This window comes from Vibrio sp. E150_018 (assembly GCF_053544035.1).
In genome coordinates, this window is record NZ_JBHGNY010000004.1 from 57,672 (window position 1) to 115,342 (window position 57,671).

Genomic DNA, 57,671 nt, shown 5'->3' on the forward strand with positions numbered 1-57,671 from the left:
GTGATAGAGACGCTGACTAAACTTGGTATTGATAAGCAAGAAATTCGTCCCGTTCCTTCGATGTTTTTAGGTTCATTTACCTTGACGCCATATCAAGTGTCACAAATGTTCCAGACAATCACCAATTCAGGTAAGCGAGCGCCATTAACGGCATTAAGAACGGTAATGGATGTTGATGGCAATGTGTTATACGAAAGCATACCGAGAGCATCGCAGCAGGTGCCTCAACAAGCGGCATGGTTGACGACTTATATTATGAAAAAGGTTGTTAGCGAAGGTACCAGCCGTTCTTTGCAAGGGCAGTATGGTTGGGCAACTCTCGCTGCGAAAACGGGTACCAGTAATGATAGCCGTGACAGTTGGTTTGTCGGAGTCGATGGCCGTGAAGTAGTCACGATTTGGACCGGCCGCGATGATAATAAACCGACCAAATTAACCGGCGCCAGTGGCTCATTAAAAACTTATGCCAATTATTTAGCTCAGCGCGCACCAGAGCGTTTAACCTTGCCGTGGCCTAGTAAAATAGTCACCACTCATTTTGAGCAAACTCAGGCTGGTGGCTATCAAGCAGAGTGCGGTGGTGATATTGAATTACCTCAATGGGATGTGAACGGTGATCTCAAAGATCAATGTAAAAACAACCCAAGCCGTTGGTTGAAGTCGTTATTTGATTTTTAATAGCGGAATTTATATTAGGTTGTGATTTAATAGACGCCTGTTGAAACTTGCTTTTGTGAATAAGGATGTTTTGTTGAAAATTGCGCGTTTGTTATTTGGAATTCTCACGCTTCCACTCGTGTGTTGGTCGGTTAATGCCCAGCAAGTGATGCCTGATGGCTCGACTCGACCGACTATTGCGGTGGTACTAGCTGGCGGTGGAGCCAAAGGCGCAGCACATATTGGTGTGCTACAAGCGTTAGAAGAAATGCATATTCCGGTCGATATTGTGACTGGTACTAGTATGGGGTCTTATGTTGGTGGCCTTTATGCGCTAGGGATGAGCGCCGAAGAAATCGAAGAAACCGTACAAGATATTGATTGGAATTCTGGTTATCATGATCGAGTTGGGCGTAGTGAACGCCGAGTTCGTGATAAAGAATACGATGACCGATATCAATTACATACGGATCTAGGTTTACGTTGGCTTGAAGTTAAAATGCCTAAAGGCGTGGTTCAAGGCCAAAATATGCTACAAATTTTACGTCAAAGTACTGGTAACCTCCCACCTTTTGATTCCTTTGATGAGTTACCCGTTCATTATCGTGCTGTTGCCACCGATATTGTTAATTTAAAACCTGTTGTGATGGGCGATGGTGAAATTGTTGATGCCATGATGGCGAGTATGTCAGTACCCGGTGCACTTCCTCCATATCAATATAAAGGAATGTTGTTAGTAGATGGAGGGGTGACCGATAATATGCCGGTAGAACTGGCTCGCTCAATGGGGGCGGATGTCGTTATTGCTGTCGATATCAGTACTGATTACCAAACCGAAGACCAACTAAAAACGTTTTTAAATGTTGGTAATCAACTGTCTAATTATTTGGTTCGACGTAGTACTCAAGCTCAAAGTGATCTATTAACACCAAATGATGTATTGCTACAACCTGCTGTCGGGAAAATGAGTACCACAGACTTTTCACACATGCCTGAAGCCTACGATAGAGGTTATCAATCTGCAACCGAACAAAAAGCACAATTACAGAGATACTCTATTTCAGTTGATAATTATGAATCTTATCAGCTAGCTAAGCTTACAAAAAGAAAGGATTTTAAACGTGGGCCTGAGTTAAAAATCCAGCAAGTACATGTCGAAAATAATAGTCATTATCACGAAAATGTATTGTTAAACCGTTTAGGGATTAAGCCTGGAGAACAATACACAAGTGAAGAAATAGAGCTGAAAATTCGTGATTTATATGCCCTCGATCGTTTTGAACGTGTTTCTTATAGTTACAAAGATAATAAAGATGGAACGATAGACCTTAATATTCACGTTAATGAAAAAGAATGGGGGCCAAATTACGTTGATTTTCGTTTCTTTATGGAAGATAACTTTAAAAGTTCTAGTAAGTATTCGATTGGTTTAACCAGTAACTTTACCGAGATAGGAAGTCTTGGCGCGGAATTACGAAGTAATGTTGAAATCGGAACCGATAAGCTTTTTGGACTTGAGCTGTATGTTCCTTTTACTTATAACCAAAATTACTTTATTTCAGCAGCATCTACTTATAGTGACGAAAAATCTAACTTCTTTATCCCAGATGCGAATAACCCTAACCAAGATTCAGAAGGCAGCACTCAGTTAACGGATACTGAAAATTCATTACCGATTGATTATAAGAAGTGGGTTGGTGATCTTTCTATTGGTTATCAACCAACGTTATGGCAAGAAATTCGTTTAGGACTTCGTTATACCAATGGCAATACTAGTCTCACAGGTTTACCGTCATTTGGTGATAGTGACTACACTCGCCAGGGAGCTTATGTTCGATATCGTTTAGATACGCTTGATGACTTTAGTTTTCCGAGTAAAGGTTATTATGCCGATATAGAGTACTTATATTCTAGCGATAAATATGATGGCCAATCGAGTGAGATCGCATCTGAAATTAGCACCAACTTTATGATTGCTAAAAGTTATCAAAAACATTCATTAGTTGGCCGATTTGAATACAGTGTGGTGGATACAGAAAGTGAAGGTGTACCAATAGATCCTCTGGAGCTTGGTGGCTTTTTGCATTTATCGGGTATTCCAAGAGACAGTTTATTAGGGCGAAATAAAGTTTATACCAGTTTAGTGTATCGTTATAAGTGGTTTGAGAATGATTTTGGTTTATTCCGATCTCCCGTATATCTGGGAGCGTCATTAGAGTATGGTGGGGTATGGACTAATTCTGATTCTAACTGGAACAGTGACTCTATGTATGTCGCAGGTTCGGCTTTTACAGGGGTTGATTCACCGATTGGTCCAATCATTTTAGCTTATGGTCAAACTGAGCAAGGTTTTAACTCAGCTTACTTGATAATAGGCTCTACTTTCTAACCTATAGTAAAAGGTGGGGGGGATTAAGTTTTTAGCAACTTTAGTTCCAGTTTGCTAGCTTGGTCAAACTCGCAAGATTTTAATTTTTCGTTAAATTTGTTATTCTCCAATCAACACTTTGGCTCCGACCGTATTCGATTATTAAGAATCAGCCATAATACTAATTCATAATAAAACATGGGCAGGAAGCCAAATTTCCAAGGATGTTTACCCTTATCACAAATAGAAGGGTCGACCGCAATGAGAGGAATGAGTCGTGCTTGAAGCCTACCGTAAACACGTCGAAGAGCGTGCCGCTGAAGGAATTGTCCCAAAACCTTTAGACGCAGAGCAGGTCGCTGCTTTGGTAGAACTACTGAAAAATCCACCTCAAGATGAAGAAGAGTTTATTCTTGATCTGTTTGTTAACCGAATCCCACCTGGCGTTGATGAAGCCGCTTATGTTAAAGCTGGTTTTTTAACTGCCGTTGCGAAAGGCGAAGCTAAATCTCCATTAATTTCTCGTGAAAAAGCCGCTGAATTACTAGGTACTATGCAAGGTGGTTATAACATCGAGCCATTAGTGAGCTTTTTAGATGATGAGCTACTTGCACCGATCGCGGTAACCGCACTTAAGCAAACATTACTGATGTTTGATGCTTTCCATGATGTGGAAGAAAAAGCCAAAACAGGTAACGCATTTGCGAAAGAAGTGATGCAATCATGGGCTGATGCGGAATGGTTCCTAAACAAACCTAAACTTGAAGATAAAGTAACCTTAACTGTCTTTAAAGTAACAGGTGAAACCAACACTGATGATCTCTCTCCTGCACCGGATGCATGGTCTCGTCCAGATATCCCACTTCATGCTTTAGCAATGCTAAAAAATGAACGTGAAGGTATTAATCCTGACGATGCGGGTAATGTTGGTCCAATTAAACAAATTCAAGAACTAGAAGAAAAAGGTCATCCACTCGTTTATGTGGGTGACGTTGTTGGTACGGGTTCTTCTCGTAAATCGGCGACTAACTCAGTGCTTTGGTTTATGGGGCATGATATCCCATACGTGCCAAACAAACGTGCGGGTGGTTTCTGTCTAGGTGGTAAAATTGCCCCAATCTTCTTCAATACTATGGAAGATGCCGGTGCGCTACCTATCGAGCTTGATGTTTCTAAAATGAACATGGGTGACGTGATTGATATTTACCCTCATGAAGGAAAAGTATGCAAGCACGGTACTGATGAAGTGATTTCTACTTTTAAGTTAAAAACAGACGTACTTTACGATGAAGTTCGTGCGGGTGGTCGTATTCCACTGATCATTGGTCGTGGTTTAACCGATCGTGCTCGTACTTCTTTAGGTCTTGAGCCTTCAGAAGTGTTCCGCCGTCCTGTACCGGTTGCTGAATCTGACAAAGGCTTTACGCTTGCTCAGAAAATGGTAGGTAAAGCATGTGGTGTGACAGGCGTTCGTCCTGGCACATACTGTGAGCCGAAAATGACAACAGTAGGATCGCAAGATACGACTGGCCCAATGACGCGTGATGAGCTTAAAGATCTGGCTTGTTTAGGTTTCTCAGCAGACTTGGTGATGCAGTCTTTCTGTCATACTTCTGCTTATCCAAAACCTGTTGATGTGAATACACACCATACGCTACCAGATTTTATTATGAACCGTGGTGGTGTATCGCTTCGCCCTGGTGACGGTATTATTCACTCATGGCTAAACCGTATGCTTCTGCCTGATACTGTTGGTACTGGTGGTGACTCACATACTCGTTTCCCACTTGGTATTTCATTCCCTGCAGGTTCTGGTCTGGTTGCTTTTGCTGCAGCTACGGGTGTGATGCCACTAGATATGCCTGAATCTGTTTTAGTGCGCTTTAAAGGCGAAATGAAACCGGGGATTACACTGCGTGATTTAGTCCATGCGATTCCTTACTATGGCATCCAGCAAGGTCTACTAACGGTTGAGAAAGCAGGTAAGATCAATGAATTCTCTGGTCGCGTACTCGAAATTGAAGGTCTTGAGCACCTAACGGTTGAACAAGCATTTGAGCTTTCTGATGCTTCAGCAGAACGTTCTGCAGCAGGTTGTACGGTGAAACTTTCAGAAGAATCGATTGCTGAATACCTTAATTCAAACATTGTGATGCTGAAGTGGATGATCTCTGAAGGTTATGGTGATGTTCGTACGATTGAGCGTCGTATCACAGCAATGGAAGAGTGGCTAGCTAAACCAGAGCTAATGAGCGCCGATAAAGACGCTGAATATGCTCATGTAGTTGAAATTGATCTTGCTGAGATTGATCAACCGATTCTTTGTGCGCCAAATGATCCAGATGATGCACGTCTACTTTCTGATGTTCAAGGTACTGAAATTGATGAAGTATTCATCGGTTCTTGCATGACAAATATTGGTCACTTCCGTGCCGCTGGTAAGTTACTGGAAAAACACAAAGGTGAACTTGATACTCGCCTATGGGTAGCGCCACCAACTAAGATGGATAAAGATCAGCTAATCGAAGAAGGTTACTACGGTATCTTCGGTCGTGCAGGAGTTCGTATTGAAACTCCGGGCTGTTCATTATGTATGGGTAACCAAGCACGTGTTGCTGAGAAATCAACAGTAATGTCGACTTCAACACGTAACTTCCCGAACCGTTTGGGTAATGGTGCGAATGTATTCTTAGCGTCTGCTGAACTATCAGCTGTGGGGGCAATTCTTGGTCGTATCCCGACCAAAGAAGAGTACTTAAGCTATGCTGAGCAAATTAATGCAACAGCAGCCGATACATACCGCTATCTGAACTTCCATAAGATGAAGCATTACACAGATAAAGCGGACACAGTGATTTTCCAAGAGCCAGCATAACGGCCTTGAGTTAATTTACTTACGTTATAAAACCGCTGAGTAATCAGCGGTTTTTTTCGTTTAAAGAGAAAAGGTCTTTTGACTCATTTACCAGCATTGACAAAACTTACTCACCACTCACCACTCACCACTCACCACTCACCACTCACCACTCACCAAGTCGCATTTCCAATCATTAGCAAGTAAACTCTCAGTATCCCCTAAAAAGAAAAAAGTGCTCCGTTATGGACTTTGAGTTTAAGAAAAATACTTTAGATGGTTATTATCGTGTGGTGTTCTCTTCAGGACATGAAGCCATTGGTCATTGGTTAATTGAAGAAATCGGTACTAATATCACAAAGCTGGATAGTGTTTTGCAACAAATTAGTGCGCAAAGAAATATTAACCAAGAATGGTGCTTATTAGGCCAAGAGTGGAGTCTATTTCTTGAGCAGAATGAAGTGCATATTTCTTCTAACCAGTTGTTAAGTCATGAGACCTCTATTTATGAAGAAAATAGAGAGGATGAGCTTTCGGCTTATAATGAAGAAAGTGAATCATGGTGTGGTATCGAAGACTTTGAACAAGTTTTGCATTCTTGGCGTGCATTTATCGCATAACCTTTCTTTTTCTCTTTCCTTGCTATTTTATTGTGAATTATACGCACTATTGTGGTGCGCATAATTTCCCGTCCAAATTCCATTGATTATCTATTTCTTTTAAATCAAGGTCTTACAAAGTTGGCATGCAACTTGAAAGAATTGTAAATGTTAAAGGAATGCATCATGACGAGGGAATGCAATGAAATTAATTAGTGCAATAATCAAACCGTTTAAATTAGATGATGTCCGTGAAGCGTTAGCTGATGTAGGCATTGAGGGGATGACTGTTTCTGAAGTGAAAGGCTTTGGACGTCAAAAAGGCCATACAGAGTTGTATCGTGGCGCGGAATATCAAGTGGATTTCTTACCGAAAGTGAAGGTAGAAATTGCCACTCAAAGTGACAATGTGGATCGTGTGATTGAAGCGATTATGAAAGCCGCACAAACCGGTAAAATCGGCGATGGTAAAATTTTCGTCTTTGATCTGCAGCAAGCAGTTCGTATTCGTACTGGCGAAATGGACGACGAAGCACTTTAAAGGATTAAGGGACGGAGAATTAAGATATGGAAATTGTAGAAATTAAATACGCGTTAGATACGTTTTTCTTACTGATATCTGGTGCGCTAGTCATGTGGATGGCAGCGGGTTTTGCCATGTTAGAAGCCGGTTTAGTTCGCTCGAAAAATACCACAGAAATTTTAACTAAAAACTTTGTATTGTTTGGTATTGCTTGCACCATGTTCTTATTGGTCGGTTATAACATTATGTACGTTGGTAATGCAGAAGGTGGCGTTTTCCCATCGTTTGGTGGCCTGATTGGCTCTCAAGGTGAAGGTGCTTCACACTCTTTAGAATCAGATTTTTTCTTCCAGGTAGTGTTTGTTGCGACTGCAATGTCAGTGGTATCTGGTGCGGTAGCAGAGCGTATGAAGCTGACTACTTTCTTGATCTTTAGTGTGGTGTTAACTGGCTTTATCTACCCAATTGAAGGTTACTGGACTTGGGGCGGTGGTTTCTTATCTGCTGCTGGTTTCAGTGATTTTGCTGGCTCAGGTATTGTTCACATGGCGGGTGCAGCAGCTGCATTAGCGGGTGTGTTGCTACTTGGTGCTCGTAAAGGTAAATACGGTAAGAATGGTGAAGTTCACCCAATTCAAGGTTCAAACATGCCATTAGCCACTTTAGGTACATTTATCCTTTGGTTTGGTTGGTTTGGCTTTAATGGTGGCTCTCAACTAGCGTTATCTTCAGCGGCAGATGCAACAGCAATTGGTCAAGTTTACTTAAATACCAATGCGGCTGCGGCGGCTGGTGCAGTTGCTGCTTTGATTACAGTGAAGCTGATTTGGGGTAAAGCTGATCTTACTATGATCCTTAATGGTGCCTTGGCAGGTTTAGTTGCCATTACCGCCGATCCAGCATCACCATCACCAGTAATGTCACTTGTGATTGGTGCCATTGCAGGTGTATTGGTTATCTTTAGTATCTTATTCTTAGATAAAGTGAAGATTGATGATCCAGTCGGTGCCATCTCAGTGCATGGTGTATGTGGTGTATTTGGTCTATTAATGGTTCCATTTAGTAACTCTGATGCAACGTTTGGTGCGCAAATTTACGGTGCGATAGTTATCTTTGCATGGGTATTTGGTGCTAGCTTAGTGGTTTGGAGTATCTTGAAAGCCACTATGGGTATCCGTGTTAGTGAAGAAGAAGAAATGGATGGCGTTGATATGCACGATTGTGGTGTAGCAGCTTATCCAGAGTTCACTTCAAATAAGTAATTTATCGCTAGATTAAATTATATTGTTATACTCTGTTACAAAGCCCTGCTCAATTTGAGTGGGGTTTTTTATTTTTGTGAGCTAACAATGATTGAGTTAAATTTCATTCTCCATATAATAAACCGCATTGATAATTGTTATCACTTCCATTTGATTTAAGGATGAGTTTAATGAAAAAGCTGTTATTAGCCTCTGCGGTTACCGCAACGACTTTTGCCCCTCTCGCTATGGCTGCAGAAGAAGTGAATGTTTATTCTTACCGTCAGCCGTTTCTTGTTGAGCCAATGCTCAAAGAGTTTGCTGAAGAAACGGGCATTAAAGTAAATGTGAAATTTGCTAAAGATGGCTTGGCAGAAAAACTGGTTCAAGAAGGTGAATATAGCCCTGCTGACGTAGTACTTACTGTCGATATTAGCCGTTTAGCTGAGTTGAGTGATAAAGACGTTGTTCAAGCCGTTAATAGCGATGTGATTAATGGGAATATCCCATCTCAATATCGTGATAAAGAAGGTGAGTGGTTCGGTGTAACAACGCGTTCTCGAGCCGTTTATTCATCAAAAGATCGTATAGGCAAGCTACCGGCTTCATTTGATTATATGGATTTAGCGAAACCTGAATATAAAGGCAAGATTTGTACTCGCCCAGGTAAGCACCCTTACAATGTATCTTTAGTTTCTGCTGTGATTGCTCACCATGGCGAAGCTGAAGCTAAGCAATGGTTAGAAGGGCTTAAGTCTAATTTGGCTCGCAAACCACAAGGCAGCGATCGCGGCCAAGTTCAAGCAATCAAAGAAGGCTTATGTGATTACTCTCTAGGTAATAGTTATTATTTTGGTAAAATGCTGAATGATGAAAAGCAAAAAGCATGGGCTGAAGCAGTATACATTAACTTCCCTGGTCAAGAAGCCTTTGGTACTCATGTGAATATCAGTGGTATGGCGATGGCAAAATATGCACCTAATAAAGAGAATGCGCTCAAACTTATGGAGTTCTTATCTGGTGATGTTGCACAGAAAATGTATGCTAAAGATAACTTTGAATCTCCAGTTAAACCAGGTGTTGAGGCTTCTAAATTAGTCGCATCATGGGGTGATTATAAAGCGGATGATTTATCGCTAGATGAAATTGCTGCTCATCATGAAGCTGCGGTGAAGTTATTAGATGAAGTGAAATTTGACCTGTAATTCTAGTCAAAGTTAAGTCGAAAATGAAAGGGGGAGCTTAGGCTTCCCTTTTGTGGTTTTTATAAGCGTGAAGTGGTCGCGATGAAGGAAAAGTATTTTAATTGGAAGTTAGGAAGCTGGGCGGTGATGGGGTTACTCATCTTGCCTATTCTCGCGATTTTTTATACAGCTATCGGTGAAAGTGACGAGCTTTTTTCACATCTATTTTCTACCGTTTTACCTACCTATACTTTAAATACCTTTTTCTTAGTTGCGGGCACTATGTTGCTTGCTTTGCTGTTTGGCATTCCTAGTGCTTGGCTGATGGCAATGTGTAAGCTTCCTGGGGAAAAAATATTGCAATGGGCGCTAGTTCTTCCCTTAGCAATGCCGGGTTATATTGTGGGGTATGTTTATACCGATTGGTTTGACTTTGCTGGCCCGATTCAAATTTGGCTAAGAAATACCTTCGAATTGACTCCGCAACAATATTGGTTCCCAGATCTTCGTACTTTACCCGGGGCGATAACGATTTTAGCGTTAGTGCTTTACCCTTATGTTTATTTATTATCACGTTCAGCTTTTATGGAGCAAAGCGGTTCATTACTACAATCTGCTCGGCTATTAAAATGTACACCTACACAAAGTTTCTTTCGTGTTTCATTGCCTTTGGCTAGGCCTGCGATTGCCGTGGGGCTTTCTCTTGTGGCAATGGAAACCTTAGGGGATTTTGGAACTGTCAATTATTTTGCTGTGAGTACGCTAACCACTGCAGTTTATGATACTTGGTTGGGGTATTCTAACCTTACGGCAGCCGCAAAAATCTCTTCCATTATGTTGTTGGTTGTCGTGTTACTGCTTAGCGCTGAACGTTATAGCAGACGCAAGCAAAAGCATTTCCAAGCTCAGTTTACTAACCATGAAGATCATCGCTATCCATTGTTTGGTTGGAAAAAATGGTTAGCACTTATATGGTGTTGGGGATTAGTGCTGGGTGGTTTTTTATTACCGATCCTTCAACTTGCTTATTATAGTCTGCATTACTTTTCAGATAGCTGGACAACCGAGTTTAAAGTTTATTCCTTGAATAGTTTAAAAGTCTCATTCAGCGTCGCGTTGGTTTGCGTAGTGATTGCACTTATTGTGAATTTTTATCATCGATTATCAGGGCAAGGCGGATATGTCTCGAAATCGGCGTTAATACCAATGCGATTATCTTCATTAGGGTATGCAGTACCGGGCACAGTGCTCGCCATTGGCATTATGGTAGCGGTATTAACGCTAGATCATAGTGTTAATGATGTGGCTAAATTTATGGATTGGGGAAGACCTGGGCTGATTTTCTCCGGTACTATGTTTGCGTTAGTGTTTGCATTGAGCGTTCGTTTTTCTGCTGTTGCTATCGGAAGTGTTGAGAGCGGTTTAGCGAAAGTGACACCAAGTTTAGATATGGCCGCTCGCACTATGGGGTGTAATTCTAGTCAGATGTTGCGTAGAGTTCATATCCCTTTAGTGATGAGAGGAACATTGATCGCGGGTTTATTAGTGTTTATCGAGTCAATGAAGGAGCTTAATGCCTCCATATTATTACGCCCTTTTAATTTTGAGACCTTGGCGACTTATGTTTATAACTATGTTTCAGACCAGCAATTAGAATTGGCAGCACTACCTGCAATCTTGTTAATTTTGGTAGGTTTACTGCCTTTAATTATTGTTAATCGTTCTTTAGAAAAGGTGCATTAAATGACCTCTCAACATCAAGCTGTAAAAGCAGAGTCTTTCGCATTAAAAATTGAAGGTTTGACGTGTCATTATCCCTCGCATACTCAACCTAAAATATCGACACCCGTTTTAGAGAACCTGAATTTATCGGTACAACAAGGCGAAATTGTTTGTTTGCTTGGCGCTAGTGGTTGTGGCAAAACCACCTTACTTAAAGCGATCGCCGGGCTGTTACCATTATCATCTGGGCAAATGAAATTAAATGATAATTTGATTGATGATGGCGAACATTGGGTCGCGCCAGAGCAACGCAATATCGGTTTGATTTTCCAAGATTACGCACTATTTCCTCATTTGACGGTTTCTGAAAATGTGGCTTTTGGGCTGCAAGACCATTCAAAATCACAACGAAGAACAATAGTCGAAAGTATGTTGGAGTTGGTTCATTTATCTGGGTTAGGTGAGCGTTATCCTCATCAGCTTTCTGGTGGACAACAGCAGCGCGTTGCGATTGCACGTTCATTGGCTTATCAGCCAGACCTTTTGTTATTGGATGAACCGTTTTCTAATATTGATACTCAAGTACGTCATGAATTAATTCGCGATATTCGCCGTATCTTTAAGCAGCAAGGAGTGACGGCAATTTTTGTGACTCACTCCCGTGAAGAAGCTTTTGCCTTTTCAGATAAAATGGCAGTGATGAATCATGGTGTTATTGAGCAATTTGGCAGTGCTGCGCAACTGTATTACCAGCCTTCGAGTAAGTTTGTGGCGAACTTTTTAGGAGGAGGTTGTTATCTACCAGCACAAAAACTGACACCGAGCCGATTTGATACGGTACTTGGTGAATTACAGGTAGTCGGTGATGATTCGATAGCGGTAGGACAAGGTTGTGAAATTTTATTAAGGCCGCAGCAAGTATTATTGCAATTGGATGAGAGTAGCGAGAATCGAGTGATTGAACAGCAGTTTATGGGCGATCATTGCCGTTATGTGGTAGATGTACAAGGCGTGCAATTACTTGGTCAATCACATCATTTACTCGAAGTAGGGGAAAAGGTGTCAGTGAGTATAGATTGTGATGGTGCTTTGGTATTCTAGTTTAAATAATTTGGTTTTAAGGAGAAAATGACAATGGAATTAACGGAATTTTTGCATCAAGTGACCACTGAGCCGCTATCGGTAGAGTTTGAGCTGACCATCGCTACGATTGATGCGAACTATAGCTTTACTCCAACCGCCTTTACCAATGGTGAGGTAGAAAATGAAGCAGGGCAAAATAATGGCTCTTGTAAGATCTTTTCCTTCGCTCAAATGCATAATTTAACGCAAGCGCAAACTCTAGCTTGTTTTGGTAAGTTCTACCGTGAAGATGTATTACATCACCCAGAAAACGATGATCATCAAAATATTCGTAATTTTATTGAGCATGGTTGGGATGGCATAACATTCTCATCGCCAGCGCTGAATTAATTATACCAATCAAATTAATTAGGTGGGCAAAAATTGCGAAGAAAAAAGCCTTGAGAACAAGGCATAAATTTCGATAAGTAGTTGCTCTACAATCAAAATTTATAACGCAGTTATCGAGGCTTTTAACAAGCAAGAATGATCATATCATTAGTGCGATTGGTATTAGCGCGGTTAATAAAAAGCCAGATAAACTAAAGCCGCGTAGAATGATTTCTTGCGCGGCTTTTTATTGTGTTCAGGATTTAGTGATTAGAGCGTGCTACCTAATACATCTGGCGGCATCGGTGTTTTATTGACTCTATGTAGGCCGATGACTGCTAGTAATGACATCGCAAGCATTAACGTTCCTAGTGGAAGCTGGTTTTGTGCTGGTATCATTGCTGCCAATAATGTTGCCATTCCCGCGCCGAAGTTCTGTATCCCGCCTAATAGTGCTCCTGCCGTCCCTGCATGTTGAGGAAAGGGGGAGATAGCACCAGTTGTCGCTGCTGGGAATAACACACCAGCGCCTAAGAAGTAGATAGTTGCGCCACCCACTAAACTTACCGCATTGGTGAAGCCAAATACTCCCGGAATAAATATTACCAATGAGCCAATCGCAATCGCGACTAAGCCGAAGTTAAGCGCTCGTTTTTCTGAGTGTCGAGAAGCAATCCAGCTCGACATTGCCGCTCCTAGCAAGTAGCCGGGAATCGGTACAATGAATAGTAAACTAACCGTGGTCGCGGCCAGCTTGAGTTTACCACCAAGTAGTACCCCTGCCGCCGCTTCAAATAATGCCACGCCAGCAAAAGTCGCGACTAGACATAGTAAGTAACCTTGGAATTGACGGTTGCCCATTACATAACGGTAGCTGGTTGCCACTGAATCATAGCGGCGTGATTCTTTTGGTAATGTTTCCGTCATGTGAGTGAACATAATAATGGTCACGCCAATGCTAAATAGAGCTAGAAACAAGTAGCTGCTGCGCCAATTAAATGCTTCCGTTAAGTAACCACCTAATAGCGGAGCCATTAATGGTGAAAACATTAGGCACATGCTGATCAGGCTATTGACCTTATGTAAGTCTTGCCCAGAAAAACAATCACGACTTAATGTTCTTGCCATCGCGCCGCCACAACCAATCCCCATACCTTGGATAAAACTTGCTACCAAGAATAAATGAAAGTTATGAGAAAATAGCGCCAAAATAGAGCCGGCAACGTAGATGACTAAGCCGACTAAAATAATAGGTCGACGACCTAAGCGATCCGATAATGGCCCATAAATAAATTGCGATAATCCATAAGGGATTAAATAGCAGGCCATCACCGCTTGCATTGAGGCTGCAGATACATGAAATTCATGTGCCATGTAACCCATTGATGGTACATACATGGTTTGCGTCATTTGGCCAACAGCCGCCAAAATGGCGATTAAGAAGGTTAGTTTGATTAAACTAAAAGGTGCAGACATGCATCTTCTCCACGATAAATTTAAGTAAGGGAAACGGCCAAATAATTGCCCCTGAATTTGACGTGGATATTAGAACTTAATGATTTCTTCAGCAATAAAAATATGAGTATCTTCACAAGAAGAAAATCAATGTTATGGATTAGTTTTTATAATGGTAATCGAGGCTAGGTCGCTTCGCTGCTAGGTCGCTTCGCTGCTAGGTCGCTTCGCTTATTCGAAATAATGAATGCTTTTGCTTTTGCTTTTGCTTTTATCTTTTTCGAGCAACGAGCAGCATAGCGCCCGAGAGTCGAGAAATGAAAAAAGAGATCGCAGCTTTCACCGCGATCTCTTCCAAACCTAGGGACTAGGAACTCGCACCTAGTAACCCTATACCTATAACGCTAAAAACGCTTTCATTTGGGCAACAACACTTTCCGCGGTTTGTTTATCTTCCATTTCCGAAAAAATACGTAGTAGTGGTTCAGTACCAGAGAAGCGGGCGATTACCCAACCGCCATTTTTAAAGTACACTTTCGCGCCATCGTCATAGCTGACTTTTTCGACTTCATATTTAAACTCTGGAAGTAATTTATCAACGTAGATCTTGTTGTACAGCACTTCTTTTTGCGCAGGTTTAAAGGTGCAGTCACCTTCAGCGGTGTAGGCATAACCGTAGCGAGCATAGATTTCATCTAGCATTTCCGACAACTTCTTACCGGTGACACTGATAAGCTCAACTAATAGGCTTGAGGCAAATACACCATCTTTACCTTTGATATGGCCACGAATGGTTAAACCACCAGAGCTTTCACCACCAATCAGTGAGTCATCCGCTTCCATTTGGCTACTAATGTGTTTAAAGCCTACAGGTACTTCAAAGCTTTTTTCACCGTGATCAGCGGCGATTTTATCGAGTAGATGAGTAGTAGCAATGTTACGTACTACCGAGCCTTTCCAGCCTTTGTATTCCAGTAAGTAGTAGTACAACAGCATTAACACTTCATTTGGGTGGATGAAGTTACCTTTTTCATCAATAATACCTAGGCGATCCGCATCACCATCCGTACCAATGCCGATGTCGTAACCTTCTGCTGCAACTAAGTGCTTAAGGCGGTATAGCGTTGCCGCACTAGGGGAAGGCATTAGACCACCAAAGGATGGGTTTTCACCATCGTTGATCACGTCCACATCACAGCGGCCATTGATCAAGACGGTTTGCAGAGCATTCTTTGCCACCCCAAACATAGGATCGATCAGTACGCGTAAATTAGCTTTTTTGATCGCTTCGATATCAATAAAGTTGATCACAGAATCCACAAAGTCGTTCATTGGGTTGATGATTGCAATTCGGCCTGATTCAAGCGCGTCTTCAAAATCGATTCGTTTAACATCGCGATCATTGAGTACCGCAATTTGCGCTTCGATCTTTTGGGTGATCACTTCATCGGCGTCACGACCACCTTCAATAAACACCTTGATGCCGTTGTAGTCGGCAGGGTTATGCGAGGCGGTAATACAAGCTGAATAAGTACAGCCCATTTTATTGCTTTGAAACATCACGATTGGCGTGGGTACAAAGCGATTGATAAAGCTAACCGTAATACCATTAGCAGCTAAAACTTCGGCAAACCAAAGGGCAGCTTTATCAGATAAAAAGCGGCGGTCATAACCAATCACGAAGCCATTATCTACAACACTTTCTTTTTGCATGATATTAGCGACAGCTTGAGCAACCATTCGCACGTTGGCTTGGGTGAATTCCTCACCGATAAAGGCGCGCCAACCGCCGGTTCCAAATTTGATCATTTTGATGTCCTTATAAAAGAGCCGAAAAGAACGGATACTCGTTTCTCGTGGCTCGACTAATTTTGCTTTGAAAATTCCATTCTTTTAAGTTTTCTTCGAGACCCGAGACCCGAGACCCGAGACCCGAGACCCGAGACCCGAGACCCGAGACCCGAGACCCGACTATCCCATCACCATCACAACTTCATTAACACTACCTGTTGCTTGAGCAGGAATTACACCGTCAATCGTTTCGCCATTTAACGTGATAGATTTGACGCCTTTGCTAACGCTGTTAGGGTTTTCTACTTTGATGTTGAAAGTCGCATCACGCCATTGGCGAGTGACTTCAAAGCCTGGCCAGTTAGTTGGAATACAAGGATCAATATTCAAACCATCAAAGCCTAGACGTACGCCAAGGATAAAGTTGGTGACCGCGAAGTAAGCCCAACCTGAAGTACCCGTTAACCATGGGTGGTTGGCACGGCCGTGATCTTGGTGATCGCGGCCCATCACAAATTGTACGTAGGAGTAAGGTTCAGCAATGCGCTTTTCAATCATGTCGTTTTGATTGTATGGGTTTAGCGCATCATAGAATTTCATCGCTTTATCACCACGGCCAAGTTTAGCTTCTGCTACCCATGCCCAAGGGTTTGGATGCGAGAAGATCGCGCCGTTTTCTTTTACTCCTTGATAAACTCGAGTAACAAAACCGATGTCATCGTTTGGCGTTGCAAATGAAGGTGAATTGAGGTGTAGGCCATACGGAGAGTACAAATGCTCATCTACTGAGTTCATGGCAATTTCGCCACGTTCTTGTGAAACCGCGCCAGATAATACCGCTAATGTATTGGATTCAAGATGTATCTTACCTTCGGTTTGTTGTGCCGTGCCTATCTTGTCGCCATCTTTGGTTAGGCCACGGATATACCAGCCGCCTTCTTCATCCCACAGGTGAGTTTCACATGCCTGACGAACGCCTTCTGCCATAGTGGTGTACTTGTCGACATCTTCCATTTTGCCAAGGTATTTGGCCAGATCGATAAATTCTTGTAGTGCCCAGTAGTGTAAGAAAGACACCATTGATGACTCACCGCCACCTAGGTTTAAGCAGTCGTTCCAGTCAGCGCGTAGACCTTTACAAATACCAGTATTACCTACGTATTCTGCGGAGAAATCGAGGGCCGCTTTCATGTGATCATACACAGAAGCATTGCCGCCATCGGCATAAGGGATTTGCTCATCAAAGAAGGATTCTTCACCAGTCTCCATGACATATTTACAAATGGTTGGAACGAGCCATAAGTGATCGTCTGAACAGGTATCTTCAATACCGTGGATCTTATCTTCATCACTTGGCGTTGGAACAACGGTTGGTGATTTCGATGGTTTGACGTCGGCTTTTTCAGGATCAAACCAGTCAGGATCAAACAAGTGCAGACCATAACCCGCTTTGACTTGGCCACGGAGTAGATCGACTAAGCGCTTGCGAGTCATTGCTGGGTTAGAATGAGGTACTGAAATCGCATCTTGCGCGGTATCACGGTAACCAAGGCCAGTACGACCACCGACCTCAATAAAGGAAGCAAAGCGCGACCACACCACACAGGTTTCAGCTTGGTAAAGTGTCCATGCGTTAATCATGGTATCTAAGCCTTCATTGGGTGATTTTACTTGGAACTTGGCACAACGTTCATCCCAATGCGCTTTAATGCCCGAAAATGCAGCATCAACGTTAGCGAGATCTTGGTATTTAGCGCGTAGTTTTTCGCCATTATTTTTACCGATACCTAGGATGAAAGCAAAACGTACTTCTTCACCAGGCTGGATAACAAATTGCTTATGTAGAGAGCCGCAATGGTTATAACAAGTTTGCGCTGAGTTAGAGCATTTACCTTGCTCAACCGCGATCGGGTTAGCTTCATCACGGTATAATCCTAAGAAGCTATCGCGTTGGCCGTCGTAAGAGTCTGGATCAAAGGTAGAGGCTAGGTAATAGAAACCTTCATAGTCATTGGTGTTGTAGTAAAGATCATATTCGATCACACCTTCACGGTAAGCGGTGCCTGCTGAATACAAAGACATTTGGTGGTTCTGATTATCCGATTGAATATGGCTAAATGAGAACTCAACAAATGAGAAAGCACTGATGGTACGTGGTTTATCTGAAGTGTTTTTAATTACGACATCCCACACTTCCGCATCTTCTCCTTTCGGAATAAACAGAGTTTTAGTCGCGGTGATGCCGTTGTATTCACACTTGAATTTTGAGTAAGACAAGCCGTGGCGAACTTCATAGTTGGCTTCATCTAGGCTCTTTGCCACTGGCTGCCATGAAATTGACCAGTAATCACCGGTTTCATCATCACGTAAATAAACGTAGTGTCCTGGGCGATCAAAGCTGGCATTAGGACGGAATTTGGTTACACGGTTATATTCTGGTGAGTTATAAAAAGAGTAGCCACCAGCATTGTGAGAGATCACCGTACAGAACTTTTCAGTTCCTAGGTAGTTGGTCCATGGCGCAGGTACATCAGGGCGAGTGATGACATATTCACGATTGTCGTTATCGAAAAAACCGTATTTCATAATGTAGTCCTTACTAAAAAATAAACCTTGGAAATGATCTTTTATGCGTTTTATTGCCAAGGGCGAAAATGGATACCTTGGTGTGTCAAAGTGGGTAAATGCCCATTGAGACGCGCTAAAAAATCTTCCCAGTTGCGGTGTTTCTTGTTTGTCCAACACGCCTCTGATAAAGCAAGAAGGCGAGGGAAAAGCATGTGATCAATGCGATCTTGGCTGTCGACGATTTCGCACCAAAGGCCACATTGAATTCCAAAGATATGTTGACGACGAGGATCGTCCTCAGCTAATTCTGATAAAGGTTCGTAACGATAGGATTTTTCTAAAGGGGTAACACCAGCCCAGTTAACTCCAAGTTCTTCGCAGTTATAGTCTTGAACGATATCTAGGTAGGTAAACTGCGCCGGTTGTAAGATCACATCAAAGCCAGTACCTGCACATTCAACCGCCGCTTTTTCACTTTGCCATGAGCAAACAATGGTGTTTTTGCTGACTTTATCGCCGTGCTGCACTTCTTCCCAGCCAATCATTCGTTTGCCTAACGATTGCAGTTTATTTTCTGCATGGCGTAACAAATGTCCCTGTAGCTCTTTAGCATTAGAGTAGCCGTGCTGTTGCATTAACGCTTGGCATTTAGAGCTTTCAGTCCAAACGCCTTCTGGAACTTCGTCAGCACCAATATGAACTAAAGGCGCAGGGAATAGTTGCGCAACTTCTTCGAGCACGGTGTCGATAAAGGTGTAAGTACCTTCAAGCGCCGGAGAGAGAATATTGTCGGTATAGTATTGAATGCTGCGATATTGCGATTGATCATCGGGATCAACCAGCAGTTCAGGTAATGATTTAATCGCTGCGCGACAGTGGCCCGGAATATCAATTTCAGGGAGCACGATAATGTTACGCTCGGCTGCGTATTGAACTATTTCACGGATCTCTTGTTGCGAATAAAACCCGCCATGCTTACCTGATAGATTGGAATATTGCGGATCGATTGGGGTATCAATACCGCGCCATGCGCCAATGTCGGTTAATTGTGGAAAGGCTTTAATTTCAATACGCCAACCTTCATCATCGGTTAAATGCCAGTGAAAAACGTTGAATTTTAATTGTGCTAATTGGTTTATTAAGCGCTTAACCGTATCGACACCATGGAAGTGGCGAGCACAGTCTAGCATCATGCCGCGGTGAGAAAATCGCGGTTTATCTTCAATTAATACACAAGGTAATGATGACTGATTATTATGAACCTGATGGCTTACCCATTGCCAAAGTGAGGCGCATCCATGCATAAATCCACTGGATGAATTGGCTTCTAAAATAATTTGTTTTGGCTGAATTTCTAACTTGTATTCACCATCTGTTAAATTAGGTGACACCACAAAACATAAGTTACCTTGATTACTCATCTTGATGGTGGAATCTAAAATTTGGCTCAGCTCTCCTGCAAGCCATGTTAGGGCACTTTTTGCTTGATTGGTGTGTGATTGAAAGACCAAGCTTTGGCTTAAATCAAACTGACCGTCCATAGGCTTTAAGCTTTGTGGTTGAGGAATGATGCCTTGATAGTTGGCGGCAATTGTTGGTAGTGACGTTCGTTGTTTGCTGGCCGACTTTAAGGCGACAGGAGTGATCGTTACCGCCAAAGATTGCGGTTTATTTGAAATGTTAGTTTGGAGAAACGCATCATCAAAACCATCATCAAGCAATTGAAAAGGCGAGGTATGGCAACCAAACTCCACATAATAATGCGCATTGGCGGCTAAGGTATGATGTTGGTTTGGCACAAAGCGGCAAAAGCTACCGGTTTGAGTGATGCTACCTTGCGTTAAGCTAGTCGGTTGAATATAACGGCGGAAGCTGACATTTAATGCCCAGTCATGTAGATCGTTATCACTTAGGTTATGAAGTGTTAAACCAAAACGTGAGTAATTTTCTTGTTCTTCAAGAACAGCAAGGTCAATTCGATAGTCCATTTTTGCACCTTTTGAGGCGTAATCTATTGTCATTTTATTTATCAACTAAGAACGCTGTTTAACGTATTAAATAAGTTGTGTTTAGGTTGGCGAGCCATCATTAGAGCGCCTTCCATTGCATCGCTTTTGGCTGGAACTAAATAGGTTTTGATTGCTGCAGAAAGCCAAGGTTGAATACGTTCGGCAATACCGCCCATTAAGGCAATCTGTTTTGCGCCTTTGTCTACTAGTGCGTTGAGGTACATTTCAATATCTTGCGCAGTTTGAGTGAGCAAGCTTGCGGCAAATTCATCACCTTGATTAGCACAGGCAAAAATTTGCGGTGAGAACTGGCCGTAATCACATGGACGAGCGGTTTTAGACCAAGTGACGATGGCATCAATATCATGATCAAAATGACTCATAACAACCTCTGTGATTGGGCTAGCAGGGTAGATGCCATCTTGAACCAGTAGGCTGTGTTGAATTAGCCTAAGCCCCATAATCGCACCCCCTCCTAAATCAGAGATTGGAAATTCACGGCCACCGACCACATGTTGCTTACCTTGAGCTAATAAAATGCCGCAAGATCCGGTGCCGGCAATCATGATTGCGCCATCTTCTCCTTGATGTGCTCCTAGGCAAGCGCCATAAGCATCGGTATTGAGTACCACGCTAGCAAAAGGATGTGGCAGCGACATAAATTGCTGCCAGGCGCTTTCTTGTTCAGCTGCCGCTAGAGCAAGCCCTAGATGCATACGAGAGAAGTCTTGTTGGGATAAACCAGCTTGTTGAGCGGCCTGATTGATTGCTTCAATGATGGAATCCATGGCAACCTCAACACCTAACAAGATATTGGCGCTACCACTTTTGCCTTCACCGAGTAATACTCCATGGCTATCACGAATTCGTGCGCGACATGAGGTGCCGCCACCATCGATACCGACCAATAAATCACTCATGCTTGCTCTCCACTGCTGGTTCTGTCACCGCATATTGTTGCGAGATGATCGCCAATAAATACCATGCGCCATGTGGGATCCATTGCTCACCCCAACGCCAGTTTTGCAGCATGTCATCTTTTTGTAGTTCAGGATTGAATGCGATATCAGCTTCATCATTAAAACCTGCGGTGATGCCATTGCACACGCCACCTTTAGCATTAAAAAAGCCAAGCTCTGGTAGGTAGTCAGGGTTATTGTGACCATGTCCATCAAGCATACACATATCGTATGGGTTCAAGCCTAAAATCCAATCGAGTGCGGATTGAGCGTAGCTTTGTAATTGGCTTTTCAATTGTGGATCTTGCAGATAAGGCTGCACCAAATTAGCCATGGCCGAAAGTGAACCAAGTCGTGCATTTTCACCTTGCCACCAATAGCCAGATTCATTGTTATGCGCAATAAAAAAGGCATCACGTTTGTCACTATCAACGGCTTTCACATATTGGCGAGGGTAGCCAAATGGATTCGCTACTTGTTGGCTAATGGTGAGCTCAAAGCGCACCGCATTTTCAATTACCGATAAAGTGGTTTGACGTAGTGCTTGATCGCTTTCAATCGCTAAGTATTCAGTGAGAGCAATCGTCGGCAGTCCGGCTTCTGCAGAATGAAAGTAAGGTCTTGAGCCATCTTGGTTAGCAGACCAAAAATGCTCGAAGTTCTCATCAGAGGTTTGACGCAACATTAATGCTTGCGACCAGAGACGCGCTTCCGATAAATAAAATGTATCTTGAGTACTACGATATAGCTCAACACTGGCGAGTAGGGCACAATATTCATCAATAATGTTTTCAACGCCATCGTTGAGGTATTGGGTATTGTGCTCAATCAAATGCTGGTAGCCTTTGATTGCACAATCTAGGTAGGTTTGCTGACTGTATTCACCGCTTTCTTCTAATTGAGATGCTGCTGCTAATGCTGCAATCGCGATGCCGCCACCTTGACGAAATCCCGCTTGGTAATCACTGCTTTTATTGCCATCTTGCGTTTCATAGGCGCAAATTTCACGTTGGGCAGTATCTTTACTCCACTTATCAAAAACAGTCATATAGAAGAAGCCTTGTGGGCTTTGCATGCGAACTAAAAAGTCTGCGCCAAATAATGCTTCTTCGATTAAACGAACTTGGGAAAATTTTGCAAAGTTATCGTGATCTTTTGCAAGATTTAACCCTTTCAGCATATTCCACACTACCATTGGGATTTGCTGAGGGTTTAAATAATTAGCATAAGAAAGGTGGCTTAAATATTTGCTGACATCGCCAGAGGCGTCATACCAACCGCCATGTACATCGACGGTTTGCGGTTCTGATTGATCTGAGCTCAATATTGGCGCGTTGCGATCTTGCTTATCATACTTTCCACCGCAGCGCTGAGATTTAAAGTAGTGAAGGAGATCCGAAAAAGTACGCTGCATTAAAAGATCATTTTTGATCTCAAAGTTGTGAGATTGAATAGCGTCAATAGAAAGGCAATAGCGGCCGACTTTTGAAAACGTTGTAAAGTCAATTTGAGCAAAATCGCCATGATGCCAATGATCAACTTTCCCCACGAAAGTGACTGGAAATTCGTCCTCTACTTGCTGACTATCTATATTGATTAATTGAGCAATGAGAGGGCGATCTTGTGTATTGATTGTTGTATTAAAATCTGAGGCAAGTACTACCGCATTTTTGCTGCTAAAGCATGAATAACCAATATGGTTAGTGAGAATTTGCATATCTGCTTCAAGCCTCCTGCCTATAGCCCTGGGTTGTAAAGGCATAGACAACGTTCAAATAGTTTGTTGGCATACCAACCTGAGTAAAGAGGTCAGATTGGTATACGGGTAAATCGAGGATTAATCCTCAAATAGGTAACAGCGAACAAAGTGGTTTTCTGCCAACTGAGTGACGCTTGGCATTTTCTCGCGACACTTGTCGGTCGCGTGTAAACAACGTCCGGCAAATGGGCAGCCAAGGGAATCTGGCGTCCAAAGAGGAATTTCCCCTTTATTACCTTTCAGCTTTTCATGGATCGATTTTTTAGGATCCGGAACCGCAGAAACTAACAGTTGAGTATAAGGGTGCTGAGGATCATGAATGATTTCATCGGTATCCCCCCATTCCACCATGTGGCCGACATACATCACCGACAGATCTTCAGCAATATAACGAGCAGTGGCGATATCGTGAGTGATATAGAGAAGTGACATTTGCTTATCAAACTTCATTTCTTCCATCAGGTTAAGCACCCCTGCGCGGATAGAAACATCGAGCATAGACGTTGGCTCATCGGCCAACACAACCTCGGCACCCACTGCGATATTGCGTGCTAAGTTAACCCGTTGACGTTGACCACCCGAAAGTTGGTGGGGAAATTTTTCTGCCGTTTCTTTTGGCGGGTTAAGACCGACTTGCTCTAGCAGTTCATAGACCCTTTCTTGCAACTCTTTCTTATTGCTGCTTTTCACTTTTTTATGAATAATCAGTGGGCGCGCAATGTGGTGAAAGATATTGTGAGTCGGGTTTAATGAGCCAAATGGGTCTTGCCATACCATCTGTACGCCTTCACGATAATGCATGAGATCTTGGCGTTTAGTAATATCGAGAATATCGCGCCCTTTATATTCAATTGTACCGGCAGTTGGAGCGTACATTTTGGCAATCATTTTGGCTGTGGTGGATTTACCTGAACCGGATTCGCCCACTACCGCTAAACCACGGCTTTTGTACATTTTAAATGACACGTCATTAATGGCACGCATCATAGGTTGTTTTAATGAATTACTGGTGATCGGGAAGTCTTTAACTAAGTTCTTCCCTTCAATGAGTAATTTTCCGTATTTATCTGATGAGCTCATAATTGTCTCCAGCTTCTCGCTAATTCTTGTTTTACTGGCCGTTAGTGACGACTAAACGAAATGTTGATTTCTATCTCGTTTAATTAAACTTTCGCCTGAACAATCGGCTCACCATATAAATGGCAGTTTGATAATCGACCTGGTTCTATTTGACGTAATTGAGTTGGAACATGACGACAAGTGTCATGAACACGATCACAACGCGCTTGGAAACGACAACCTTCAGGGATTTCTAACAGATTAAGAGGGTTACCAGGAATGCCGGTTAACTTAGTCTTAGGCCCAGTTAATGGTGGGAAAGATGATCCCAACCCTTTGGTGTAAGGGTGATACGGTGATTCTAAAATCTCTTTAGAAGGCGCAACCTCAATTAATTCACCTGAGTACATAATCCCAATGCGATCTGAGAACTCAACCATCAGCGATAAGTCATGGGTAATAAATAAGATTGAGAAACCAAATTCTTCTTTTAACGCATAGATTTTCTGTAAGATTTCACGTTGAACTACAACATCCAGTGCAGTTGTTGGTTCATCCATGATGATCATTTTAGGGTTAAGTGCTAATGCAATCGCAATCACTAATCGTTGACGCATACCACCAGAGAATTGGTGAGGGTAGTCACCTAGACGATCTGGGTGAATATCAACAATTTCGAGTAGACCAGCAGCACGCTTACGAGCTTGATCACGAGTCATATTGGTATGACGCATAATCACATCGCAAAACTGCTCTTCCATTGGTAGTACAGGGTTTAATGCATTCATGGCACTTTGGAATACCATTGACATCTCACTCCAACGGAAGCTCTGAATGCGTTGCTCGCTGTACTTCAGGATGTTTTCACCGTTAAAGATCACTTCACCACCGGTAATAAATGCTGGCGGCTTATGTAGGCGCATTAGTGAGAAAGCCACGGTGGATTTACCACAGCCTGATTCTCCTGCTAGACCAAAGACTTCACCCGGTGCGATATCAAAGCTTACGTTATTTACCGCACGGACATCGCCAGCATCAGTGATGTAGTCAACACATAAATTGCGAATCGAAATCAGCGGTTCTTGTTTATTAGTCATCGTCATATTATTTATCTCCGCTCCAAACTGCATTTTGTGGTGGCAACTCAGGCTCACGTGCTTTTTGGTCTTGTTCTGCAATCTTCTTCCAACGCTTCATTCCTTTGTGTGAACGAAGTTGCGGGTTCGCTACTTCATCAACCGCGAAGTTAAGCATTGCCAAACCAACCGCTAAGGTAGTCAATGCTAAACATGGGGTAATTAATTCCCACCAAGCACCGACTAGGATGGCTGAAGAGGTTTGTACGTTATAGAGCATGATGCCCCAGCTGATGGTGCTTGGATCGCCAAGACCTAAGAATGAAATGGTGGCTTCCATCATGATGGCGTACATCACAGAACCGATGAAGCTAGCCCCTACAATAGAAATTAGGTTAGGTAGAATTTCCACGAAAATGATTCGGAATGAAGATTCGCCTAATACTTCTGCCGCTTTTACAAACTCTTTTTCACGTAGTGCTAAGGTTTGAGAACGAATAACCCTTGCGCCCCAAGCCCAGGAAGTACAACCGATAATCAATGCAATTGTCAGTGGACCGGCCTCACCGATAAAGGCAGCCAGAACGAATAGGAGTGGGTATTGTGGAATAACTAACATGATATTCATGGAGGCGGTTAAAATATCATCAATCTTACCACCAAAGTAACCAGCCGAAACCCCGATAATGGTTGCCAGGAAACATACCACTAAGCCCGCGCCAAAACCCACACCCAGAGATACACGAGCTCCGTATGCAAGCTGAGACCAAACATCACGTCCCATACGAGTTGTCCCTAAAACATGGTCTTCTTTCTTTGACATGATCATAGTGCGGCGATCATTTGCTAAGTTTTGTGCAACCCATCCATCAGGACTTTGTTTTGCCATGTGAGTGACTAAACTTGGGTATTCGTGTGGATTACCAGTACGACGGTCTGGTTCATGCTTGGTAATTAATGGGGCAAATAGAGCCATTAAGATGAAAACCATTAGGATCACCACGCCAAACATAGCTTTTGAGTTACCTGAAAGTAATTTAATGAGAGCTTTCATGATTATTTGCCTCCCTTACGTAGGCGAGGGTCTAGTACGACATACAACATGTCTGCGAGTAAGTTAAAGAACAGCATGAATAACGTCATGATAAGAAGCTGCCCTTGAAGAACTTGGTAGTCTCGAGCGTTGATTGCGTTGAATAAGACTGAGCCAAGGCCCGGGTAGTTAAAGATGATTTCAACAATAAGCTGACCACCAATTGCCATGCCGAGTGACATAGAAAGTGCTGTCACACTTGGTAGCATGGCATTACGTGCAGCGTAGTTAAAGACCACGCGGTTTTCGTTAAGGCCCTTGCCTTTCGCCATAGTGATGTAGTCTTCATTAAGAAGGTTAATCATGTTGTTACGCATGTTAATCAGAAAGCCGCCAATCTGTACAATGGATGCACAAAATAGAGGTAAAACAGCATGCCAAAGTACATCTTTAATAAATATCCAGCTTGTCCAATCAGGAATATTACCTGCGGTATAGGCATAGCCCGTTGGGAACCAACGTAAACCAACCGCAAAGACGAACATCGCGAGCATGGCGATAACCACTTGTGGAACCGCTTGGATGACTAACATTCCTGGTGAAATAAAGGCATCATATTTACTACCACGTTTCCACGCTGCAAAAATACCCAGAATTGAACCGATAGAGAATGAGAAGATAACCGCAGTACCTGCTAGAAATAGTGACCAACCAAATGCACCACCAAGTAGTTTTTCTACTGACAGAGGATAAAACTGGATAGAAATACCTAAATTCCAGCTTAAAATGTTTTTTATGTAGGCAAAATATTGCGCGATAATACCGCCATCAACAAAGCCTAAAAGCTCTTTCATTGCAGCGATACGTTCTGGCGTGACTTGAACAGTGGCATTCGCAAACATCATGGTCACTGGGTCGCCTGGCATGGCACGTGGAATCGCAAAATTAATCGTGGCAGCCACGACCAGCGCGATAAAATAAAATCCTAAACGTTTTAAGAAAAATCCCATAACTTACACCTTAACTTTCCCAGATTTTTTGGCCTGACTCTGGTTTCAGGCAGTCTATTTCAGACAAAGAAATCCCCTGACGCCGAGCGCCATACATTTTTGTATCAAGAGAGGAAGTTTAAAGACGGTGCGCTGCTAGCAAATGAGCGCACCGCGGGGTTGCATGTTACTTAACAGGTTTTAGGTCCAATACGTGAAGTAGACGCTCTGGAATACCAGCCCAAATTTGTGGGCGACCTTTCGGGTTTTTCTCATTCCACCAACCAGTAAATTTCTTGGTGTTGTATTGGTACATAGCAGCACCAGATAACACAGGGATAGTTACTTGGTTTTCCGCAATGATCTTCTGAATCTTATGAGCGATATTTAACTGCTCATTTTTATCCGCTGTTTTGTAGAAGCTATTTAACAAGCTATCTAAATCAGCGTTTTTAAAGAAGTGCATTGCGAAACGAGGCATACCTTCACCACTTTGTAGTGCTGAGTTATATGCTGAGTTCCAGTAAGTGTATGGATCTGCACCGTGGAAATAGTTGGTGTAAGCCACATCGTAGTTACCTTCTAGCATTGCTTGGTTATAAACCGCAAATTCAGGCGTACGAGCTTTGGCTTTAATGCCTACATCTTGTAATTGTTCAACCGCAAGTTGTACTGTGTTGTTAAAGTCAGTCCAACCATTAGGTGATTGAATTAATAATTCAAAAGATTTACCTGATGGGGTATCGACAAATCCGTCACCGTCTTTATCGACAAAACCAGCTTTCTTCAATAATGCTTTTGCACCTTCAACATTATAAGTATTGTATTTCTTATATTTATTGTGAATTTTCTCATCAGACCAAGCTTCAAATGTGTAACCCATACCTGAAGCGAAATCGTTTGGAGTACCCGCACCGTAGAAAGCGATATCGATGATAGTTTGGCGATCAAGTGCCATCGAGAATGCGCGACGGAAATCAACGTTAGTTAGCGCTTCTTTCTTCGCAGGATCTTTCTCTGCAAAGTTAACCATGAATGCTTGTGTACCTGCTGGTGGGTACCAGTAATGGTGGTTAGGGCTTACAGATGCGTAAGTTTTATCGATATCTGGTACGAATGACGATGTCCAATCAAGCTCAGAATTAACGATTTTGCCAAGTAGTTGGTCGTTATTTGCAATTTGTGGAACACGTAGACAGTCAATATCTAGGTTGTCTGCATCCCAGTAATTTGGGTTTGCACACTGAATGTAAAGTTGTGGAGTAAAGGTATCGATTTCAGTAAAGGGACCAGTACCTACAGGGTTTTCATTGGTAAAGCTTGTTGGATCTTTTACGTCTTTCCATACATGTTCAGCAACAACCGGAACTTTAGAAATCTCATAAGGTACATTTGAATTTGCTTCAGTTAGGTGGAAGATAACTTGATAATCACCTTTCTTCTCTACACTTTTCACCCATTTGTTAATACCAGACTGATCTAGCGCTGGGTATTTTTTCAATAGGTCATAAGAATAAACAACATCATTGGCAGAAAAGGCTTTTCCATCAGACCATTTAACGCCTTCACGAATATCGAAAGTGACAGTCATTAGGTCATCAGACATTTTGAAATCTTTAGCAAGACGCATTACTGGTGTATTGCCGTGCATTTCATTAAAAATAACGAGTGGTTCATAAATGAAGTCAGTCGTTGTTTTTAAGTTAGTGGCACCAAGATATGGGTTGAAGTTTCGAACCATTGTAGGGTAGAAATCAGGCACAATAGTTAACTCACTGCGTTCTGCTGCTGTGGCAACTGAAGTAAAGCCTGTTGCAGCGACAGAAAGTACTGCTGCTGCGATTGCTGTTTTCTTGATATTGGTAAGCATAGCTGTTCCTTACTTTTGCTTTTGTATTAGCTTAATTAAAAGGAATGTCATCAATTGATAAACACTCGCTTAAGACCTACCTCATTAATGTCATTTCCTATGTGAGTGTGATGTTCTGTGACACTCTAGCGACATTTCAGAGTGGCCTGTAGGCCTTTGGCAACATAAGAAAACACCTTATCGTTGAAATCGTCAATTTCTATTCTCGTTAAATACGTTAAAAGAGAGTAGTTTCTCGTTAAAATCGTAAAAATATAGGTTTTGTGGTTAATATTTAATCTTTTTTGTTGCGTGACTCTTGTCACCTTTTTTGGGTTTTATCTGGTATTAAGTGAGTGCTTACTATCTTTGTTTTTCATTATTATTATGGTGTTTTGTGTTTTTTGTTTATTTGTTGATAATGATCACTATTCGATTTGTCTCTTTGTTTTTGTTGGAAAAATAATATTGCCGATTTGTTGTGAGTGGCTTCTCATTACCTATAAAAAATAAAAATAATGATTTTTAAATCGATATTTTGTTGAAATAAACAACAGTATTGGTGGTTTTTAATGTTGTTTATTTTAATCGAAAAATAAGTGTTTGAGCCAGTATTATCAAGAATAAATGATGCTTTAGTGACTCTATATCAATGATAAGTAGGTGACTCTTTATAGGGGGATAGGCTTTCTTTGGCCGGATGAGTTATAACAACTAATGGCTTATTTAGAATAACTGGAATGCAATAGCGATGGGCTTTAAAGAGGAAGAACAGAAGGTCATCATATATGGTGTTCTATAAGTATGGGATCGAGAAGGTGTTTTACCCATCGTAAAATCAAAGCCAGCATACTGATGCTGGCTTTTGTTGTGACAACGGTAGAGGCTATTTTGTTAGGTGGTAATAAGCGTTTGTAGCTTCTCTCTGCAACTTAATAATTGCTGTCGTTGAGGCGTTTCTGATGACGTATGCTGTAAAATATAGTCAATGGTATTCAGCACGGTACGCCAGCGAGGTGTTTTCGGTAAGGTTTCGATTCTTAAGTACTTATCTAACGTTCGGGTTTGTAAAGTACTACGATCAAGGTATACGCGCCATAGGCCACTTTGTTCCGCTAAATTAAATTTAGTTTGGCCGCTATCTGATTCCCAATAATCCAGTGCACAGTTCATCGTCTCGACTAATATTTCACGCATTAACTGCTGTTTATCTTCGCTTTTATTTGACACTTTATCGGCTAGACGTGTGAACTCCCCGCCTAATTCTTTTAATTGTTGGAGTTTGTTTTTATCCCCTTCAAAGGCGTAGCTTGAGAGCGCTTCAATTGCCGTTTCTAGATTATCAATACGTTGAGCATTCACGCCACCGCCTACGTTGAATATATAGATGTATTTTAAGCCAGACCCTTCAGGTAAGGTTAAAATATCGGTCTTGATATGCTCTCGTTTATCTTCAATGAAAATGTCGACTTCACCGCAGAAATGTTCTTGAGCAGTTTTAAGAAATTTCGGTGCAATAATTTCATCGGCTTGGGAGCGTTTAAGCTGTTCTGGCGTACGCTTGAATAACTTGGCTGCTGAATCATTAGCAAAACGAACTCGACCATCCTCTCGAACACAAATGATGGCTTCCGGTGCGGATTCTAGCTGCTCTAGTAAGCGACCTTGAGTTTCCAGCAAGCTAGCCTCTACTTGTTCACGAATTCGTAACTCTTGTTGTAATTGAGCATTTTCAAGGCGGCGAATTTCCGCTTTACTCGCCGTTAAATGCGCACGAATACGAGCCGCTAACTCTTGCTTGTTAAAAGGTTTGGTGAGGTAGTCGTTTGCCCCGCAATCAAAGCCTTTGATCCTGTCACTGGTTTGGCTTAATGCGGTTAATAAAATCACGGGGAGTTGACCATGATCATATTGTTGGCGAATTTCTTGGCAGGCTTCATAACCACTCATGCCCGGCATCATAATATCGAGCAACACCAATTCAGGCTTTTCTTCTTCAATTAATTGGATGGCACTCAGTCCATCACTCGCAGTACGAACTCGGTAGCCTTCTAAGCGCAAGAAGCTATCTAAAATTTGTAGGTTGACCGGTTCATCATCAGCAACGACTAATAGTGGGCCATCTGGATTTTGCGGTAAGGAAGAATCATCAATATTGACAAAGTTATGCGCATCCGGCACCTGAAAGTGACTCTGTAATTCATTTTGTTGATAATGGTCAATTTGCTGCTGGTTTGCGATAGGCAAAGAGAAGCTAAAGGTTGTTCCTACCATTGGCTGGCTACTGACATATAGAGTGCCGCCCATAAGCTCAATTAATTGACGACTAATCGATAATCCAAGCCCTGCACCTTGGCGATAACGGCTTGCATCTTGTCCTGCTTGAATCAGTGGCTCAAAAATATGTTCGAGCTGATCAGCCGGGATCCCTTGCCCCGTATCGACGACTTGAATTCGAACTTTTTGTTCTAGTATGGTTGCCGAGATGATGATCTTACCTTCGGAGGTATATTTAATGGCATTACCGACCAAATTATACAGTACTTGCTCTAAGCGTTGGGCGTCGGCTAATACTAGAGGTAGCTCTTGTGGCGTTTGATTAATAATGCGAATCGGTTTACTACCCAGTAGGTGTTTAGATAACTCTAGTACCAATTGAGTGGTTGCTGTTAAATCAACCGTAGTAGTTTGAATATCAAGATTGCCATAACGCATTTTATGGTAATCCAATAAATCATCAACTAGAGTGGCTAAGCGTTGGCCGCTATTGATGATTATCGAAAGTTGATGCTTTTGATTCGCAGGAATAGGGCCGTTAGATCCTGAGTTTAATGCTTCTGCAATCCCGACCATCCCATGTAGAGGGGTTCTTAATTCATGTGAAGTGGTGGCTAAAAACTCATCTTTTAATTTATTCGCTAGATGCAATTCATCATTTTGTTGACGGATGATTTTGATATTGTCTTCGAGCTTGGTGTTTTGGTCGCCGATTAATTCTATCTTGTCTTTGATTGAACGTTGCATACGAGCAAAGCTAGTAGCGAGTCGGCCTATCTCATCTTTACGATCAATATTAATAATATCTTGTGATAAATCACCAGCGGAGACTCTTTCTGCCACCCAAGTTAATTTAAGCAAAGGTCGGGTAATAAAGTTCGATAGGTAGTGAGAACAGATAAACACCACAATAATGCCAATTAGCATCACAATATAAAAAATATGCTTTAACTGTTGAACGCGCGCGTAGGCATCTTTTTCTGGCAATTCAATGATTAAAGCCCAAGTCTTATCTTGTATTTTAATTGGGGTGTAAGCGGCGATAATTTCTTCATCGAGGCTGTTGGTAAAAGAGCCTACTGCTGTTTGCCCGGCTAACGCTTTTGTGACGACTTCATTACTGGCATTAATTTGCTCGGAAGTGATCCCTTGGATTTTGGCTTGCTGATCGGTGCCAACCAGTAACTTGGTCACATCCTTATTATTGTCTGCTACTGTGTTGGTTAAGGCAGTACTTGGCAATTTAAACATCGCATAACTGTGTAAGTAGCCTTGCTGAATGATCGGCGCGCCAATCCATAGGATCTGTTCGCCATTTTGATTGGAAAAGTCAGACAATATAATAGGGGTGTAGTCTTCGTTATTTTTACGTGACTCTTTAACAGCTGCGATCAGTTGTTGAAAGGTTGTACCTAAAGGCGAATCTTTATACTTACCCGAAATCAAGTTAGTGCCAAATTCATCGTTCTTGTTAACTGAATAAGCAACGTCACCTTCTAAATCAACCAATAAGATATCGGTGAAATCGGAGCGTTTTAAAATATCAACATAAGCCCAGTGGTAACGTTTATGCAGTAATCGATAACGCTCGGTGCTGGCATAGTTAGGTGATCCTGGCAATACTGAGGTTTTTATTTGATCGCCAGAGCCAGGAATATAACGTTGTTGCGCATTTGTGCGAACTTGCTCTGGTGTGTCGCCTAGTTTGTTAAATGCACTTATTAATCCATAAAAGCGTCCGCCGCTTGCATAGGCGAGCTCTGAGCGCACCATGCCCATCACTTCGGACTCTTTAGATTTTAAATAATCGTTAATTTGTTGTTTTTTTGTGTCGCGAACTGAGGTCAAATATGAGGTGCTTTGTTCTTGCAGGTCTTGGGTGTGAGAATGAAGGAAAAACAGACCAATAATCGTGAGAGGGGTAAGACTTAAAACCAGAAAGGCCACCATTAAAGTGTGTTGAAGTCTTTGAAATTTATGAGTCTTATTGGACTTAAACATGATGATACTGCTTGCCTGTTCTAGGTGAATAACTTAAAAAAGCTGACTAAAGTTACTTGAGCTTAGTTTAGCTTAGGTCTAATAAAGAAGACACACTGTAGATAATATGCCTTTTTACTATTTTATGCGCGAATAGTTAAGCAAACTTGATTTTCGACAGTAAAAAAGGTGATCGACCGCTATGAATACCAATAAATTGTCAAAATTGTGGGCTAAGTTCAGATAATAAAAAACGTGATATTTGAGAGTTTAAATATCACGCTATTAGAGTCAATTGAGGTGTGAGGTTATTTCTGAGCGGAGTATATTGAGAATTTGGTATTTTTATCGAGTGTGATGCATTCGCCAAAAGCCTTTTGAATAATCGGAGGGTATTTCAGGAAATTATTGGCCACTATGATCATTTGACCTGCATGGGATAAGTAGTTCGGCGCTTGGGAAAGCAAGTTTTCTGCTGCAGAATAATTGGTATCTAGTCCTGAATGGAAAGGTGGGTTGCTAATTAAGTAGTCATATTTTCCTGTGATATCGGAATAGATATCTGAGGCAAATACGGTTCCTTTTAAGCCGTTTGCTTGTAAGGTTGCTTTACTTGATTCAATCGCAAGCGCACTGATGTCGCACATTTCCAGTGAGATGTTTGGGTTACGAGTTGCCATAACACTGCCGATCACACCCGCACCACAACCAAAATCGAGTACTCGCCCTTTTAATTTAGGTAAGGTTGCTAGTAGTAGTTCACTCCCTTTATCAAATTCACCATGGCTAAATACACCCGGTAAACTTTTAATGGTTAAGGTATCTTGACCTATGGTAATCGGGTAGCTCTTGTACCATTCCGATAGAGTGAAAGGCTTCGCCGGAGTTTGACATTGTCCCCAATAAAATGAACAACGTCTGGCAGAGTCATACTTTTTGATGATGCCATATTGGCTAAACATCTTTTCGATACTTTTTACACCAGATCGGTTTTCACCAATGACACAGATTTCGGTATTGACACCCAGTTTGTCCATCAACATCGCCAGTAAATATTTGGCTTCGGCTTTCGCTTTTGGCCAATATAACAGCAGCATATCTGCCTGAGTGTCGGCTTCTAGCTGCGAACCAAAGTATGATTGTATATTTGGCTGTTGTTCAAATTTTTTATGGTAACCGTAATGGGTAGTGAAAATGGATACCGACTCACAATGATTGGCCAATTCAAGACAAAATAAATCTTCCGCTTCGCCGGCAATTAATACATGTTTGCCGTGAAAGAATTCGAGTTGACGTTGTGCAATTTGGCTTGGCGCTGTGTAAGTGGACATGAATTTTCTACCTAGTAATAAAACAGGCCTGATTTTCTCATAATCAGGCCTGGATACCAATCGAAACAATCGTGTGTGGTTTCTCTACCCAAGTGAATTCAGAATCTTGAAGTGACTTGAGTATATAGCGTTAGCTATTATCTTGCATATTGAGGAAGTGCTTAAATTCTTCTTCGTACATTTTAAATAACACTATGGTTATCGCAAAAATGAGCGGGCCATAGATCAAACCGATCAAGCCAAATAGCTGAATACCACCTAGTAGGGCAAAGAAGATCATCAAGGTATCCATACCTGCACTGCCTTGCATTAATAATGGGCGCAATAGATTATCGATGGAACCAATTACGGAAATTCCCCATACCACAATGAAAATCGCCCAGGTGATCTCTCCGGTGAGAAATAGATAGCCAGCCGCCGGTACCCAAACTAATGCGGTTCCGACTACTGGAATGAAAGAGGCCGCCCCGATCATGGTGCCTAAAAATAGACCGGGTAGTCCAACAATCCAGAATGCCAATCCACCCACCACCCCTTGGGCAATAGCGGTTAGGAAAGAGCCAAGTACAGCCGATTTAGAAACTTGTTCAATCTCGCTTAATAGACGATCTTCTTGGCTGCGTGATAACGGCAGAATATGTCGCATGCCATCAACCAATCTTTCTTGATCGCGCAGTAGAAAGAACAATACAAACAACATCAAAAAGAAGTTCATAATAAAGTTGGTAGCATCACCCAAAATCCCGGCACTGATAGAGACTAAAGTGCTTCCAAATTGAGAGATAAATCTTGCCGCGCGCTGAGCTAATTGCTGAGGATCGATATTATCAAAAGGTAGATAGTGATTAATGATACTTAAACCTTTCACCACATAAGGTTGCGCCAATGCTTCTTGAATACCGCCATGGGTCGCCCAAGCATAGACGGTTTGCGATAAGTTGGCTCCTTGCTGAACGATCGATGCGAAAATGGCGAGCAAAGGAAGTACGATCACAAAGGTCAGTAATAAGCAGGAAAGAAAAGCGGTGCTATTCCGGTGATTTGGCCAGCGTAAATTTAATTTATTGTGTAATGGGAACACTAACAAAGAAATAATAAATGCCATGATGATCGAGTTTAGATAAGGCGTGATCAATAAGTAGCAGGCATAAGCTGCGCAAAGTAGGGCAATGATCAGCACCCAATGTGTGGCTGTCATTCTAAATTTTGTGGGCATGGATCTTCCTTGCGTAATGGTAGTCATCAGGAGTATGTTGTTACCAAAAGATAAGCGGTAACATTATCGCTATTATAATGGCGACAATTGGTAATGTGATCAATCGAAGATTTTGAGATAGCGGTGTTAATGAATACGATGGGAGTATAGTGATGGGCTGTTGTGATAATAAAAATGGCTGTAAGAGTAAATCGAAGAAGTCGATTCCATGGTTTGCGCTATTGATTTCAGTATTGGCTATTTTAGTGGTACTTAATTGGCATTAATGAGTCGCTGGTAAATAAAAAGCGCTAGAGCAACTCTAACGCTTTTCTTCATTGACTTCTGGGAAGCGAGATTACTTATCTTCCGCCATCACAGCAAAGCAACGTTCAGCCGCTTCAATGGTCGCTTCAATTTCGCGTGATGAGTGAGCCAGTGACATAAAGCTTGCTTCAAACGCTGAAGGTGCAAGGTAAATACCGTGCTCTAACATCAGGTGGAAGAAACGTTTAAAACGCTCAGTATCACACTTGGTCACATCTTCGTAGCAGGTAATGGTTTTTTGCTCGGTAAAGAAGAAACCAAACATGCCGCCAACACGGTTAACGGTAAATGGAATACCATATTTTTCAGCCGCTTTCTTTAAGCCTTTGGTTAACTGTTTGGTTCGCTTAGCAAGGCGAGCTTCATTTTCTTCACCTTGTAACTCTTTTAAGCAAGCTAGACCCGCCGCCATTGCGATTGGGTTACCTGATAATGTACCTGCTTGATAAACAGGGCCGGTTGGTGCGATATATTGCATAACATCTTTACGGCCACCGAAAGCACCGACAGGCATACCGCCACCAATGATTTTTCCAAGGGTCGTTAAGTCAGGCTTAATATCGTAGTAATCTTGTGCGCCACCTTGAGCAACACGGAAACCTGTCATTACTTCATCAAAAATCAGTAGTGCTTTGTGCTCGTCACAAATGTCACGTAGACCTTCTAGGAAGCCTTCAACCGGTGGAATGCAGTTCATGTTGCCGGCAACAGGCTCAACAATGATACAAGCGACTTGCTCAGGATTAGCTTCAAATAAAGCGTGTACCGAGTCTAAATCATTAAAGGTTGCGGTTAAGGTGTGCTTAGCAAAATCAGCAGGAACGCCTGGAGAGCTAGGTTGACCTAGAGTTAATGCGCCAGACCCCGCTTTTACTAATAAGCTATCGGCGTGACCGTGATAACAACCTTCAAATTTTAGGATTTTATCGCGACCAGTAAAGCCACGCGCTAAGCGAATCGCGCTCATGGTTGCTTCAGTACCAGAGCTTACCATGCGAAGTTGTTCCATTGATGGCACCATCTCTGAAACTAATTCGGCCATTTTGATTTCAGTTTTGGTCGGAGCGCCAAAGCTTAAGCCGCGCTCTGCTGCTTTGATAACGGCATTGCGAATCGCTGAATTATTATGGCCAAGGATCATCGGGCCCCAAGAACCCACGTAATCAATATAAGCTTTGCCATCGGCATCAAAAATTAATGCACCATCAGCACGTTCAATAAATAGGGGATCACCACCCACACCGTTAAAGGCTCTTACTGGAGAGTTAACGCCACCTGGAATGGTTTGTTGGGCTTTTTGGTATAGTTCAGCAGACTTGCTCATGCTCTATCCTTAAATAATGCTATTTCTTTGCTGCTCTATCGGCTGAAAAGTCAGAGCTCGAGCAGATGAGATAATTTCAGTCGCATTGTATCTAAGCTGACGAGTTTTGCACTTTTTTCACCGAGGTTTTTGGCTATGGTTGGGATTTTCGGAGAAAAGGTCTAGTTTTTAGTAGAAAAAAGCCAATCCTGTTTCTGTTAAGTTACTAGGCTATAGTTTAATTTCGATTAACTCACGATGAATACTTGAACGATAAGGTCAGGTATTAGATAATCAAGTCATCTGAAATTCATTTCAATGATGAAGTGTGTTCTACCCAAATCGTCGTGCCAAGTAGATAACTTGGTAACAACGCTAATGAGAGAGGTCGTCATGAGCGATGAGCAATTACCATTATCTTTTTCTGACACTGCAGCGTCTCGCGTTAAAATGCTGATTTCTGAAGAAGAAAATCCAGATCTAAAATTACGCGTGTATATTACTGGCGGTGGTTGTAGTGGTTTCCAATATGGTTTTACTTTTGATGAGAAGGTAAATGACGGCGATATGACGATTGTTAAGCAAGGTGTAACATTGGTGGTGGATCCTATGAGCTTACAGTATCTAATTGGTGGAGTGGTTGATTATACCGAAGGCCTTGAAGGTTCTCGCTTCTTCGTGAACAATCCAAATGCAACGACAACTTGCGGTTGTGGTGCATCATTTAGCGTTTAACTGCAAAACCTAAACTTAAGACGTTTATAAATAATTCCAAGTAAAATGCCCCGTTGATAATTAAATTAACTGGGTATTTTTTATTTAATGATATACCCAGTCACTTGGGTATATCAGTTTTGATTATTTATCTTGAGCAATTAAACGATGATCGTACTGGTTTAACTTATCAAGCTGCTGCTTGGCAAGTTTAACAAAACGGGTTTTTTTGTCACCGGTTAGCGATCTTGATTGAGGTAAATCCACGGTTCTTGGGTTCTTATGTATGCCATGGACCAAAAATTCATAGTGTAAGTGAGGGCCGGTTACGCGTCCGGTACCTCCCAATGTTCCTATGGTATCGCCTTGTTTAACTCGTTGCCCCGTTTTCACTAATCGCTTTTTCATGTGCAAGTACTTGGTTATATAGGTACTGCTATGGCGAATGAATACATAGTTACCGTTAAATTGGTTATAGCCTGCCTTTTGAACAATACCATCACCAGCTGCCCAAATTGGAGTGCCTACTGGTGCAGCATAGTCGGTGCCCCTATGTGGGACCACTTTACCTGTTACTGGATGACGTCGAGTTGGGTTAAAGTTTGAAGTGACACGACGAAAATCAATTGGTGAACGTAAAAAAGCTTTTTTCATTGCTCGACCGTCGGGAGTGTAATAGTTACCATCTTCTGGGTTGAGTACCGCTTTAAATGTTGCTCCTTGGTTAGTAAATACTGCTGCTAGAATCTTTCCGCCACCAATATTTTTACCTTCGACAAATTGCTCTTCAAATAACACTTTAAAATTATCACCAGCACGAATATCTAGTGCGAAATCGATATCCCAACCAAAAATACCAGCCAATGACATTATTTGGTTTGCCGTTAAGCCAGATGTCACCGCAGCATTCCAGAAATTAGAAGTAATGGTCGCTTCCGCATGGTTGAAATGTTTATTGATTTCTTTTTTCTCAATATGCGATTGAAAGCCATCTTTGGTTTTTGAAATGCGAAAAGACTCGTAAGCCGAGATTGGTCGGATTAACTGAGTAAACTCATGGTTTTCATTAAAACCAAAAATGAGTTTATCGCCAGGACGTAGGCGTGAGAGTTGATTCTCAATATCTTTATTAGAAGATACTAATTGATAGAGTAATTGAGCTGATAAACCAATGCGATTAAAGAGTAGAGCTGTGCTTTCGCCTGATTTAACCGTGTAAGTTTCCCAGTCTGTAAACACTTTTGGTGGGCCTTGCTGAATAAAGATGTCTTCAGGAATAACCAGTGGATAATGTTTACCTACTTTTAAGCGAGGTTCATGTTGGGTTAACTCTTCCATATCAGGTAAGGAAAACGTCACGATAACGGTTAAAGCACTGATAAATCCGATCAGTACTTTATGAAAAATAGGTAGTTGGCTAATGAATGCGCGCATTATTAAAAAAAATTCTGTTATTAAGGCAATTAATTGCTCGGAAAAATAAGATGAGTCAGTCTAACTGGTTTCCAAAAACAGCGCTATTGCGTATTATGTTCTGATACGTATTTTTACAGAATTGTTGGAGTAAACCTAAATGTCGAGCATTGAAGCGGCACTGGCTGAAATTAAGCGTGGTGTAGAAGAACTAATTCCAGAAGAAGAACTGATTGCCAAATTAAAAGAAGGCCGCCCACTAAGAATTAAATTGGGTGCTGATCCTACTGCGCCAGATATCCATTTAGGCCATACTGTTATTTTAAATAAGTTACGTGCCTTCCAAGAGCTAGGCCACGAAGTAACGTTTTTGATCGGCGACTTCACCGGTATGGTTGGTGATCCAACGGGTAAAAATACTACTCGTCCACCATTGACTCGTGAAGATGTTCTCGCCAATGCTGAAACTTATAAACAACAAGTGTTTAAGATCCTAGATCCTGCGAAAACCAAAATTCAGTTTAACTCTGAGTGGTTATCGGAACTTGGTGCTGAAGGTATGATCCGTTTAGCGGCGAATCAAACCGTTGCTCGCATGCTTGAGCGTGATGATTTTAAAAAGCGTTACTCAAGTAATCAGCCAATTGCTATTCATGAATTTATGTACCCTTTACTACAAGGTTACGATTCTGTTGCGATGGAAACCGATGTTGAATTGGGAGGTACTGACCAGAAGTTTAACTTGTTGATGGGACGTGAATTGCAAAAATCTAATGGTCAGAAGCCACAGGTAGTACTGATGATGCCTTTGTTGGTCGGTTTAGACGGCGAGAAGAAAATGTCTAAATCTGCCCACAACTACATTGGTGTGAGTGAATCTCCGACTGAAATGTTCGGTAAGATCATGTCTATTTCTGATGTGTTAATGTGGAGCTACTACGAGCTTCTTTCTTTCCGTCCATTAGAAGAAATTGCACAATTTAAAGCTGATGTGGAAGCCGGTAAAAACCCACGTGACGTGAAGATTTTGTTAGCCAAAGAAATCATTGCACGTTTCCATAGTGAAGCCGATGCAGACGCGGCGGAGCAAGAGTTTATAAACCGTTTCCAAAAAGGTGCGATGCCAGATGAAATGCCAGAGTTTGAATTTGAATCCGGTATGGCCATTGGTAACGTATTAAAAGAAGCAGGCTTAGTCGGTTCAACATCAGATGCCATGCGCATGATTCGTCAAGGTGCAGCAAAAATTGATGGTGCGAAAATTGAAGATACTAAGTTAGTACCAGAAGTAGGTACTGCGGTGTATCAGGTTGGTAAACGCAAGTTTGCACGTATTACTATCAAGTAATACCGCTTAGTTATATCAATAAAAAGGGAGCCAATGCGCTCCCTTTTTTGCCTATTGTCTCGCCTTTATTTATATTTTTATATCAAGCGAATTAGCTTTTCATTGATAAGGTGGGCAGAGATAGGTGCCAACGTATAGCCGCTAAACGAATGCTGAGTGTTGTGGCTACCCCTAGTAAAAAAGCTGGTTGAGATGGGAGACCAAAATATAAAGCAGCGGTATGGGTGATCCCGCCAGCGATACACGCAGTCGCATAGATCTCACTTCTCAGTACCATTGGGATTTCACGGGCGAGAATATCGCGAATAATACCACCGCCACAGCCTGTTAATACTCCCATAATCACAGCAATCATCATAGAGTCTTGCAGTAATAAGGTTTTTTCCACACCAATACCGACAAACACAGCTAAGCCAATGGCATCGCAAACTGGCAGAAAATACCAAGGCAGTTGTTTGGGTTGTCTGACGAGTAATAGTGTTGCTAGGCAGGTAATAAAAATTACCCATAAATAATTGTTATCGATGATCCAAAATACTGGCGTTGCACCTAACATCATATCGCGAATAGAGCCGCCGCCAATGGCCGTTACACTGGCGAGTACTACCATGCCAAAAGGATCCATTTTCAATCGAGCGGCAAGTAGTACTCCAGAAATAGCAAAGATAGCAGTGCCGAATAAATCAAACAAATACAGTAAGGTGATATCCATGAGGTATGGTCTTCGTTTGGGTCTGAGAAGGTTAAAGTTGGCGCAGATTCTACTGGTAAAAATCGTTCACGCCAAATGGTTATTTTGAACGAACTTTATCCAAATAAGCACACACTTGTTTTATTGCTTTTAGGCTACGCATGGTTGGACGTGATAACCAGTCTGGGTTAACCGACCAAATAAAACTATGTTTAACTGCTGGTATCTGCGTCCAATTTTGCCATGTAGTGTCATCGTTAGTGGCGAGATGGGAATGAAAAATCACCTCAGGTTGCAAAGCGATAACTTGTTCGACGCCAATTTGCGGATAAGCAACACGGGTCGTGGTTAATACATTTTCTCCGCCACAGATCTGAAAAATATCAGTTGGCCAATTAGGGTTAGTGACTGACATCATTGGCTTTTGGCTGAGTTGATAAAAATAGCGAACCTTGGCTTGATCGTGATACTGAGAGCGTAGTTGAGTTAACACAGCTTCAAATTTAGCGGCATTATTTTTCCCCAATGATGAGTCTTCTGCCCACTGGCTGAGTTGTCTCAGATTTTTGGGAATATCATCCAAGCTTTCAATCGATGAGTAGTAGATAGGAATGCCAAATTTTTCTAATTGATCGAGTTCACGAGAGTTTGCATTTTTTTTCCATGCGATCACGAGATCAGGTTGTAGCGCTAAAATACGTTCTAATTTGATGCCTTGATAATTAGCCACTTGCTCAATATCTTTGGCTTCTGGTGGGTAGTCACTAGCCTGGCTTACACCAATCAGTTTATCGCCAAGCCCTGCAGAAAAAGCGAGTTCGGTAGCATGTGGAGACAGGGTTATCACACGTTGTGCTACATGGGGGGAAAGTGGGGCGGCCAATATTTTTGAGGATAAAAAGAGCGTCAGTAACATTAGCGGTGTAACTGTACGAGCGTACATATTTTATGGTTTCCTCATCCTTGAGCTAATATAGCCATGAGAGATTTCATGGCTATATTGATACTCAAGCTATTTGCAGATAAATCACTTGGGTAGCAGCCTGTTACTTATTTCATTTGAGCAAGCATATTGAGCACCATCTCTGATGAACGTTTGGCGGCAAGCGGTAGAAACTCTTCGAAGCTCATTGGCGATTTTTTATCTGCCACATCAGAAATGGCACGCACGACTACGAACGGTGTACGGAACTGATGACAAGTTTGTGCAATGGCTGAGGCTTCCATTTCTACAGCAATCACATTTGGGAAATGCTGACGGATAAACGCTTGTTTTTCTGGCGTACAAACAAAGGCATCACCGGTACAAATTAAACCACGTACCGCATGAGTATCTTTCATACCTTGTAGTGCTTTTTCTACGATCTCAATTAAGGTTGGATCGGCAGTGAAAGCCGCTGGTTGACCAGCCATTTGACCGATTTCATAACCAAATGCCGTGACATCGGCATCGTGGTGACGAACTTCTGTTGAGATCACCACATCACCTAGATTTAAACTTGGATCAAATCCGCCAGCAGAACCGGTGTTAATAATGACGTCAGGTTGAAAGCATTCAATTAATAGAGTGCTACCGATACTGGCCGAGACTTTACCAATACCCGATTGTAGGAGGATTATTGTCACATTATTAATGCTGCCAGTATAAAAAGTGCAACCACCTTTGGTCGTTGTTTCACAGTCAACTAGTGATTCTTTTAGTATCGCAACTTCTTGTTCCATTGCGCCAATAATGCCAACTTTCATAATCTGTTTACTCTATATGGATCAAAGATGGCGGGATTGTAACATAACAGGTTTAATTTTAGGGGCTTGGTTTTAGTAAATTCGCGGCAATTAGTTTTTCGCGTAAGGCTTCTACACGGCTTTTGTTGACGCCAAAATCAGAGTAACCAACACGAGACTTTGAGCGAACCTGAAGCCATGTGCCTTGTTTGACAATATGAAGATCATCAACAAATCGAAAAATCAAACTGGTGGATTCTAAATGCAAGCATTCATCGGTTTTGTTGACCGTTTTAGTTCTTTTTAAGGTCAAGGCTACTTGCTCTATCTCATCGATAGTTGTTTCTTCTGAAATGAGTTCAAATGGGGTGACTTTATAATCATTTCTTAGCTCTTGAGTGGAAACGCAGTTAGGTTTCGAGCTGCATAGTAAATCGGGATTATTATCTTTCATAGCATAACTCTGAGTACAACTAGTAAGTAATATAACCATAGTTAAGGTGCTGAGTTTTCGCATCTTGAATTATCTTTTTAGTCTTAATATTTTGAACTGAAGTAACCATTAGTATATGAAAGCTTCTAGAAGTATACAAAAAAGCCCCGAATCAACGGGGCTTTATATATCAATATTATTGAGTTGCTTACGCAGATTTCATCAAAGAATCGGCTTTTGCTTCTAGGTGTGAGTTACCCATTAGGTATGCATCTACAGCACGAGCGCATTCACGACCTTCATTGATACAACGAACAACCAGTGATTGGCCGGTACGCATATCACCAGCTGCAAACACACCTTTTTGATTGGTAGCGTAACCTTCGGCTGCGACATTGCCTCGATCATCAAGTTTGATGTCTAATTGGGCAAGTACGCCGCTTGGCTCTGGATGTAAGAAGCCCATAGCTAAGAAAGCTTTGGTACATGGAATGACTCGTTCAGAGCCTTCCACTTCTTTAAATCCTGGGCGCTCACCTGGTTTGGCGTCATCCCATACAATGTCTGCAATGCGTAATTCTTTTACATTACCGTTTTCATCGCCAATAAACTCTTTGGTTAAAATATTCCAATGACGCTCACAACCTTCTTCGTGAGAAGTGGTGGTTTTCATGATCATTGGATATTGAGGCCAAGGTTGGTTAGCCGGGCGTTGCTCTGGTGGGATCGGCATGATTTCCACTTGAGTAATGCTTGCTGCACCATGACGGTTAGAGGTACCCACACAGTCAGAGCCAGTATCGCCACCACCGATAACCACAACATGATCATCTTTAGCGTGAATTTCTTCACCTTTTAGATCCATGTTGTTAGCGCGACGGTTGTTTTGACCTAAGAATTCCATCGCAAAATGAACGCCTTTTAGTTCGCGGCCCGGAATTGGTAAATCACGAGGAACTGTAGAACCACCGGTAAGTAATATCACATCAAATTCTTGACGCAATTGCTGAGCATTGATGTTAACACCAATATGAGCATTAACTTCAAATTTAACGCCAGCTTCTGCCATCAAGTCGATTTTACGGTCAATGACCTCCATACTGAGTTTAAAGTCAGGGATGCCAAAGCGTAGTAAACCACCGACTTTTTCATCACGTTCAAATACGGTCACTGAGTGGCCCGCGGCATTGAGTTGTTCTGCTGCTGATAAACCAGCTGGGCCAGAACCGACAATTGCAATGGTTTTTCCTGTGCGTTTACGAGGTTTGCGTGCTTTAGCAAAGCCTTCTTTATAGGCGCGCTCAGCAATGTTTTTCTCGATATTACAAATCGTAATAGGGTCTTGGTTAATACCTAGCACACAAGCGGTTTCACATGGTGCAGGACACACGCGACCAGTAAATTCTGGGAAGTTATTAGTGCTGCTTAGAATATTCCAAGCTTCTTCCCAGCTATCACGGTATACCGCATCGTTAAATTCAGGAATGATGTTCCCAATTGGGCAGCCGCTATGACAAAACGGCACGCCACAATCCATACAGCGGGATGCTTGAGTATTGATTTTTTCACCAAACTCCTCATCGAGTACGAACTCTTTATTGTCTTGTATACGAACACTCGGGTCGACTTTTTTTGGTAGCTCACGACCGTGCTCTAAAAATCCAGTAGGCTTACCCATTGATGGCCTCCAACTCTTCCTTGTTTGCGGCTTGTTTGCGCTTTTGCAATACAGCTTTGTAATCACGAGGCATAACTTTTGCCAAGCTTGCTAGGTTGTTTTCAAAATCAGCTAAGAAGTTTTGCGCCACTGTACTTCCAGTGTACTCAATATGCTTGGTCAGCATATCTTTAATGAACGCTTTATCTTCAGCTTCAATTGGATCGATATCCACTAACTCTGGGTTGAGCTTCTTATCGAAGTTACCATCTTTATCCCACACATAAGCCACACCGCCACTCATACCAGCAGCAAAGTTACGGCCTGTTGATCCTAGGATAATTGCTGAACCACCTGTCATATACTCACAACCATGGTCACCAACGCCTTCAACGACTACGTGTGCGCCCGAGTTACGAACGCAGAAACGTTCACCAGCCATACCTCGGATAAAGGATTGACCTGACGTTGCACCGTAGAAACATACGTTACCAACTACGATGTTATCTTCAGCCACCACTGTCGAACGGCGATCAGGGTAGAGTACTAATGTACCGCCTGATAGACCTTTACCCCAGTAATCATTGGCATCGCCTTCCACTTCAAACTTAACGCCTTTCGCAAGGAAAGCACCGAATGACTGACCAGCAGAACCGGTGAACTTAACGTTCATTGGTTTTGGTAGACCTTGGTCTTTATATACTTTCGAGATTTCATTCGACAGCATAGTACCCGTGCTACGGTCGGTATTGATGATAGGGAAGAGCGCTTCTACTGCTTCACCTTTAGTTAAAGCAGGTTGAGCCGCTTCAATTAACTTACGGTCAAGTACTGCTTCTAAACCGTGATTTTGCGGTTTCTGATTATAGATACCATCTTCAGCACGAGGTGGTTGAACATGCAGTACTGGGCTAAGGTCGAGGTTCTTATATTTCCAGTGTTGGATATCATCACGTACTTTAAGTTTGTGAGATTGACCAACCATTTCATCGATAGTACGGAAACCAAGTTCTGCCATTACTTCACGTAAACCTTCTGCCATGTATTGGAAGAAAGTCACGACATCTTCTACGCGGCCATCAAAGCGCTCACGCAAGGTTTTGTTTTGTGTTGCGATACCAACTGGGCAAGTGTTTTTGTGACACTTACGCATCATGATACAGCCTTCAACCACTAGTGCGGCCGTTGCCACGCCCCATTCTTCTGCGCCAAGTAGTGTAGCGACAGCAAGGTCACGAGGTGTTTTCATCTGACCATCAGACTGAACAACGATACGGTTACGTAGGCCGTTTTTCAGTAGGGTTTGGTGGGTTTCGGCTAGGCCAAGTTCCCACGGTAAACCAGTGTGACGGATTGAAGACATAGGTGATGCACCTGTACCACCATCAAAGCCAGCAATGAGAACGACATCCGCTTTTGCTTTTGCAACGCCTGATGCAATGGTACCTACCCCTGCTTCCGATACGAGTTTGACGTTGACACGACCGCCGCGGTTCGCATTTTTCAGATCGTAGATCAACTGAGCTAAATCTTCGATAGAGTATATATCGTGATGAGGTGGTGGGGAAATTAAGCCAACGCCTGGAGTCGAGTGACGAGTCGCCCCGATCCAATCATCTACTTTATCACCTGGTAGTTGACCACCTTCACCTGGTTTCGCGCCTTGAGCCATCTTGATTTGTAGCTCATCAGCGTTGGTTAGGTAGTAAGACGTTACACCGAAACGACCAGAGGCTACCTGTTTGATTGCTGAACGTTCCCAGTCACCATTAGCCTTTTTCTCAAAGCGAATTGGGTCTTCACCACCTTCACCAGAGTTGGACTTAGCGCCAATACGGTTCATTGCAACCGCGAGGGTTGAGTGAGCTTCGTAAGAAATCGAACCAAAACTCATTGCACCTGTGGCAAAGCGTTTCAGAATATTTTCAATGGGCTCAACTTCCTCAAGTGGGACTGAACCTGCTGGGTTTTTGATGAAATCTAACTGGCTACGTAGTGTTGCTGCGTTATCACCTTGATCATCAACCGTTTTCGCGTATTGCTTAAACTGCGCATAGTCTTTGTTGCGCGTTGATTGTTGCAACAATGAGATGGTTTCAGGGTTGAACAAGTGTTTTTCACCACGTTGTTTCCATTGATAAACTCCACCCACATCCAACATTTGAATTGGAATCTCGCGGGTTGGGTAACCGACACGGTGACGGATCAACACTTCGCGTGCGATATCGTCAATGGTTAAACCTTGAATACGAGAAACGGTACCAGTGAAGTATTTATCAACGACAGATTTACTAATACCAAGCGCTTCAAAGATTTGTGCGCCATGGTACGATTGTAGCGTAGAAATACCCATTTTAGAGAAAATCTTCAACAAGCCAGCATTGATGCCTTTACGGTAGTTGTTGAAATAGTCTTCAGTTGGGATTTCCGGATCAAGTTTTTTCTTCTTCTGAAGATCAACAATCGTTTCTGTGACCAAGTATGGGTTAACCGCATTGGCACCGTAACCGACGAGAGTTGCAAAGTGGTGCGTTTCACGAGCGTCACCTGTTTCGATCACGATGTCACACTTCGCCCGTAAGCCTTTACGGATTAAGTGGTGATGTACTGCGCCAACCGCCAACATGGCTGGAATTGCCGCATGGTTCGAGTTGGTTGCACGGTCAGTTAACAGAATAATTGAGTAACCATCTACCACTGCATCTTCTGCATATTGGCAAATACGTTTTAGTGCACGCTCTAATTTACCCGGCTCTTCGGTGGCACGGAAAACGATGTCTAATGTTTTTGCTTGCAAGTGCTCATTATCGATCGCACGTAGTTTTTCAAGTTCTTCATTAGATAAAACAGGGGACTCTAGCTCGACTTTTCGACAGTGTTCAGGCGTTTCAGTTAACAGGTTATGGTCACGACCTAGGTAGGTATTAAGTGACATGACCATACGCTCACGAATCGGATCGATTGGTGGGTTAGTTACCTGAGCAAATAGCTGCTTGAAGTAGTGCGATAAGTGCTGAGATTGGTGTGACAATATTGCTAATGGCCAGTCTGCACCCATTGACATAAGAGGTTCATAACCCGTTTCTGCGAGTACATGAATAATGTCGTTTACTTCTTCGCTAGTAATACCAAACGCCTGTTGATGTTGTAGCAAGCGAGCAGGAGAAGGTTGATGATGCATATTATCGGCATCAGGCAGAGTTTTTAGAGTGAGTAGGTTGTCTTGAACCCATTGCTCATAAGGTTTAGCAGTAGCAATACTATCTTTTACTTCTTCATCAGAAATAATACGACCTTGTTCTAGATCGGCAACAAAGATACGACCAGGTTGCAGGCGACCACGGTACTCAATGTTCTCTGGTGCGATTTCAACCGCCCCAGACTCTGATGCCATCACCAAGAAATCATCTTTGGTTACGGTATAGCGAGAAGGACGTAAACCGTTACGGTCTAAGGTTGCACCTACTTGGACACCATCGGTGAAACAAACAGAAGCCGGGCCATCCCAAGGTTCCATGATGTTGGCATGGTATTGGTAGAACGCACGACGAGCTGGATCCATGTTTTTATTTTCTTGCCAAGCTTCAGGGATCAGCATCATTAACGCGTGTGGCAAGCTACGGCCTGAAAGAACAAGAAGTTCTAGCGCCATATCAAAGTTAGAGGAATCCGAGCTACCTTCTTGGCAGATCGGCAACAACATGTCGATCTCTGCTTTTGAGAATAATTCAGATTCTAAAATGGCTTCACGTGCCTTCATCCAGTTTAAGTTGCCGCGTACGGTGTTAATCTCACCATTGTGGGCAATGTAACGGAATGGTTGTGCAAGACGCCATCTTGGGAAGGTGTTGGTTGAAAAGCGAGAATGCACAAGTGCTAACGCTGTCACCATAGTTGGGTTTTGTAGATCTAAAAAGTATTGAGGAACTTGATCTGTGGTGAGCTGCCCTTTATAAACCAAAGTCTTGTAAGACAATGAGTTGATATAGAAATCATCACCAATGTTAGACACGGACTCAAGACAGACGCGAACTGTGTAGTTGCGTAGCACATAAAGCTTACGTTCAAGCTCTGCTGGATCCACGCTTGGGCCACCAGAAATGAAAACGTGTTCAAATTGAGGTTCGGTGCTGAGTGGATCTTCGCCGATCATCGAATTATCGACTGGTAAAATACGGTATCCTAAAATTTCAAGATCAAGGCGCTTAGCATTGCGTTCTAAAATATCGCGACACTGTTGGCGTTTATGCTCATCTTTAGGGAATAGAACAACACCAACCCCATATTTTTCAAATGATGGGAGTTTGATACCGAGTTTGACGGCTTCTTCTAAAAGAAATTCATGAGGTTTTTGCAGTAAGATACCTGCACCATCACCACTACAAGGGTCACAACCTTGACCACCGCGGTGTTCCATGCGGGCTAGCATATCCAGCGCCTGTGTTACCACAGCGTGAGATTTACGGTTTTTTAAGTGAGCAACAAAACCGATCCCACAGGCATCATGCTCCAGCTCAGGAGTGTACAATCCTTGTGTACTTTGCTCTCTACTTACCATAGATACATCCTTCCAAGTTAAATGGCAGCTTAGCGAATCAGCGTCTATGCTTATCGACACGGCTACTTTGTCCTTTTATGTACTTATAATCTTCCTTACTGACATTGCTCGGTCTAGTAAGTGCGATTCCTTTCAATTATTCGCAGAAAAGTATTTGCGAAAAAAGTTGTTTCTTAGTTCCTTTTGGAAGTGATACAAAACACGAGTGGTTTTTTATTCTTCCATTAAAGGAAATGCTAGCGATTTATTCTTAAATGTTGACGTGACATCTATCACGAAAAACACAGCATCGTGCCTTCATCCTACATTTTTGTACTATGTAATTCCAACGAAAGTTACATAAAAATGACTAATTTTTTTTTCAGGATTTGCATATTAAAAGACTAAAGGACTGACTCGTGTGAGTAATATGCTGTTTTTGTGAATATATATTTACTTTCTCTTTGATCTTACTGAGATGGGAATTGGAGTTATATCCTTTATTGTTATCCGAGCTTCTCAGTTATACTCAATTTTTGCTTAAAAAGGTGTTTTGTATAGACTGAGCTTGTTCTTGCTTAGTTATATCTTGCTCTGCATTCTTTTCAGGAGTTTGAGTTCATCATGAATGTGTTAAAAAACCTTGCCCAGTATTATGTGGATTTATTAGTTAAACTGGGAATGGTTAAATTCTCTATGCTGCTGGCGTTGGCCTTAGTGTGCTTTTCAGTTTTATTACAAGCAGTCGTTAGCTTAGTGTTGACTGGGCGTATAGAAAATATTGTGATTATTCGCTCGGTATTTTTTGGTTTATTAATTACGCCTTGGGCGGTGTATTTCTTAACAGTTGTGGTTGATCAACTTGAAGAGTCTCGACAACGTTTAACTAAAATGGTCGATAAGTTGAAAGATATGCGTCAACGTGATCATCAGTTAAATATAGAGCTGCAAAATAATATACATAAGTTGAATCAAGAAATTAATGAAAGAAAGAAAGCGGAAGAAGCTCGTTTAGAGGTTATGCAAGATCTTGAAAATGAGGTTTACCAACGTGAAAAAGCACAAGTGGAGTTGGCAGAGCGTACCGCTTTATTACGCTCATTTTTAGATGCTTCCCCTGATCTCATTTATTACCGTAACACTGAAGGCCTGTTTTCCGGTTGTAACCGAGCTTTTGAGGAGCTAGTTGGATTAACAGAATCTGAACTGGTTGGGTTATCAATATACGATGTCTATAAAGATAATTCGACCCATCAACAAGTAGAAGAGACGGATAAAACGGTTTTTCTAGAGAATCGAGAATTGGCCTACGATCTATGGCTTGAATACCCTGATGGTAAAAAAGCGTACTTTGAATTTCGTAAATTGCCTTTTTATAATAAATCCAACCAATTGCTTGGTTTGGTTGGGTTCGGACGAGACATTACTGAGCGGAAGGCAGACCAAGATGCATTACTTAAAGCCAGCCAAGATAAAACCAAGTTTATATCAACGATTAGCCATGAACTAAGAACGCCGCTAAATGGCATTGTCGGTTTAAGTCGTATATTACTTGATTCAAAGCTCGATCAAGAACAAAGACAATATATGCAGACAATCAATATCAGCGCTATTACCTTAGGGCATATATTTAATGATGTGATTGATCTTGATAAGTTTGATCGTAAAGAATTAGAGCTTCTTCCTACCGCAACAGACTTCCATAGTTTTATTACTGATATTGAAACTATTTCCAGTTTAATGGCTGAACAAAAAGGCCTGATGTTTGAGCTCGATCGTCTAACTGAGCTTCCGCCTGCGATCATGGTAGATGCGACTCGATTGCGCCAAGTGTTGTGGAATTTAGTTAACAATGCGATGAAATTTACCAAGCAGGGTGGCGTGACTATTAATGTCAGTGCCGATGTAGACGGGGATGTTGCCAACATTGAGTTTGAAATCGAAGATACCGGTATCGGTATTCCAGATCATGAAGTCGATAATATCTTTGGTATGTACTATCAAGTGAAGTCAGGTAAAGATAATTTACATGCAGTCGGTACCGGAATTGGTTTAGCTGTTTCTCAAGAGTTTGCTCATCGTATGGGAGGTGAAATTAGCGTCTCAAGTGAACTAGGGTTTGGTAGTACTTTTGTGGTGTCGATTTGTGTGCCTATCACGCAATTAGAAGAAGCTATTGGTCATATGGAATCTCAACCTAATCTACGTATTTTTATGGTGGAAGATATTGAGTTAAATATTACGGTGGCTCGCTCTGTATTGGAAAACTTAGGGCATAATCTTGATGTGGCAATGTCAGGAGAAGAGGCGCTTAGATGCTTTAAACCAGAAGATTATGATTTGGTCTTTTTAGATATTCAATTGCCCGATATGACAGGCTTTGATATTGCTCAGCAGCTTCGACAAACGTATTCCCAGCTACCACCATTAGTCGCTTTGACTGCCAATGTTATGACAAACAAACAAGAATACATTGAAAATGGCATGGATGGTGCGATCAGTAAGCCATTATCGATTAAGGATATTAATCAGGTAGTGGGGGATTTTTTTGGAAGTAAATCTTCTGGGGCTAAATCTGTCCCTAAAATAGAAGTAAACTCACCAAATATGGAAAGAGGAAGTCAGCAAGAGAAAACTCAACGATCGGTGATTGACACTGAAATGTTGCTCTCTTATCTTGATATCGTTGGTAAGCAGCCGGTTTTAGATAGCCTATTGATGTTTGAACAAACCATTCCTGATTATATGCAGCAGCTTAATCAGTATTTAAGTGTTGGTGATGATGAGAATTTAGTATCTGAAGCGCACAAAATAAAAGGTGCGGCGGGCTCGGTTGGTTTGCAACGCATTCAGCAACTCGCTCAGCTCGCTCAAACACCTGAAGCAGAAGGATGGCGAGAAAATGTCGCAAGCTGGATAGAGAAAATGAATCAATATTACCAGCAAGATATTAATACCTTGAAGCAATGGATAGGGCAATATACTAAGTAACTTAGATATAGTTATAAAACAAAAGGCCCCGCACTTTCTTTAATAAAGAAGTGCGGGGCCTTTTAGTTGGCGAGTGTTTTAAGCTTGATTATTCGCTTAGTTCACCACAGAAACGATAACCTTCACCGTGAATTGTTGCGATGATTTCAGGAGTATCAGCGATTGATTCAAAGTGTTTACGAATACGACGAATCGTTACGTCAACAGTGCGGTCGTGTGGTTTCAATTCACGGCCGGTCATTTTCTTCAATAGATCGGCACGAGTTTGAATTTTGCCTGGGTTCTCACAGAAGTGTAATAATGCGCGGAACTCAGAGCGCGGTAGCTTATAGTTTTCGCCCATAGGGTTAATTAATGAGCGGCTATTGATATCTAGCACCCAACCGTTGAATTCATATTTTTCAACCGTACGTTTGTCTTCTTGCGCATCACCACTGTGCATAGAACGTTGCAATAAGTTACGAGCACGAATAGTTAATTCTCGAGGGTTAAATGGTTTTGTTATGTAGTCATCAGCTCCGATTTCTAAGCCTAATATTTTATCAACTTCGTTATCGCGACCGGTTAAGAACATAAGCGCAACATTCGCTTGCTCTCTTAGCTCACGAGCCAGAAGTAGGCCATTTTTACCTGGTAAGTTGATATCCATAATCACCAAGTTAATTGAGTTTTCGGATAAAATCTGGTGCATGTTGTCGCCATCAATGGCCTCAAAAACAGTATATCCTTCGGCTTCAAAAATAGTCTTCAGAGTATTACGTGTGACTTGTTCATCTTCAACGATAAGAATTTGTGGGGTATGCATAGGAGTACCTAAATCATGACTTTAAATGGTTTATACCCTTCGTACTTGAAGTCGCATCTTTATTGACGGCGTTTATTCACCCCAACCACATGGGCGAGCTATGCTCATGGGGATTCATTAACTTGTCACCTCTATGCAATTCCAATTACCTTGAGTACATTAATTCTAGATAAAAATAACATTTTGCTAGCAACTATATTTACATCATGGGAGTCATTAGCATTAAAACAGTTTACAAACACAGCTTTAATATAGATAAAACAGAAATAGTAGCTGAATTGTTGATTATGGGTTTGAGTCTACAGTCTTAACAGCTTGCTAACAATAAGTGAATATAGCCTAATTCTCGGTTTGTTGATTTGCATCAATCAGTTTGAAAGAAGAATGTTAAATCTCAGTGACCGTTATTCTATTTATGATTATTTTATTTAGAGATAGATAGGGAGCTGGAATTGATGAGAGATGACTATTTTGTGTCTTTAGTCTGTATTTTTGAGCAAAATGAGAATAAAGGTAACTTTTCATTGACTCTTGGTCTTTAAATCGGTAAATGTAGAGATAGTTGATAACAAATAAGACATAGACTATGACGTTTTTAACCAGCACCACCATTATTATGACCTCAATTATGACCGACACCATTAATGTTGGGGCAGGCTGGTAAGCGAAAGTTTTCAAAAAAAGGCCTGTATCCCACCAGATACAGGCCTTTTTTTATGCAAATTTAGAAGTGAAATTTTGGAGGAAGGGATGCGAGTACTAAAATTTGGAGGGTCTTCACTGGCCGATGCTGACCGATTTTTAAGGGCAGCAGATATTATTATTAACAATGCTCAACAAGAAGATTTGGCCGTAGTGCTATCTGCTCCGGGTAAAACGACCAATAAACTGGTTGCTGTGATTGAAAATACGCTAAAGAATGGTGAAGCAGAGTTATTAATTAATGACTTAGAACAATCATTTTATATTCTTTTCGAGCAAATCAAACAACAAGTCGAAGGATTGGAATACTTAGCGTTTGATACTCAAGTTAAGACCTCAATGAAGCAACTTCGTCAATATGTGCATGGTATGGCGCTATTGGGAATGTGCCCCGATCATGTCAATGCGCGCATCATCAGTAAAGGTGAGCGTATTTCGATTCAATTAATGAAAGCGGTTATCGAGGCGAAAGGTAAACTAGCGAGCTTAATTGATCCGGTTGAATATCTATTTGCTAAAGGCGATCATTTAGAAGCTATGGTTGATGTCGATATCTCGACAGGAAATTTCCAGCGTAAACCTCTACCAGCAGGTCATATAAATATCATGCCTGGCTTTACTGCCGGTAATGCTAAGGGAGAGTTGGTTACTTTGGGCCGTAATGGCTCTGACTACTCTGCAGCGGTCTTGGCAGCGTGTTTACGTGCCGATTGTTGTGAAATCTGGACGGATGTAGACGGTGTTTATAACTGTGACCCTAGATTAGTTGAAGATGCACGATTACTGAAATCGCTAAGCTATCAAGAGGCGATGGAGCTATCTTATTTTGGTGCTTCAGTACTTCACCCTAAAACCATCGCTCCTATTGCTCAATTTCAAATTCCTTGCTTAATCAAAAATAGCTTTAATCCTCAAGGCGCTGGTACCTTAATTGGTCAAGATACTGGTGAAGATAATCTTGCGATCAAAGGAATTACCACCTTAAGCCAATTGACAATGGTCAATGTTTCAGGTCCAGGTATGAAAGGCATGGTTGGCATGGCGAGTCGCGTATTTGGTGCAATGTCGACATCGGGTGTTTCTATTGTCCTGATTACTCAATCATCATCGGAATACAGCATTAGTTTTTGTATTGAAGGGCAAGATAAAGAGAAAGCCGAGCAAGCCTTGCAAGAGGGTTTCGAGCTTGAGTTAAAAGATGGCCTACTTGACCCGATTGAATTTACCGATAATGTTGCGATTGTAACCTTAGTCGGTGACAAGATGCGTACTGCCCGTGGTGTGGCTTCTCAATTTTTTGCTTCACTTGCTGAGGTGAATGTGAATGTCGTCGCCATTGCTCAAGGCTCTTCAGAGCGTGCGATTTCTGCTGTTATTCCAGAAGATAAAATTTCAGTCGCCATTAAAGCTTGTCATGAGAATCTATTTAATTCTAAGCACTTTTTAGATGTATTCGTGGTTGGTATTGGTGGTGTTGGTGGGGAGCTGGTGGATCAATTCCAGCGTCAACAAGCCAAATTGGCAGAAAAAGGCATTGTAATTCGAGTGTGTGGTTTGGCTAACTCGAAAGGACTACTACTTGATAGTGATGGTTTGCCGCTAGAAAATTGGCGTGACCGTATGGCGCATGCCAGTGAGGAGTTCAGCCTAGCGCGTATGATCGCTTTGGTACAACGTAATCACATCATTAACCCAGTACTCGTTGATTGTACTTCGAGTGAATCTATCGCCAATCAATATACCGACTTCTTAGCCGCAGGCTTCCATGTGGTGACACCAAATAAGAAAGCCAATACTGCGAGTATGAGTTACTACCATCAACTACGAGAAACCGCGAGAAGCACTCGTCGTAAATTGATGTATGAAACAACTGTAGGAGCGGGTTTACCGGTTATTGAAAACCTACAAAACTTGATCTCAGCGGGTGATGAATTAGAAAAATTTAATGGTATTTTATCCGGTTCGCTATCTTACATTTTTGGCAAGCTAGATGAAGGTATGACGTTAAGTCAAGCAACCAATATCGCCAATGAAAATGGCTTTACTGAGCCGGATCCTCGTGATGATCTCTCTGGTATGGATGTGGCGCGTAAATTGCTAATCCTTGCTCGTGAAGCGGGTATGGAACTTGAACTCGATGATGTGATTGTTGAACAAGCCTTACCACCGGGCTTTGATGACTCAGGTAGTGTTGCTGAGTTTATGGAGCGTTTACCACAAGCAGATGCTTATTTTGCAGACCTTTCAGCAAAAGCCGCTCAAGAGGGCAAAGTATTACGTTATGTTGGCACGATTGAAGACGGTCAATGTAAAGTGAAAATAATTGCGGTGGATGAAAATGACCCTATGTACAAAATTAAAGATGGCGAGAATGCACTAGCCTTTTATAGTCGTTATTATCAACCAATTCCATTGGTGTTACGTGGTTATGGCGCAGGTACTCAAGTGACCGCAGCAGGCGTATTCTCTGATGTGATGCGTACTTTAGGTTGGAAATTAGGAGTTTAATTATGTCAATGTCTCAACCTCAAAGTGTCGCAGTGTATGCTCCGGCCTCAATTGGTAATGTCAGTGTTGGATTTGATGTTCTTGGCGCTGCTGTATCACCGATTGACGGTACTTTGCTTGGTGACCGAGTTTTAGTTAAACCATCGGATGCATCATTTGATTTGAAAACTGCAGGAAGCTTTGTCGCGAAGCTTCCAACCGATCCGAAAGAGAATATTGTCTACCATTGCTGGCAAGTCTTTTCCCGTGAATTGGAAAAGAAAAATATTCCTTTATTGCCACTGGAAATGACACTAGAAAAAAATATGCCGATTGGCTCAGGTTTAGGCTCTAGTGCTTGCTCCATTGTTGCGGCCTTAGATGCGTTAAACCGTTTTCATCAGCAACCATTAAATGAAATGGAATTACTGGCGTTAATGGGTGAAATGGAAGGGCAAATTTCTGGTGGAATTCACTACGATAATGTTGCGCCTTGTTACTTAGGTGGCTTGCAACTGATGCTGGAAGAGCTTGGTATTATCAGCCAAGAAGTCCCTTGTTTTGATGATTGGTATTGGGTAATGGCTTATCCGGGCATTAAAGTGTCG

At 42.0% G+C, this 57,671-nt stretch carries 38 protein-coding genes and 1 other annotated feature (2 of these 39 cut by a window edge); of the genes, 15 read left to right on the plus strand and 23 right to left on the minus strand.

Going from position 1 to position 57,671, the window contains the following annotated elements:
* The 10 genes from mrcB to ACE3G9_RS06735 form a co-directional block, all read left to right on the plus strand.
* Window positions 1-678: the final stretch of a penicillin-binding protein 1B gene (gene mrcB / locus ACE3G9_RS06690; RefSeq protein WP_449218748.1), read on the plus strand. 1,695 nt of this gene lie to the left of the window's left edge; the window shows 678 of its 2,373 coding nt (coding positions 1,696-2,373); its start codon lies beyond the left edge, outside the window; the stop codon is at window positions 676-678.
* A 148-nt stretch (window positions 679-826) separates the two neighbouring features.
* A complete protein-coding gene (locus tag ACE3G9_RS06695; protein WP_449218791.1) occupies window positions 827-3,046 on the plus strand; it encodes a patatin-like phospholipase family protein in 2,220 nt (739 codons plus the stop codon).
* A gap of 256 nt (window positions 3,047-3,302) precedes the next feature.
* Window positions 3,303-5,900 (plus strand): bifunctional aconitate hydratase 2/2-methylisocitrate dehydratase, encoded by a 2,598-nt coding sequence (gene acnB, locus ACE3G9_RS06700; RefSeq protein WP_417880229.1) that lies wholly within the window; start codon window positions 3,303-3,305, stop codon window positions 5,898-5,900.
* Window positions 5,901-6,124: 224 nt separating this feature from the next.
* Window positions 6,125-6,499 carry a YacL family protein gene (locus tag ACE3G9_RS06705; protein WP_449218749.1) on the plus strand — a complete coding sequence of 125 codons (375 nt, stop codon included), beginning with the start codon at window positions 6,125-6,127 and terminating at the stop codon, window positions 6,497-6,499.
* A gap of 181 nt (window positions 6,500-6,680) precedes the next feature.
* A complete protein-coding gene (gene glnK / locus ACE3G9_RS06710) occupies window positions 6,681-7,019 on the plus strand; it encodes a P-II family nitrogen regulator (protein WP_027696300.1) in 339 nt (112 codons plus the stop codon).
* A 26-nt stretch (window positions 7,020-7,045) separates the two neighbouring features.
* Window positions 7,046-8,263 carry an ammonium transporter gene (locus ACE3G9_RS06715; RefSeq protein WP_417880227.1) on the plus strand — a complete coding sequence of 406 codons (1,218 nt, stop codon included), beginning with the start codon at window positions 7,046-7,048 and terminating at the stop codon, window positions 8,261-8,263.
* A 170-nt stretch (window positions 8,264-8,433) separates the two neighbouring features.
* The gene (locus ACE3G9_RS06720) at window positions 8,434-9,447 is read left to right on the plus strand and encodes a Fe(3+) ABC transporter substrate-binding protein (protein WP_449218750.1); all 1,014 of its coding nucleotides are present in this window, start codon (window positions 8,434-8,436) and stop codon (window positions 9,445-9,447) included.
* A gap of 81 nt (window positions 9,448-9,528) precedes the next feature.
* On the plus strand, window positions 9,529-11,169 hold the full coding sequence (locus ACE3G9_RS06725; RefSeq protein WP_417880225.1) for an ABC transporter permease: 1,641 nt from the start codon (window positions 9,529-9,531) through the stop codon (window positions 11,167-11,169).
* Window positions 11,170-12,249: an ABC transporter ATP-binding protein gene (locus ACE3G9_RS06730; protein ID WP_417880224.1), complete on the plus strand. Its 1,080-nt coding sequence runs from the start codon at window positions 11,170-11,172 to the stop codon at window positions 12,247-12,249.
* Between the two features lie 33 nt (window positions 12,250-12,282).
* Entirely contained in the window at window positions 12,283-12,621 is a 339-nt protein-coding gene (locus ACE3G9_RS06735; RefSeq protein WP_449218751.1) for a HopJ type III effector protein, read from the plus strand.
* A gap of 249 nt (window positions 12,622-12,870) precedes the next feature.
* Here the strand turns inward: ACE3G9_RS06735 and emrD are convergent, their stop codons facing one another.
* The 15 genes from emrD to hemL form a co-directional block, all read right to left on the minus strand.
* Window positions 12,871-14,076, minus strand: a complete 1,206-nt coding sequence (gene emrD, locus ACE3G9_RS06740; protein WP_417880222.1) for a multidrug efflux MFS transporter EmrD — start codon at window positions 14,074-14,076, stop codon at window positions 12,871-12,873.
* A 375-nt stretch (window positions 14,077-14,451) separates the two neighbouring features.
* Window positions 14,452-15,864 (minus strand): phosphoglucomutase/phosphomannomutase family protein, encoded by a 1,413-nt coding sequence (locus ACE3G9_RS06745; protein ID WP_417880221.1) that lies wholly within the window; start codon window positions 15,862-15,864, stop codon window positions 14,452-14,454.
* 162 nt (window positions 15,865-16,026) lie between these two features.
* The gene (locus ACE3G9_RS06750) at window positions 16,027-18,432 is read right to left on the minus strand and encodes a GH36-type glycosyl hydrolase domain-containing protein (protein WP_449218752.1); all 2,406 of its coding nucleotides are present in this window, start codon (window positions 18,430-18,432) and stop codon (window positions 16,027-16,029) included.
* Window positions 18,433-18,482: 50 nt separating this feature from the next.
* Window positions 18,483-20,402 (minus strand): beta-N-acetylhexosaminidase, encoded by a 1,920-nt coding sequence (locus ACE3G9_RS06755; protein ID WP_449218753.1) that lies wholly within the window; start codon window positions 20,400-20,402, stop codon window positions 18,483-18,485.
* Window positions 20,403-20,443: 41 nt separating this feature from the next.
* The gene (locus ACE3G9_RS06760) at window positions 20,444-21,343 is read right to left on the minus strand and encodes a BadF/BadG/BcrA/BcrD ATPase family protein (protein ID WP_417880218.1); all 900 of its coding nucleotides are present in this window, start codon (window positions 21,341-21,343) and stop codon (window positions 20,444-20,446) included.
* Window positions 21,336-23,099 (minus strand): glycoside hydrolase family 9 protein, encoded by a 1,764-nt coding sequence (locus ACE3G9_RS06765; RefSeq protein WP_449218754.1) that lies wholly within the window; start codon window positions 23,097-23,099, stop codon window positions 21,336-21,338. The genes ACE3G9_RS06760 and ACE3G9_RS06765 overlap by 8 nt, the downstream gene beginning before the upstream one ends.
* Window positions 23,100-23,219: 120 nt before the next feature.
* Complete coding sequence (locus ACE3G9_RS06770) at window positions 23,220-24,221, minus strand: ABC transporter ATP-binding protein (protein WP_417880216.1); 1,002 nt, start codon at window positions 24,219-24,221, stop codon at window positions 23,220-23,222.
* An 83-nt stretch (window positions 24,222-24,304) separates the two neighbouring features.
* Window positions 24,305-25,297 carry an ABC transporter ATP-binding protein gene (locus ACE3G9_RS06775; RefSeq protein WP_449218792.1) on the minus strand — a complete coding sequence of 331 codons (993 nt, stop codon included), beginning with the start codon at window positions 25,295-25,297 and terminating at the stop codon, window positions 24,305-24,307.
* A 7-nt stretch (window positions 25,298-25,304) separates the two neighbouring features.
* Window positions 25,305-26,330, minus strand: coding sequence for an ABC transporter permease (locus tag ACE3G9_RS06780; protein WP_417880215.1), 1,026 nt, complete (start codon window positions 26,328-26,330; stop codon window positions 25,305-25,307).
* Between the two features lie 2 nt (window positions 26,331-26,332).
* Window positions 26,333-27,319, minus strand: coding sequence for an ABC transporter permease (locus tag ACE3G9_RS06785; protein WP_449218755.1), 987 nt, complete (start codon window positions 27,317-27,319; stop codon window positions 26,333-26,335).
* A gap of 166 nt (window positions 27,320-27,485) precedes the next feature.
* The gene (locus tag ACE3G9_RS06790) at window positions 27,486-29,168 is read right to left on the minus strand and encodes an ABC transporter substrate-binding protein (RefSeq protein ID WP_449218756.1); all 1,683 of its coding nucleotides are present in this window, start codon (window positions 29,166-29,168) and stop codon (window positions 27,486-27,488) included.
* An 873-nt stretch (window positions 29,169-30,041) separates the two neighbouring features.
* Window positions 30,042-33,425, minus strand: a complete 3,384-nt coding sequence (locus tag ACE3G9_RS06795; protein WP_449218757.1) for a response regulator — start codon at window positions 33,423-33,425, stop codon at window positions 30,042-30,044.
* 287 nt (window positions 33,426-33,712) lie between these two features.
* Window positions 33,713-34,735, minus strand: coding sequence for a 16S rRNA (guanine(1207)-N(2))-methyltransferase RsmC (rsmC, locus tag ACE3G9_RS06800; protein WP_449218758.1), 1,023 nt, complete (start codon window positions 34,733-34,735; stop codon window positions 33,713-33,715).
* Between the two features lie 130 nt (window positions 34,736-34,865).
* Window positions 34,866-35,951, minus strand: a complete 1,086-nt coding sequence (locus tag ACE3G9_RS06805; RefSeq protein ID WP_449218759.1) for an AI-2E family transporter — start codon at window positions 35,949-35,951, stop codon at window positions 34,866-34,868.
* Window positions 35,952-36,288: 337 nt separating this feature from the next.
* Window positions 36,289-37,581, minus strand: a complete 1,293-nt coding sequence (gene hemL, locus ACE3G9_RS06810) for a glutamate-1-semialdehyde 2,1-aminomutase (RefSeq protein ID WP_449218760.1) — start codon at window positions 37,579-37,581, stop codon at window positions 36,289-36,291.
* Between the two features lie 372 nt (window positions 37,582-37,953).
* Between hemL and erpA the strand changes: the two genes are divergently transcribed.
* Window positions 37,954-38,295, plus strand: a complete 342-nt coding sequence (gene erpA / locus ACE3G9_RS06815; RefSeq protein ID WP_086961842.1) for an iron-sulfur cluster insertion protein ErpA — start codon at window positions 37,954-37,956, stop codon at window positions 38,293-38,295.
* A gap of 123 nt (window positions 38,296-38,418) precedes the next feature.
* On the opposite strand, the gene ACE3G9_RS06820 is transcribed toward erpA, so the two are convergent.
* Complete coding sequence (locus ACE3G9_RS06820) at window positions 38,419-39,708, minus strand: peptidoglycan DD-metalloendopeptidase family protein (protein ID WP_417880208.1); 1,290 nt, start codon at window positions 39,706-39,708, stop codon at window positions 38,419-38,421.
* 139 nt (window positions 39,709-39,847) lie between these two features.
* Between ACE3G9_RS06820 and tyrS the strand changes: the two genes are divergently transcribed.
* Entirely contained in the window at window positions 39,848-41,035 is a 1,188-nt protein-coding gene (gene tyrS / locus ACE3G9_RS06825; protein WP_417880207.1) for a tyrosine--tRNA ligase, read from the plus strand.
* Window positions 41,036-41,126: 91 nt separating this feature from the next.
* Here the strand turns inward: tyrS and ACE3G9_RS06830 are convergent, their stop codons facing one another.
* The 6 genes from ACE3G9_RS06830 to gltB form a co-directional block, all read right to left on the minus strand.
* Window positions 41,127-41,747 carry a TRIC cation channel family protein gene (locus ACE3G9_RS06830; RefSeq protein ID WP_417880206.1) on the minus strand — a complete coding sequence of 207 codons (621 nt, stop codon included), beginning with the start codon at window positions 41,745-41,747 and terminating at the stop codon, window positions 41,127-41,129.
* Between the two features lie 79 nt (window positions 41,748-41,826).
* Window positions 41,827-42,669 carry a vitamin B12 ABC transporter substrate-binding protein BtuF gene (gene btuF / locus ACE3G9_RS06835; protein ID WP_449218761.1) on the minus strand — a complete coding sequence of 281 codons (843 nt, stop codon included), beginning with the start codon at window positions 42,667-42,669 and terminating at the stop codon, window positions 41,827-41,829.
* Window positions 42,670-42,776: 107 nt separating this feature from the next.
* Window positions 42,777-43,472 (minus strand): 5'-methylthioadenosine/S-adenosylhomocysteine nucleosidase, encoded by a 696-nt coding sequence (gene mtnN / locus ACE3G9_RS06840; RefSeq protein WP_449218762.1) that lies wholly within the window; start codon window positions 43,470-43,472, stop codon window positions 42,777-42,779.
* 58 nt (window positions 43,473-43,530) lie between these two features.
* On the minus strand, window positions 43,531-43,905 hold the full coding sequence (locus ACE3G9_RS06845) for a DUF1499 domain-containing protein (RefSeq protein ID WP_449218763.1): 375 nt from the start codon (window positions 43,903-43,905) through the stop codon (window positions 43,531-43,533).
* Between the two features lie 187 nt (window positions 43,906-44,092).
* Window positions 44,093-45,562 (minus strand): glutamate synthase subunit beta, encoded by a 1,470-nt coding sequence (locus ACE3G9_RS06850; RefSeq protein ID WP_449218764.1) that lies wholly within the window; start codon window positions 45,560-45,562, stop codon window positions 44,093-44,095.
* Window positions 45,555-50,099 carry a glutamate synthase large subunit gene (gene gltB / locus ACE3G9_RS06855; RefSeq protein ID WP_449218765.1) on the minus strand — a complete coding sequence of 1,515 codons (4,545 nt, stop codon included), beginning with the start codon at window positions 50,097-50,099 and terminating at the stop codon, window positions 45,555-45,557. The genes ACE3G9_RS06850 and gltB overlap by 8 nt, the downstream gene beginning before the upstream one ends.
* A gap of 603 nt (window positions 50,100-50,702) precedes the next feature.
* On the opposite strand from gltB, the gene arcB reads away from it, so the two are divergent.
* Window positions 50,703-53,069, plus strand: coding sequence for an aerobic respiration two-component sensor histidine kinase ArcB (gene arcB, locus ACE3G9_RS06860; protein ID WP_449218766.1), 2,367 nt, complete (start codon window positions 50,703-50,705; stop codon window positions 53,067-53,069).
* 88 nt (window positions 53,070-53,157) lie between these two features.
* On the opposite strand, the gene arcA is transcribed toward arcB, so the two are convergent.
* Entirely contained in the window at window positions 53,158-53,874 is a 717-nt protein-coding gene (gene arcA / locus ACE3G9_RS06865) for a two-component system response regulator ArcA (RefSeq protein ID WP_417880199.1), read from the minus strand.
* Window positions 53,875-54,464: 590 nt separating this feature from the next.
* Window positions 54,465-54,591: a sequence feature (Thr leader region), on the plus strand.
* 33 nt (window positions 54,592-54,624) lie between these two features.
* Here arcA and thrA point away from each other — a divergent pair.
* Complete coding sequence (gene thrA, locus ACE3G9_RS06870) at window positions 54,625-57,084, plus strand: bifunctional aspartate kinase/homoserine dehydrogenase I (RefSeq protein WP_449218767.1); 2,460 nt, start codon at window positions 54,625-54,627, stop codon at window positions 57,082-57,084.
* A gap of 8 nt (window positions 57,085-57,092) precedes the next feature.
* A protein-coding gene (gene thrB, locus ACE3G9_RS06875; RefSeq protein WP_449218793.1) for a homoserine kinase crosses the window boundary here: on the plus strand, window positions 57,093-57,671 show its 5' portion. The gene runs 390 nt beyond the window's last position; 579 of the gene's 969 nt are visible here — the first part of the coding sequence; its start codon is at window positions 57,093-57,095; the stop codon falls past the right edge of the window.

What these genes read in the sequence shown, in the direction of transcription:
- thrA (WP_449218767.1), top strand. Translation starts at nt 54,625, where the DNA reads ATGCGAGTACTAAAATTTGGAGGGTCTTCACTGGCCGATGCTGACCGA.
- ACE3G9_RS06760 (WP_417880218.1), bottom strand. Translation starts at nt 21,343, where the DNA reads ATGAGTGATTTATTGGTCGGTATCGATGGTGGCGGCACCTCATGTCGC.
- ACE3G9_RS06765 (WP_449218754.1), bottom strand. Translation starts at nt 23,099, where the DNA reads ATGCAAATTCTCACTAACCATATTGGTTATTCATGCTTTAGCAGCAAA.
- gltB (WP_449218765.1), bottom strand. Translation starts at nt 50,099, where the DNA reads ATGGTAAGTAGAGAGCAAAGTACACAAGGATTGTACACTCCTGAGCTG.
- ACE3G9_RS06845 (WP_449218763.1), bottom strand. Translation starts at nt 43,905, where the DNA reads ATGAAAGATAATAATCCCGATTTACTATGCAGCTCGAAACCTAACTGC.
- ACE3G9_RS06790 (WP_449218756.1), bottom strand. Translation starts at nt 29,168, where the DNA reads ATGCTTACCAATATCAAGAAAACAGCAATCGCAGCAGCAGTACTTTCT.
- ACE3G9_RS06745 (WP_417880221.1), bottom strand. Translation starts at nt 15,864, where the DNA reads ATGATCAAATTTGGAACCGGCGGTTGGCGCGCCTTTATCGGTGAGGAA.
- ACE3G9_RS06715 (WP_417880227.1), top strand. Translation starts at nt 7,046, where the DNA reads ATGGAAATTGTAGAAATTAAATACGCGTTAGATACGTTTTTCTTACTG.
- ACE3G9_RS06785 (WP_449218755.1), bottom strand. Translation starts at nt 27,319, where the DNA reads ATGGGATTTTTCTTAAAACGTTTAGGATTTTATTTTATCGCGCTGGTC.
- ACE3G9_RS06805 (WP_449218759.1), bottom strand. Translation starts at nt 35,951, where the DNA reads ATGCCCACAAAATTTAGAATGACAGCCACACATTGGGTGCTGATCATT.
- ACE3G9_RS06725 (WP_417880225.1), top strand. Translation starts at nt 9,529, where the DNA reads ATGAAGGAAAAGTATTTTAATTGGAAGTTAGGAAGCTGGGCGGTGATG.
- arcA (WP_417880199.1), bottom strand. Translation starts at nt 53,874, where the DNA reads ATGCATACCCCACAAATTCTTATCGTTGAAGATGAACAAGTCACACGT.
- ACE3G9_RS06695 (WP_449218791.1), top strand. Translation starts at nt 827, where the DNA reads ATGCCTGATGGCTCGACTCGACCGACTATTGCGGTGGTACTAGCTGGC.
- ACE3G9_RS06755 (WP_449218753.1), bottom strand. Translation starts at nt 20,402, where the DNA reads ATGGACTATCGAATTGACCTTGCTGTTCTTGAAGAACAAGAAAATTAC.
- ACE3G9_RS06770 (WP_417880216.1), bottom strand. Translation starts at nt 24,221, where the DNA reads ATGAGCTCATCAGATAAATACGGAAAATTACTCATTGAAGGGAAGAAC.
- ACE3G9_RS06795 (WP_449218757.1), bottom strand. Translation starts at nt 33,425, where the DNA reads ATGTTTAAGTCCAATAAGACTCATAAATTTCAAAGACTTCAACACACT.
- ACE3G9_RS06705 (WP_449218749.1), top strand. Translation starts at nt 6,125, where the DNA reads ATGGACTTTGAGTTTAAGAAAAATACTTTAGATGGTTATTATCGTGTG.
- ACE3G9_RS06730 (WP_417880224.1), top strand. Translation starts at nt 11,170, where the DNA reads ATGACCTCTCAACATCAAGCTGTAAAAGCAGAGTCTTTCGCATTAAAA.
- rsmC (WP_449218758.1), bottom strand. Translation starts at nt 34,735, where the DNA reads ATGTCCACTTACACAGCGCCAAGCCAAATTGCACAACGTCAACTCGAA.
- emrD (WP_417880222.1), bottom strand. Translation starts at nt 14,076, where the DNA reads ATGTCTGCACCTTTTAGTTTAATCAAACTAACCTTCTTAATCGCCATT.
- glnK (WP_027696300.1), top strand. Translation starts at nt 6,681, where the DNA reads ATGAAATTAATTAGTGCAATAATCAAACCGTTTAAATTAGATGATGTC.
- ACE3G9_RS06850 (WP_449218764.1), bottom strand. Translation starts at nt 45,562, where the DNA reads ATGGGTAAGCCTACTGGATTTTTAGAGCACGGTCGTGAGCTACCAAAA.
- ACE3G9_RS06775 (WP_449218792.1), bottom strand. Translation starts at nt 25,297, where the DNA reads ATGACTAATAAACAAGAACCGCTGATTTCGATTCGCAATTTATGTGTT.
- erpA (WP_086961842.1), top strand. Translation starts at nt 37,954, where the DNA reads ATGAGCGATGAGCAATTACCATTATCTTTTTCTGACACTGCAGCGTCT.
- ACE3G9_RS06735 (WP_449218751.1), top strand. Translation starts at nt 12,283, where the DNA reads ATGGAATTAACGGAATTTTTGCATCAAGTGACCACTGAGCCGCTATCG.
- arcB (WP_449218766.1), top strand. Translation starts at nt 50,703, where the DNA reads ATGAATGTGTTAAAAAACCTTGCCCAGTATTATGTGGATTTATTAGTT.
- ACE3G9_RS06720 (WP_449218750.1), top strand. Translation starts at nt 8,434, where the DNA reads ATGAAAAAGCTGTTATTAGCCTCTGCGGTTACCGCAACGACTTTTGCC.
- mtnN (WP_449218762.1), bottom strand. Translation starts at nt 43,472, where the DNA reads ATGAAAGTTGGCATTATTGGCGCAATGGAACAAGAAGTTGCGATACTA.
- ACE3G9_RS06780 (WP_417880215.1), bottom strand. Translation starts at nt 26,330, where the DNA reads ATGAAAGCTCTCATTAAATTACTTTCAGGTAACTCAAAAGCTATGTTT.
- ACE3G9_RS06820 (WP_417880208.1), bottom strand. Translation starts at nt 39,708, where the DNA reads ATGCGCGCATTCATTAGCCAACTACCTATTTTTCATAAAGTACTGATC.
- ACE3G9_RS06750 (WP_449218752.1), bottom strand. Translation starts at nt 18,432, where the DNA reads ATGAAATACGGTTTTTTCGATAACGACAATCGTGAATATGTCATCACT.
- btuF (WP_449218761.1), bottom strand. Translation starts at nt 42,669, where the DNA reads ATGTACGCTCGTACAGTTACACCGCTAATGTTACTGACGCTCTTTTTA.
- tyrS (WP_417880207.1), top strand. Translation starts at nt 39,848, where the DNA reads ATGTCGAGCATTGAAGCGGCACTGGCTGAAATTAAGCGTGGTGTAGAA.
- hemL (WP_449218760.1), bottom strand. Translation starts at nt 37,581, where the DNA reads ATGAGCAAGTCTGCTGAACTATACCAAAAAGCCCAACAAACCATTCCA.
- ACE3G9_RS06830 (WP_417880206.1), bottom strand. Translation starts at nt 41,747, where the DNA reads ATGGATATCACCTTACTGTATTTGTTTGATTTATTCGGCACTGCTATC.